Below are 54913 nucleotides of genomic sequence, written 5' to 3'. Positions count from 1 at the left end.
CACGGGTTTTTCCAACACAAATGGCAGCAGGGCGGGGGCTTGCCCCCGCCGTCCGCCCGCCGGATCATCTGATCCGGCGGGCGTTTTTGCTATGCAAAAGCATAGCAAAACTTAGAGATGTGCCATTTCCTCGCCCCTTCGGGGCAACCGGAAATGATGCACAAAAACTCCATGCGCCAATGGTGTTGCCTCTGATCGTGGTGCGCCAAGGCGCATGAAGTTTTATACCTCTTTGGTGATCCCCAGCAGGTAGTCCACCAGCTGCTCCATGGCCATGCCCCGGGAGGCCTTGACCAGAACCGTGGTGCCGGGGCGCACCACGCTGTCCAGCACGGGCTTGGCCGCGTCCTTGTCGGGGCAGTAGCGGCAGTCGGGCACGCCGGCGGCCTGGGCCGCGTCGTAGATGTGCTTTGCCAGCTCACCCACCGCCACCAGGCAGTCGATACCCGCTTTTCCCAGGTAATCGCCGATGCCGGCGTGGAGGGCGGGGGCCAGGGGGCCCAGCTCGAACATGTCGCCCAGCACGGCCACCTTGTACTCCCCCTTGGCACCGGAGAGCACCTGTACCGCCGCCCGCATGGACTGGGGATTGGCGTTGTAGGTGTCGTTGAGGATGGTGATCCCCTCCCCCCGGTGGAGGATGTTCATCCGCATTTTGGTGGGGGCGAAGTGGAGCACCCCGTCGGCGATCTGCTGGTGGGTCAGGCCAAAGTGCTCTCCCACCGCCGCCGCCATGAGGGTGGGGTAGATCATGTGGTCCCCCAGGGCGGGGATCTCCACCGGGAACTCCCCGGAGGGGGCGACGATCCGGCAGGTCATGCGGCTGGCGCCGTCGCTCTCCACGTCCACGGCCCGGTAGTCCAGACCCTCCCCGGCACCGATGCGGGTGAAGGAGAAGGGCAGCCTGCCAGGCAGGGTGTTGAGCAGGGGGTCGTCCCCGTTGATCACCACAAAGGCGTCCGGCCTGGCGTGGTGGAAGATCTCGCTCTTGGCCTCCAGGATCTTCTCCCGGGAGCCGAAGTGCTCGATGTGGGAGTCGCCGATGTTGGTCATCAGCACCGCGTCGGGCTCCACCATGGCGGAGAGGTAGTCGATCTCCCCGGCGTGGTTCATGCCCAGCTCCAGCACGGCGATCTCGTGCTCGCTGCCCAGCCGCAGCAGGGTCATGGGCACCCCGATCTCGTTGTTCAGGTTGCCCTCGGTCTTGAGGACCTTGTACTTCTCCCCCAGCACGGCGGCCACCATGTCCTTGGTGGTTGTCTTGCCCACCGAGCCCGTCAGGGCCACCACGGGAATGGGGAACTTCTTCTTATAATACTTGGCCAGATCCCGGAGGGCCCGCTGGGTGGAGCCCACCTTGATGTAGAACTTGCCGGGGAGATAGCTCTCCCGCTCCCGCTGGGTGAAGCAGCCCGCCGCGCCGCCCTCCAGGGCGGAATTGATGTAGGCGTGGCCGTCAAATCGCTCCCCCATCAGAGGCACAAAGAGGGATCCGGCGTGGATGGTGCGGCTGTCGGTCTCCACCCGGCTCACCGTGCGGTTGATGTCTCCGAACTCGCCCAGCAGCTTGCCGCCCACCGCGTCCAGAATCTCTCGAATGGTCATCGGCTCCATAAACCCGTCCTCGCTTCCTTATCTTCCCTGTTTTCGGGCCTCCAGAGAGGCGTACACAATGCGCTCGCACAGCTGGTTGTAGTCGATCCCCGCCGCGGCCGCCTCCTGGGGCAGCAGGCTGGTGGGGGTCATGCCGGGCAGGGTGTTGATCTCCAGGAACCAGGGCTCCCCGTCGGCGGTGAGAATGAAGTCCGCCCGGGAGTACACCGACAGGCCCAGGGTCTGGTACACCCGCAGGGCGGCGGCGCGCACCTTCTCCTCCTCCGCCGGGGTGATCTCCGACGGGCAGACCTCCAGGGCCGCGCCGGGCTGGTACTTGTTCTCGTAGTCGTAGAACCCCTGCTTGGGGATGATCTCAATGGAGGGCAGGGCCCTGTCCTCCAGGATACCCACCTGGATCTCCCGGCCCTTGATGTACTCCTCCAGCACCGTGCGGCCGCCCAGGGCCAGCCCGTCGGTGAGGGCCTTCCACAGCTCGTCGTGGGTGTGGACGATGGACACGCCGATGGAGGAGCCGCTGGCCACCGGCTTCACCACCAGAGGCAGCCGGGCGGTTTTCACCAGCCCCTCGATGTCCCCCTCGGTGTACTCCACCGTCTTCCAGCCGGGGGTGGACACCACGTCGGCCACCATCCGCTTGGTCAGATCCTTGTCCATGGCGATGGCGCTGCCCAGGTAGCCCGCGCCGGTGTAGGGGATGCCCAGCAGCTCAAAGGCGGCCTGCACCCGGCCGTCCTCCCCGCAGGTGCCGTGGAGGGCCAGGAACACCAGATCCGCCATCCGGCACAGCTCCAGTACGCCGGGGCCGAACAGGCTCCTACTGTCCCCCGGGCGGCTGCGCCGCACCTCCTCCAGATCCGGCGCCTGCCGGCTCACCTTTTTGTAGGCCTCGGAGATGGGCGCGTCAAAAAAGGACTCGTCCGCCCCGCTGCCCTCCAGGCCGAAGTACATATCGATCAGGCCCGCCCGGTGGCCCAGGGCCCGCAGGGCCTCCGCCACCATGGTGCCCGTAGAGAGGGACACATTCCGCTCCGGGGAGAGGCCCCCCGCCAACACAACGATTTTCATAATACACCTCGATAGAGAGTCTACGATCACATCATACGCGCTAGTGGTATATTATAGCACGACCAGCCCCGATTCTCAACCTGTTTCCCGCTTTTTCCCCCGGAATAACAGAGCGGCCAGGCGCATAGAAGCGCCTGGCCGCAGTCTCGGGGCTCAGAACCAGCCCGTGTCCCGGCTGTCCAGCAGCTCCAGCGCGGAGCAGAGCATCTGGGCGGCCTCTCCCCGGGTGAGGGCACTTTCCAGGGTACTGTCCGCCGGAAGCACCCCGCAGGTGGCCAGATTAGCCGCCGACTGGGCCGCCCAGGCGGGCACCCCTTCCGCGGCCCAGGTCTCGGCGGATACATCGGTGACCTGGAGGGCGCGATCCAGAAGCACCGCCGCCTCGGCGGCGGTAATGGGCTCCTCCGCCTGGAACACCACCTGGCCGTCCGCGTCCCGGCTGCCCTGCACCAGGCCGGCCTTCAGGGCGGAGGCGGCGTATGCCTTGGCCCAGGTGGGGATGGCCTCGTCGTCGGCAAAGCCGGTGCGCTCCACACCGGCCAGGGCCTCCACGCCGGCGGCATCCATGGCCATGGCCACAAACTCCCCCCGGGTGACGGCGGCATCCGGCTGGAAGAAATAGGCCCCGCCCATGCACTCACCCACGTAGATGCCCTCCTCCGCCAGGCGGATGGCCGCCTTGTGGGCGGGATCTCCCTCCATGTCGCTGTAGGTGACCTTGGTATCGGGCTTTTCGATCCTGAGCTTCACCGTGGCCGGGTCGGAGGCGTTGCCCACCGCGTCCACCGCCACATAGGTGAAGGAGTCCTTGCCGGTCTTGTCCTCATAGGGGGTATAGACGAAAGTGGAGCTTCCCTCCTCCGGCATGGTGACTGCACCTCGGGCCGGCTTTTTGATCAGGTGATAGGTGATCAGATCCCCCTCGGGATCCACCGCCGAAAGCTGGCCGGTGACCGCCACATTTTTATAGGTGGTGAGGGTCAGGTGCTCCGCCACCGGGGCGCCGTTGGCCTCAGACAGCAGGTGGAGCTCCACCGATACCTCCTCCCCGCTCTGCCCGTCGGCAAAGACAGGGGTGAACCGGAAGCCGGCCGCATCTGAGGCTGGGGCGGCCAGAGGGGTGAAGCAGAGGCCCGCCACGGCGTCCATGGCGATCACATCCCCCACCTGGATGGCCCGGCCGCCCAGGTTCAGAATGCCGGCGCCGGTGTCCGGCAGGCTGGTGATCACAATGCTGTCCAGCTTACCGGAGCCGTCCACCACAAAGTCCGCCTCAGAAAAGGAGATGGGCTCCCCCAGCGGGCCGTTTTTGGAGATGGGCGCCACCGTGGATTCCTCCGTCTGTCCAAAGAAAAAGGCGGAGGCGGGCAGCTGGAGCGCGAACAGGACGGCCGCCAGCACTGCCAGGGGCAGGGCGCGGCGCAGAATGGCGCGGTGTTTCAAGTCAAAAACCTCCTTGTTTGGTTGTCGCCCATAGTCTTTGCCAAAACAAGGAGAATATACAGAAGGAGCCCGCCGCGCAGATCACGCGGCGGGCTCCTTTTTCTTGTTGATCAGTTCAGGAAATCCTTCAGCTTCTTGCTTCTGGAAGGATGACGCATCGCCGTCACGGGCTGCGTATCCTTCGCTTCCGCCTCTGGCGAAAGCTCACTCACTCCGCCGCTCCGGCTCTCCCCACGGAACCCGCAGGGCTGGGCTTCCGTGGGGGCCCCAAACTGCGCCCACACCTGCCAAGCAGCTTCCCCTATCTCAGTTCAAAAAATCCTTCAGCTTTTTGCTCCGGCTCGGGTGGCGCAGTTTTCTGAGGGCCTTGGCCTCAATCTGGCGGATGCGCTCCCGGGTGACGTTGAACTCCTTGCCCACCTCCTCCAGGGTGCGGGTGCGGCCGTCCTCGATGCCGAAGCGCAGCTTCAGCACCTTCTCCTCCCGGGGGGTCAGGGTGGACAGCACGTCCACCAGCTGCTCCTTGAGCAGGGTGAAGGAGGCGGCCTCAGAGGGCTCGGAGGCGTCCTCGTCGGGGATGAAGTCCCCCAGGTGGGAGTCCTCCTCCTCGCCGATGGGGGTTTCCAGGGAGACAGGCTCCTGGGCGATCTTCAAAATCTCCCGCACCTTGTCCACGGGCATGCCCATCTCCTCGGCGATCTCCTCGGGGGAGGGGTCGTGCCCCAGCTCCTGGAGGAGCTGGCGGGACACCCGGATGACCTTGTTGATGGTCTCCACCATATGGACGGGGATGCGGATGGTGCGGGCCTGATCGGCGATGGCCCGGGTGATGGCCTGGCGGATCCACCAGGTGGCATAGGTGGAGAACTTGTAGCCCTTGGTGTAGTCGAACTTCTCCACCGCCTTGATCAGGCCCAGATTGCCCTCCTGGATCAGATCCAGGAAGAGCATGCCCCGGCCCACATACCGCTTGGCGATGGACACCACCAGGCGCAGGTTGGCCTCGGCCAGGCGCTGCTTGGCCGCCTCGCCCCGCTTCAGCAGGCGGCGCAGCTCCTTCTCGTCCTCCTCGGAGATGGGGCTCTCCTCTCCCGCCTTGCGGGCCTTCTCCAGCTCGGCCAGCTGCTCCTTGGCGGCGTCGCCGGCGCCCATATCCTGGGCCAGCTGGATCTCCTCGTCGGGGGTGAGCAGGTTCACCTTGCCGATCTCCTTCAGATACATGCGCACGGGGTCGTCAATGCCAAAGGAGTCCACCAGCGTGTTGGGATCTACGATCTCCTCCTCGGGGATCTCCTCGATGTCGCCCAGATCCTCCAGCTGCGGGCCCACGTCGTCGGCCAGCTCGGTGAGATAGTCATCCCCCACCGTGTCAATGCCCAGGTTCTCCAAGGTGTCGTAGATCTTGTCCATCTGGTCGCTTTCCAGGGCCATGTTCTCCAGCACGTCCATCAGCTCACTGGCCGACAGCTTGCCGTTCTTCTTGCCCTTTTCAATCAGTTCCGCCAGCTTTTCGGCGCCCTGGACGCCCTCCACCACCTTCATGACCTCGATCTTACCCTGCTCCATCTTCTTGGCGTTGGCCTGGGCCAGCTTGGCCTGATCCTCCAGGGTGAGGGTGTGCTCCTGCCTGCCGGTGGTCTTCTTCTCGCTCATTCGGTTATCCTCCATACGCTTTTCTTTCTCTGAACTTTTCCCGCGCCGCCAGCAGGGGGTCGTCCTGCCCGCCCCCGCCCCGCTTGAGGGCCTCGGTCTGAATGATCTCTATGTAATCGCGGAGGGCCTGGCTGCTGTGGGCCAGTGCCTCCGGCTGATCCATCACGCGAACCAGGTGGCTCATCTCGTCCGCCGTCAGCGCCCCGGTGAGGGCCGCCAGCTGGGTGGAACGCCCCTCCCGGTGCCGCTGGCACAGCAGGGCGTAAATCCTGGCCAGCACCGGGGCGGAGAACTGCTCCGGCCTCAGGGCCCCCTCCACCTGGGGAAACAGGGCCGGCTCCAGCAGGAGCAGGCGGATCATCCCCTCCTCCGCCCGGGCGGAGCGGATGTTCTCGTACCGCAGCTCCCGCTCCCTGGGCTGGAGCTGGGCCGCCGGGGTCAGCTCCTTCCGCTCCTGCCGCTTTCTGGCCTGCCACGCCCGGTTTTTCCGGTACCGCTCCACCTCCTGGGCGAAGGCAGTGCCGGAGATGCCCGCGGCGGCGGCGGCCTTGTTTCCGTAGATCTCCCGCTCAATGGGGCTGGGGAGGGCGGCCACAGTCTCCACCGCCTCCCGCAGGAAGGCCATGCGGCCCTCCTCGTCGGCCAGGCTGTGCTTGTGCAGCAGGGTCTCCAGCCGGTAGTCGTTCTGCCCCGCGCTGCCGTTGAGGCACTTCTCAAAGGCGGCAGGGCCGAATTTCTTCACAAAGTCGTCGGGATCCTGCTTGATGGGCTTGCCCTCGGCGTCGTAGGCGTTGGGCAGCTGAAGCACCCGCACGTTCAGGTTGGCGTTCTTCAGGATGTTGAGCACCCGATCGGTGGACTGCTTCCCTGCCGCGTCGTTGTCGTAGCAGAGCACCAGTTCCTTGGTGTACCGGGCCAGGATGCGGGCGTGCTCCTCGGTGAGGGCGGTGCCCATGGTGGCCACCACATTATCAAAGCCCGCCTGGTGGAGGGTGATCACGTCGATGTTGCCCTCCACCAGCACCAGGTTGGGCCGCTTGGTGCTCTTGGCAAAGTTGAGGGCGTAGATCAGCCGGCCCTTGTGGAACACCATGGTCTCCGGGGTATTCAGGTACTTGGGCCCCTCCACCCCCGGCAGGATGCGGCTGGTGAAGCCCACCACGTCCCCCCGCACATCGATGACGGGGAGCATGAGCCGGGCGCGGAACTTGTCGTAGATGCCGCCGTTTTTCCCAGCCACCGCCAGGCCCGCGTCGATGAGTTCCATCTTGCTGTAGCCCTTTTCCGTGAGGGCCCTTGTCAGGCCGTCCCACTGGTCGGGGGCGGCCCCCAGGCCGAAGCGGGTGGCGGTGCGGGGGGTGAGCTGCCGCTGGGCGATGTAGTCCCGCACCCGCGTCCCCCCCGGGCTTTTCAGATAGTCGTGGTAGAACCGGGCGGCGTCCTTGTTGGCCGCCAGAAGCCGGGCCCGCTTCTTCCGGCCCGCCTCGTCGGTGCCCGTCTCCGGCACCTCCATCCCCGCCCGCTGGGCCAGCAGGCGCACCGCGTCGGGGAAGGACAGGTTCTCCATCTCCATAATAAAGGAGATCACCCCGCCCCCTTTGCCGCAGCCGAAGCAGTGGTAGATCTGCTTATCCGGCGAGACGGAAAAGGAGGGGGTCTTTTCGTTGTGAAAGGGGCACAGGCCCCACAGGTTGTTCCCCTTCTTGGTCAGGTGGACATAGGAGGAAACCACGTCGGAGATCTCGCTGCGGGCCACCAGCTCGTCGATAAATTGTTCCGGGATCGGCACAGCCCGCCCTCCTTCCGACTATGTTTACCACAATATACCAGATTCATACGCCCCGCGGGGCCGCAGCGGCCGCCGTATTTGGCGGCCCTACTTCACGCTCCAGGACTTGGGGATGAACGCCTCGCCGAACCGCTCCACCGCGTACTTGTCCGTCATGCCGGAGATGTAGTCGCAGACCGCCCGCTCCACACCCTCCTCATAGCGGATGTCCTGGTACTCCGGCGGCAGCTTGTCCGGCTCCTTCACATAGTACTCGAACAGGCGGCGGAGCATGTCCTGGGCCTTGCCCTCCTCCCCCTTGGCCACCGGGTTGCGGTAGACATACTCAAACATGAACTCCCGCAGCTCGTGCATGGCGTCCCGGCAGGCGGGGGACTGGACAATCTCGTTTTTCCCGGCGCTGGCGGTGATCACGTCCACCGTCAGGGTGTTGATCCGCTCCGAGTGGGTGAAGCCCAGCACCTGGGATACCGCCAGGGGTATGTCCATGGGGTAGATGATCCTGCCCCGGATGGCGTCGTCGATGTCGTGGTTGATGTAGGCGATCTTGTCCGCCAGGCGGAGAAGGCGCCCCTCCAGGGTCTCCGCCCGGTCAGGGCCGGTGTGGCAGAGGATGCCCCGCCGCACCTCATAGGTCAGGTTGAGGCCCTCCCCGTCCTTCTCCAGCCGGTCCACCACCCGGAGGGACTGCTGGTTGTGGGCAAAGCCGCCGGGCATGATCTCCGCCAGCACCCGCTCCCCGGCGTGGCCGAAGGGGGTGTGGCCCAGATCGTGGCCATAGGCCGCCGCCTCCGCCAGATCCTCGTTGAGCCGCAGGCCCCGGGCGATGGTGCGGGCGATGCGGCTGACCTCGATGGTGTGGGTCATGCGGGTGCGGTAGTGATCCCCCTCCGGCTCCAGGAACACCTGGGTCTTGTGCTTGAGCCGCCGGAAGGCCTTGGAGTGGACAATCCGGTCGATGTCCCGCTGAAAGCAGGTGCGGGTGGGACAGGGCTCCAGGGGGATCTGCCGCCCCTTGGATTGAGAGGACGGGCAGGCATAGGGGGAGAGCATCTCCCGCTCCATGGCCTCGGTCTGTTCGCGCAGGGTCATCCGGTTCACCCTCCTATCCACCGATTGGCTCTATAGCTATATACGCCGCTCCGCCGAAAAATCCTTCTTTTTCGCAAAAGATTCACGGATTGTTCATATTATTTCTGGGGACGGCCTTGAAGGCCTCCCCGGACACGGTGCAGGCCGAGCCGCCGGCGGTGAGCTCGGTGACCCGGGCGGAGAAGGCCTCCACCGCCCCCTCGGGCAGCAGGGCGTGAACCGTCACCTCGGCGGCGTACTCGGTCTCCCCCAGCACGCCCCCCACGGCCTCCACCTCCAGCCTGACGCGCTCGAAGAAGGAGTAGGGGCAGGGCACGGTGACCTCCACCCACCGGCGCACCACCGAGATGCCCGCCGCGTCCAGGGCGTCCTTGGCGCTCTGGGTGTAGGCCCGCACCAGGCCGCCGGCCCCCAGCAGCACCCCGCCGAAGTAGCGGGTCACCACGCAGCAAACGTTGGTGACCCCCTCCCGCTGGAACACGTTGAGCATGGGCTGGCCCGCGGTGCCCTGGGGCTCCCCGTCGTCGGAGTACCGCTCCACGCCCCCCTCTTGGATGCGGTAGCACCAGCAGTTGTGCCGGGCGTCATAGTGCTTCTTCTTGGTCTCCTCGATGCGGGCCCGGGCCTCCTCCTCGCGCTCCACCGGCCACACCTGGCCGATGAAGCGGGAGCGCTTCTCCACCAGCTCCGTCTCAGCGCGGCCGGTGGGGATCAGATATTCGGTCATCGCTCCCACTCCCTCCTGCTGATGGCGAAGTAGTGGGCCAGCCGGGTCTCCCCCAGCTGCTCCACCGGCTCCACCCGGGAGAGGCGGTAGGTCATGCCGCACTTCTGCATCACCCGCTTGGACTTGCGGTTGCCGTCGTAGTAGGCCGCCCAGATGGCCTGATAGCCCAGGTCGGCGAAGGCGTGGCGGAGGATCTCCCGAACCGCCTCGGGGATGAGCCCCTGGCCCCAGCAGTCCCGGGCCAGGGAGTAGCCCACCTCCTCGCTGGGCAGCCCCAGCTCCTTCCGGTGCTTGCCCACAAAGCCCGCCGAGCCGATCAGCCGGCCGACGGCCTTATGCACCACCGCCAGGGTCTCCGCGGGGATAAAGATGGTCTCGATCACCTGCCGGCTCTCCTCCAGGCTCCGGTGGGGGTGCCACCCCGCCGGGGGGCCCACCTCCGGGTGGCTGGCATAGGCATACAGCCCCTCCGCGTCGTCCAAAGTGAAGGGGCGCAGGATCAGGCGTTCGGTCTCCAGGGTCTGCATGGTGTTACCTCCTTTTTGCGCGTGCCGGGTCGTCACGCGCCACGAATGGGGTGGGCTGAGCCGCGTGGGGCGCGGCGAACCGGCGCGCCATACCTCAGTCCTCCCAAAACTCCTTGGGCGGCGTCCAGCCGGACACCACATAGTCCTTCAAGCGCCCCAGCTGGACGGGGGTGCACACGGCGGTGACCTGGATGGTCTCACCGTAGTCCACCTGCTCCACCTTGGCCTCCCGGTGGAGGAGATCCACCAGGCCTCCCTTGTCGTAGGGGATGGACAGCTCCACCCGGCAGGCACCGGTGTCCAGGTGGCCGCCGATCTTCTCCAGCAGCTCGTCCAGCCCCTGGCCGGTCTTGGCGGAGATGGACACGATGTCCGCCCCGTGGGGCAGGATCTCCGCCGGGCACTTGTCGCACTTGTTGAACACGTCGATGCGGGGGGTCTGCTCCGCCCCCAGCTCGGCGATCAGCTTCTCCACCACCTCCGCCTGCTCCCGCCACTCCGGGTTGGAGGCGTCGATCACGTGGAGCAGCAGATCCGCATAGCTCAGCTCCTCCAGGGTGGCCTTGAAGGCCTCCACCAGATGGTGGGGCAGCTTGCGGATGAAGCCCACCGTGTCGGAGAGGAGCACTGTGCAGGTGTCGGAGATCTCCAGGGTACGGGTGGTGGTGTCCAGGGTGTCGAACAGCCGGTTGTTGGCGGGGATGTCCGCCCCGGTCAGCCTGTTGAGCAGGGTGGACTTGCCCGCGTTGGTGTAGCCCACGATGGCCACCACCGGCACCTCGTTCTTCTCCCGGCGGGAGCGCTGGGTGGCCCGCACCCGGCGCACCTGCTCCAGTTCCTCCCGCAGCTTGGAGATTTTCCGGCGGATGTGCCGCCGGTCGGTCTCCAGCTGGGTCTCGCCGGGGCCCCGGGTGCCGATGGCGCCCTCCTGCCGCTCCAGGTGGGTCCACATGCCCAGCAGCCGGGGCAGCAGGTATTGGTACTGGGCCAGCTCCACCTGGAGGCGGCCCTCCTTGGTGCGGGCCCGCTGGGCGAAGATGTCCAGGATCAGGGCGGCCCGGTCCAGTACTTGGACGCCCAGCTCCTCGGACAGCACCCTCTGCTGGGACGGGGACAGGGGGTTGTCCACGATCACCATGTCCGCCCCCATGGCCCCCACCAGCTCCTTGAGCTCCGCCACCTTGCCCTCCCCCAGGAAGGTGCGGGGATCCGGCGTGTCCTTGTTCTGAAACACCGTCCCCACGCACACACCCCCGGCGGTCTGGAGCAGCTCCTCCAGCTCCTCCATGGAGGTCTCGTCGGCGTTCTCCTCGTCGGACAGGCAGCGGGCGTTGAGGCCCGCCAGCACCGCCCGGTTGATGTTGGTCTTGTTCTCGTCTGTCATGCGTTCCTCCGCGGCGGGGGCAGGCCCCGCCTCACTCTTTTCGCAGTACTTCCACAATCTCCCCGATGAAGATCCGGTGGTAGTCCTTCCCGGGGTACCATTTGTTGTCGATCTCCCCGTCCAGGAAGTGGGCGGGATCCATGTCCTGCCAGTATGCCTTCCGGCACACCAGCACCAGCTCCGCCTCGGCAAAATAGGGCGCGCCGCACCCGGCCTCCGCCACCGTGAAGCCGCACTCCTTTACCTTGTCGATCTCCCGGCCGCTCTTGGACCCGCACAGGGCCAGGGCCTTGCGGTATGCCTCGCCAAAGAAGGACAGGGTAAAATAGTCGCTGTTCTCCACAAACTCCAGGGTGTACCGCTGGGGGCGGATATAGACGGTGGCCACCGGCCCGCCCCACAGCACCCCCAGGCCGCCCCAGCTGGCGGTCATGGTGTTGCACTTCTCCTTCGTCCCGGCGGTGATGAGCATCCACTGGTCACCGATCAGGGTAAAAACGTTCTGGTTCAGCTCCTTGGGGTCGATTCTGGTAAACATCGTCACTACCTCCAGCCGTTTCGTTTTTACCGCATCCTCCTTATTGTTATGCCGCACCGGCGGCGGGTATCCTCGGGATGCGCTTCGGATGGAAAAGAGCCCGTACCGAAACCGGTACGGGCTCTTGAATTGACCAACTTACTTCTTGTCCAGGCCGAACTTCTTGTTGAAGCGGCTGACGCGTCCGCCAGTATCCACCATCTTCTGCTTGCCGGTGAAGAAGGGGTGACACTTGGAGCAGACTTCCACGCGGATGTCCTTCTTGGTAGATCCGGTTTCGATCACGTTACCGCAGGCACATCTGATCGTGGTCTGTTCGTAGTTGGGATGGATGCCTTCCTTCATGTTGTGTTCACCTCTTTCTCGTTCTGGGTGAGACGGCGCAGCAAACCTCCACGCCTTATAAACGCTAGAATATGATAGCACAATCAAATGGGAATTGCAACACTTTTTTCGAGAAAATTTTCAAGGATTTTTCCTTTACACCTCCACCGCCTGGTCGATGGCAAAAAACCACAGGCAGCGGCGGGCCACCGGCTTCCCGGTAATCTCCTCCAGGGCCCGGCTGTAGGCGGTGAGCTGGGGCCGGTATTCCTCCGCCCGCTCCGCCACCGTGCGGCGGGTCACCCGGTCGGTTTTGAAGTCCACCACCGTGATGCCCTCCAGGGTCTCGAAATAGCAGTCCACCACGCCCTGGAGCAGCACCTGCTCCCCTTCCTCCGCCTCTTGATAGTAGTCCGCCGCCGGCACCAGGATGGAGAACTTGAACTCCCGCCGCAGGGAGGTGGAGGCCATCAGTTCCCGCCCCAGGCCGGAGGAGAAAAACGCCGCGATGCGCTCCGGGTCCACCGCCTCCCCCTGCTGGGGGGTGAGAAAGGCCTGTTCCACCAGACGGTGGATCTCCTCAGCCACCCCCTCCGCCGTCTCCGCCCGCTCAAAGTCGATGTACTGCATCACCAGGTGGAGGGCGGTGCCCCGCTGGGCCGGGGTGAGGCCGAACTCCTCGGCGGCAAACCGGGGCCTGCCGAAGGTCAGGGGCCGGGGCGGCCTGGGTGCCTCCTCGGTGACCTCCTCGTCCAGGGGCCGCCCCTTGAGCTGGGTGGCGGTGAGCTTGGAGGGCAGCTCCACCTGGGCGGCGTGGGGGTAGATCCAGGCCAGCTTGGCCGCCAGGGCGGCGATCTCCTCTCCGCACCCGGCGGAGTCCTCCGCGCCCTCCGGCTGGAGCTCTGGGGAGTCGAACCCCGACTCCGGTTCCCGCTGGAACTCTGTCCCGTCCACGAAGCGGATGTCCCAGCCGGGGCCGCAGTCCGCCGCCGTCAGGGGCACCTGTGCCCCCGCGGCCCGCCGCAGGGCCTCCCCGTCGGGCCGGGCCAGGGCGGGCAGCAGCACCCACTGCCCCACGCTCTGGCAGCCCACCAGCACCTGGGGCTCCACCGGGCAGGCGGCGTCCCCCGCCAGCTTCTCCAGATCCCGCCCGCCGCCGGTGAGGGCCACCGACAGGATCAGCTTCTCCTTGGCCCGGGTCACGGCCACGTACAGCAGCCGCAGCTCCTCCGCCATCATCTCCAGCTCCAGCTGCCGGGCCACCGCCCGGCGGGCCAGGGTGGGGTACTCCACCCCACGCTCCACGTCCAGCCGCTTGGGGCCCACCCCCAGCTTGGGGTGGAACAGGATGGGGCGGTTCATGTCCTCCCGGTTGAGCCTTCTCGCCAGTCCGCACACCAGCACCACCGGGAACTCCAGGCCCTTGGACTTGTGGATGCTCAGGATGCGCACGCCGCCCCCCTCCCGGCCGGGGGAGGGCAGCACCAGCTTCTCCCCGTTCTCCCGCAGGCGGGTCAGGTAGGACAGAAAGCCGAACAGGCCCTTGTGGCCCGCACCCTCGAACCGGCGGGCCAGCTCCGCCAGGGTGAGCAGGTTGGACTGCCGCTCCTCCCCGCCGCTCATGGCCCCAAAGATGCCCAGCAGGTTGGTGCGGTCGTAGATCTGCCAGATCAGCTCGTGGCTGCTCAGCTCCCCCGCCCCGAAGCGCAGCTCGTCCAGCTCCGCCAGGAAGGCCCGGCTGTCCTCCCCGCCGTCGGCGGCCAGGGCGGCGTAAAAATCGGTGTCCGGGCTGTTGGCCCGCATTTCCGCCAGCCGGTCGGCGGAGAAGCCGTACACCGGGGAGCGGAGCACCGAGATCAGCGGCACGTCCTGCCGGGGGTTGTCCACGATCTGCAGCAGGGACAGGGCCACCGAGATCTCGGTGGAGCCGAAGAAGTCCCCGCCCCCGTCCGCCTCCCAGGGGATGTTCCGCTCCCCCAGGGCCCGGGCGTAGTGGTGGAGTACCGTGCCCGGGGAGCGGAGCAGGATCACAATGTCGGAGGCCCGGACAGGCCGCTCGCCCCCCTCCCCGTCGGACACGGGGAAGCCCCCGTCCATCAGCTCCCGGATGCGTTTGGCGGCAAAGCGGGCCTCCATCAGGTCACGGGGGGGCTTCTCCCCGTCGTCTGTGTCCTCCGCCGAGGCGTCCAGGGCGTCCAGCTCCACCGCGTAGCGGCAGTCGGTCTGGTACTCCGCGCCGGGGTACAGGGCCTCGTCTTCGGTGTAGTCCATCTCACCGAAGGCGGTGGACATGAGGTTGCGGAACAGGAAGTTGGCCCCCTCCAGCACCTCGGGCCGGGAGCGGAAGTTTTTGGACAAAATCAGCCGCCGGGGCTCCCCCTCCGCCGCGCCGGTGTAGTCCGGCCAGGCCCGGTACTTGCCCAGGAAGATGGTGGGGTCGGCCAGGCGGAAGCGGTAGATGGACTGCTTCACGTCCCCCACCAGAAAGAGGTTGGTTCCGTCCTTCGACAGAGCGGTGAAGATGGCGTTCTGCACCTCGTTGGTGTCCTGATACTCGTCCACCATGATCTCGTCGTACCGGGCCGACCACTGGCGGGCCAGCTCGGTGGGGACACCGTCTTCCCCCACCAGGAGCTCCACCGCCATGTGCTCCAGATCCGCGAAGTCCACCATGCCCCGGCGGGCCTTCTCGGCGGTGTAGGCCGACTCGAAGTCCTTCACCAAGGCGAACAGGCCCCGCACCGCCGGGTGGACCGCCCGGAGATCCTCCAGCAGATCCGCCCCGCTGTCCTCAAACCAGCCGCTCAGCTTGTCCATCCGTTTCTTGCAGGCGGCGCGGAGGCGCTTGACCTCCTCCGCCGCGTCGGGGCAGTCCACGATCTTCTTCCGGCCCGCCGTGGGGAACGGGATGGGCAGGGCGGCACGGGCCGCGTCCCAGCCCTCCGCCGCCCCCTTGACGAAGGCGTCCAGCCCCGCCAGAGTGGCGGACAGGCTGGGGCCATAGTTGGCGTCCAGATTGGCGTCGCAGGGGCACAGCTCTAGCGCCCCCGCGATCTTGCTCCGCCAATAGACCCCCTGCCGGGCCGCGTCGTCCAGCAGCAGGCGTCCCCAGGGGGTATCCGCCGGGTCGGCCGCGCCCTCTAGTGTAAAGGCTTTTTCCTGTTCATCCAGCCAGGCGGCGGGGTTGGGGTGGGCCTGCACCCGGCCCCGGATGTCCAGGACGATCTGCATCAGCCGGGAGTCGTCCCGCCCGGCGGCCATGGTGTCCACCAGCTGGGCGAAGTCGCTGCCCGGCACGATGTTCTCATAGCGCCGCTCCAGCACGTCGTTGAGGGCCCGGAGCATGAGGATGCCCGCCTCCCCCTCGTCGCACAGGCGGAAGTCCGGGTCCAAGTCCAGCAGGTGGCCGCACTCCCGCAGCAGCTGGGCGCAAAAGGCGTGGACCGTGGAGATCTGGGCTTTGTAAACCAAAGTCGCCTGACGGCGCAGATGGGCGTCGGTGGGGTGCTCCGCCAGCCGGGCGGACAGCTCCTCCACGATGCGGCCCCGCAGCTCGGCGGCGGCGGCCTTGGTGTAGGTGATCACCAGGAAGCGGTCGATGTCCAGCCCCTCCCCCGTCACCCGGGCCAGGAGCCGCTCCACCAGCACCCGGGTCTTGCCCGACCCGGCCGCGGCGGACACCAGCAGCCCGCCGCCCCGGTTGTCTACCGCAGCCTGCTGTTCGGTTGTCAGGGAGAATGCCATGGGCGCTGCTCCTTTCTGGTGAGTTGTAAAACAATCTGTAGGGGCGGATATCATCCGCCCGCCTGGTGGAGGCCCGGCCTCCCGGCGGGGGCCTGCCCGGCCGGGGCCCCCATTTCTTCCCGAAGAAATGGGGGGAAAGAAGGGCCGGGGGGCTCCGCCCACCCTGGACCCCCCAGTACGGGGGCTCATGGCGGCGGTGGGCTGTGTTTGGCCTGCAAGAACCGGGCTTGCATTGCCGCCCGTCCTATCGGCAATCACGTTACAGGCGCTGCCGCGCCTCGGGTGGCACGCATCGCGGTTACCCTGCAAGCCCTGCAAAGGGCTGCGCTATACCAGCTGGGCCCGCCGGGCCGCCGCCGGTACCATGCCTCCGAAATACCATGGTGTTTATGGCGGCTTGAAAACGGCGCGTCAAGGATGCCGCGCCCTACATCGTCGGCCCAAGCTACGGATCGTTCGCTTCCGGGCAAGCCCGAAAGCTCATTCCCTCCGCTGGGCCTCCTCTCCCCACGACGACCACTCCGTTGGGTCGCCGCGGGGGCCCCAATTTTTACGCCCGCTCCGAGCGGCGGAGGCGTTACGAAGTAAGCCTTCGCCGCCGGTGAATTACCTGTAGAACAGCTCGGGGGAAATTCCAAGAAGGGGGAATCGCAATTCCCCCTTCTTGGTCGATCTAAGGGGTGGGTGCAGGGCGGGGGAACTCGAAATCCCCCGCCCTGCCCTTTCTTTCCCCCCACTTTCTTTGGAAAGAAAGTGGGGCCGCCGGAGGCCGGGCCTCCACCGGGCGGGCGACCACAGGTCGCCCCTACCGGATAACCTCCCGGTGGTCGGAACGGCCCACCAGGTAGTCCAGAGACACATTGAAGTAGTCCGCCAGGGCAAGCAGGCCATTGAAATCGGGGTGGCGCGTTCCGTTCTCATAGGCGCGGATCGACCGTTCCGTGACACCGAGTTCCTGTGCGAAGCTTTTTTGTGTATAGCCCTTTTCTTTTCTCAGGGCGCTAAGCCGCTGACCAAAATTCATCATGATTCACCCACCTATTGACAGGCACAATAAGTTCCTGTATAATATAGGCACAATTTGTTCCTGTTTGGAGGTATGTAATATGTTTGACCTATCAGAATTGGAAAACCTGCTACCCGACGAACCCTCTCCAGAATACAACGAGCAGCTCTCTAAAATCAACGACTACTTAGTACAGATCAAGCCCGAAGTCCCCGCGGGTATCCTGGAACGCCTCTCCACCGAGTACATCCGCCTGAATGAGATCGACGCCAGGGAGATGTTCCTCTCCGGGTTATACCTGGGGGCTAACCTGATTCTTGCCCTCTCGCAACCGCCTGCCAGAATTCCTCGCCCGTGACCGAGGGCAGCCAGCGGCGGCAGTCGCCGCCGTGTCCCTCCTCGAAGTGGCAGGCCTCGGCGTAGTCGCACCACTGGCAGGCGTTGTGCTCCGGCCCCCGCCAGAAGGGGTCGGCGGCGATGTTGCCCGCCGCCAGCTCCTGGCCGATCTCCTCCAAAATCCGCCCGGTGTGGCGGGCCAGCTTCCCCAGCCGCTCGGCAGACACCAGGGCCTCGCCGGTGATGGCCCCCGCCCGGTTCACCCGCACGGGCAGGAACCGGGGGCCTCCCTCCCCCAGCTCCTCCATGGCGGAGAGCACCTCCGGATCGTCCAGCACGATGCCCTTCCGCCGCAGCTCGGCGTCCACCTTCCTGCGGCGCTCGGCCTCGGTCATGGCCCGGCTGCCCGCCACCACCGCCTCCCGGGCGGGCAGGTAGAGCACGCCGGCCGGCTCGATCTGCTTTCCGTACAGGACCTCCCCCTCGTCGGCCAGGGTGAACAGGTAGAGCAGCATCTGCAGGCCCATGCCGTTCCAGATATCTGTTAAGTCAAAGGACTTGCGCCCCGTCTTGTAGTCCACCACCCGCAGGCAGAGCTTTCCGTCGTGCTCCCAGCCGTCCACCCGATCCACAAAGCCGGAGATGCTGACGGTGACCCCGTCCACGGTGAGCTCCACCGGGGGCAGATCCTTCCCCGCGCCAAAGCCCAGTTCGAAGGAGATGGGCTGGAACTGGGAGGCCCGCAGCTCCTCCGCCACATTGTCCACCACGGCGAACACCGATTTCAGCAGGCGGCGGAACAGGTACTGGAACCGGGCGGTCTCGTGCTCCAGCCCGCCCAGCTCCTCGGCCACGTAGCGCTCCACCGCCTCCTGGGCCAAAGCCCGCAGCTCCTCCTGGGAGACCTCCTTCACGCCCCCCCGCGCCTGGCAGGCGCGGAGCACGTGTTCCAGCACGTAGTGGACGAAGGTGCCGTACTCCGGGGCCTGGAACCCAGCGGCCTTGCGGGCCTCGGCCTTCAGGCCGTACTGCATGAAGTAGGAGAAGTGGCAGGACTTGTACTTGTCCATCCGGGAGGCGGACATGGGCACCCGCTTTCCGTAGAGGGCGTCCACCGCCGGGCGGGTGAGGTGTCCCCGGGTGAGCCCGGCGGCCCGCTCCATCCGCCCCACCAGGGGAGCGTAGTCCGGCAGGGTTTTCAGCGCCGCCCCCGCCTGGGGGAAGCGCCCCGCCAGCTCCAGGGCGGGCCGGGGGGCTGCCAGCCGGAAGGAGCCGTCCAGCAGCCCCTCCTCCACCCGTTTCGCATGGGGGAACAGCACCTTTAATTTGGAGAGCAAAAAGGAGGGCCGCTTCTCCTCCCCGTCGGCCCCGGCGGCGGCCCAGCTGACACAGAATCGCTTCTGGGGCAGGGCACAGGCCTCGTAGACGATGGTCATCTCCCGGTACAGCTTGTCGGACAGCCGGGGGGCCAGCTCCAGCCCGTAGGAGGCCAGCAGGCTTCGGTCGTCGTCGTTGAGCAGGCCGGGCGACGGCGCGGCGGCGGGGATGGCCCCGTCGTCCGCCCCCAGCAGGAACACCACCGGGCAGCTCCGGTGGGCCAGGCGGGGCATCTCCCCGGCGCTCACCCGATCCAGGGACACGGGGATGGAGCCCACGTCGTACTGGGAGAGCACCAGGGCGAAGAGCTTGGAGAACTCGTCCAGCTCCATGGGGGCGTCCCCCAGGATCTGGGCGCACTGCTCCAGGCCGCCGCACAGGATGTCCCACAGCTGGGCGTACTCCTCCGCCAGGGCGGCCTGTCCCCGGCGGTTCAGCTCCGCCGTGCGCTCGGCCAGCCGCTCCGGCACCCCCGCCGCCTCCAGAAAGCTGTAAAGGGCAACCGCCTGCCCCCGCCCCGTCCTGTCCGGGTTCTTGCGCAGGGCCTCCAGGGGGGCGGCCACCTGCTTCCGCAGGGCGTTGAGCCGGGAGAGCAGGGCGGTGTCCTCCTCGGTGAAGGTGCGGCCGTAGCCCTTGGGGTGGTTGGCCCAGTCCCGCTTGGCCGTCCAGGCGCTCCCCTCCAGGTTCCACTTGAGCACGTAGTTCTCCAGCAGATCCACGTCCTCCGCCGACAGGGCGGTGAGGCCGGTTTTCAGGTAGCGGAACACATCGTCGTAGCGGTAGCCCCCGGCGGCGGCCTCCAGGGCGGAGGTGATCAGGGCCAGGATGGGCTTCTGGAGAATGTCGCTCATGCGGCTGAGGAACACGGGGATGCCGTACCGGGCGAACACCGTCTCGATCAGGGAACCGTAGCCCTCCATGCCTCGGGCGCACACGGCGATGTCCCGGAAGCGGCACCCCTCCTCCCGCACCAGGCGGAGGATCTCCGCCGCCGTCCACTCCACCTCGGAGTAGGGGGAGTTGGCGGTGAACAGGGTGAGGGCGTCCCCCTCCCCCGTCCAGGGGGCGGGCGAGGGGGCAAAGAGCTCCCGCTCCAGATGGGCCAGGGCGGGGGCCTTGGGCCCGGCCTGGCCGGTGCGCACCGCGATTTCCTGGGAAATGCCCCGCTCCTTGGCCAGCCGGAGCAGCTGCCGGGCAGTGCGGCGGGCCGGGGAGAAGATCCCCGCGCCCCCCTCGTCCTCCTCCAGGTGGTCGCAGGTCAGGACCACGGTGACGGAGCCGGCCTTGGCCAGCAGGGCGGAGATCACCTGCCGCTCCTGGGGGGTGAAGTCGGTGAAGCCGTCCAGATAGAAGTCCTTCCCCGCCGCCCAATTCTCTTTGGCGAGCACCTCCGCCAGCCGGGTCAGCTTGTCCCGGGGGTCGGCCCCCTGGCGGGCGGTGAGGGCCTCGTAGGCGCCGTAGATCAGGGACAGGTCGGTGAGCTTGTCCCCCTCCGGCCCCTCCGCGTCCACCCCCGCCGTCCACAGGTGCTCCGGCGTGATGCAGCAGGTTTTCAGCTCCTCCACCGTGGCCAGCAGGCCGGAGAGGAAGGCGGGCTTGCGGGAGGGCCGCTGGTACACCTTCAGCTCCGGCGCCACGGACTTGAGGGCGGCGCACAGCAGCAGGAGCCGCCCGCCCCCATCCAGGGCCGGGGCTGCCAGGCCGCCGTACACCGAGAACACCCGGCTGGCCAGGCGGGTGAAGGAGAGCACCTCCGCATAGAGGGAGACCCGATTGCCCCCCATGGCGCACAGCTGCCGCTCCATGTTGTGGGAGTGCTGCTCCGGCACGATCAGCACCTGGGGCCGGTCGCATTGGGCGGCGATGGTCTCCAGCAGGGCGTGGGTCTTGCCCGTCCCCGCCCGGCCCAGCAGCAGCTTCAGCATGGCGCTTCCCTCCTTCCAACGGCGATTTGGTGAAAAATATTATAGCATACCCGCGCGCCCTTGGGCGATGCTCCAGTGAAAATCGCTCCGCTCCAATCAAGAAGTTTCAGCCCAAACAGCTTTACAAAAGCCCACGTCTGGGCAGATGTCCGGTAATCTGCTACTCCCAGGATAGCTCACATCTTCCAGTAGCTTTTCTAAATTCCCAGCGCAAAAAATATCTGTTGTTTTTATCCAGTTTCACCGCTCCCGTGGGTGAGCATCGGTTCAGCCTCAACAGCGGCTGTTTCTTTCCGTCTGATAGCACAATCTCCGCGTCTCCCCTCGACAGATTGCCATGGAAATGAAACTGATAGGACCGGCTTTCCTGAAATCTGGCCATATGCCTGAGCGAACCGGAGCAGGAATCCACAGTCGCGCTTTCTCCATTCTCACTGCGCCGGAATACAAACAGAGCCGCGGCTATCCGTTTCGATGTCAAAAAGCCCTGGCGGTATCCTACATTCAGGAGAGCCAAAAGGGCCGTTACCGAAACAACCGAGAACAAGCAGATACCGATTTTCATGGATACCGCCTCCTGACCTACTATTTTAGCGTATCATATTTCATTACCTATTACAATCATTTCAACCGGGGGAGTTTCCTTTGGTTTCCATCCGCACGTCTGTCTTGCGTCGAGCCCCGAAAGATCCCATGGTACGGCCACGCCCATTCTGTTATACTAACTAAGGAAACCATAGAGGAAGGAGATCTTTCATGCGCTCTATCATTCTCTATATCGCCATGAGCCTGGACGGCTATATCGCCGACCGGGAGGGCGGGGTGGACTGGCTGACCGGCCAGGAGCCCGGCCAGGACATACCGGACAGCTACAGCACCCTGCTGGAGCGGATCGACACCGTGCTTCTGGGGTGGAACACCTACCACCAGCTGACCACCCAGCTCTCGCCGGAGCAGTGGCCCTACGAGGGGCTGGACTGCTATGTATTCACCCACCGGTCTCTCCCGCCAAAGGAGGGGATCACCTTTTCCGATGCCGACCCCTGCGCCCTGGTGCGGGAGCTGAAGGCCCGGCCGGGCAGGGACATCTGGCTGTGCGGCGGGGCCGCCCTGGCCCAGGCCCTGGCGGCGGCCGGCCTCATTGACCGCTACGAGATCACCATCATTCCCACCCTGCTGGGGGGCGGCGTCCCGCTGTTCGGCGCGCTGGAACAGGAGCAGAAGCTCCGCCTGCTCGGCACCGACACCTTCAACGGCATGGCCGAGCTTATTTATGTACCCAGATAAGCAAGACCCGCCGCCCGATTCTGGGCGGCGGGTCTGAGGCTGTCGATAAACCCACCAGCCGAAGGATTCGGAGGGAGGGATAGTGTGAAAGGGAACCGTCAGGGTTCCCTTTCGCGTTGGATCAAACAACTTTTTGAAACTTTTTTGAAGTTTCAAAAAGTTCTGCAGCGTGTCGAAAAACTTTTTCGACACGCTGACCCGCCGCCCGAAATCGGGCGGCGGGTCTGATTTTACTGGATGCCATAGGTCTCCCACAGCGTCAGGGTGTTCTGGATGGTGAGCTTCTCCGCGAAGAGCTCCCGGAACTGGGCGGTCTTCTGCTTCCCTTCGGCCTTGAGGGCCTCCATCCGGGCAGTGACCTCCCCCTGGCGGGCCATCAGGCGCTCCCAGGCGTTTTCAAAGGAAGCCAGCCGCCGGGCGGCCGCGCTCTCCTTCCCCTCGGGAATCTCATACGTCCCGTCCGGGCCGGATACCGTGATGCGCTCCATACCCTTACCCGATTACTGCGGATTGAGGGTGTAGTTGGGGGCTTCCTTGGTGATATAGATGTCGTGGGGGTGGGACTCCTTCAGGCCGGCGGAGGTGATCTGCATGAACTGGGCCTTGGACTGGAGCTCCTCCACTGTGTGGCAGCCGGTGTAGCCCATGCCGGCCCGCAGGCCGCCCATCAGCTGGTAGATGGTGTCGCCGGTCAGTCCCTTATAGGGCACGCGGCCCTCCACGCCCTCGGGCACCAGCTTCTTGTTGTTCTGCTGGAAGTAGCGGTCCTTGGAGCCGCAGGCCATGGCGCCCAGAGAGCCCATGCCGCGGTAGACCTTGAACTGGCGGCCCTGGTAGACCTCGGTGTCGCCGGGGGACTCCTCACAGCCGGCCAGCAGGGAGCCCAGCATGACCACGTTGGCGCCGGCGGCCAGAGCCTTGGCGATGTCGCCGGAGTACTTCACGCCGCCGTCGGCGATGATGGGCACGCCGTACTCGGCGGCCACGCAGGCGGCGTCGTAGACGGCGGTGATCTGGGGCACGCCGATGCCGGCCACCACGCGGGTGGTGCAGATGGAGCCGGGGCCGATGCCGATCTTCACGCAGTCGGCGCCCGCCTCAATGAGGGCGCGGGTGCCCTCGGCGGTGGCCACGTTGCCGGCGATGAGCTGCACGTCGGGGTACAGGGCCTTCACCCGGCGCACGCAGTCCAGGATGTTGTGGGAGTGGCCGTGGGCGGAGTCCAGGCAGAGCACGTCCACACCGGCCTCCACCAGGGCCCGCACGCGATCCAGCACGTCGGCGGTGACGCCGATGGCGGCGCCCACCAGCAGGCGGCCCTTCTCGTCACGGGCGGAGTTGGGGTACACGGTGGCCTTCTCGATGTCCTTGATGGTGATGAGGCCCTTCAGGTGGTAGTTGTCGTCCACGATGGGCAGCTTCTCGATCTTGTGGCGGCGGAGGATCTCCTTGGCCTCCTCCAGGGTGACGCCCTCCTTGGCGGTGACCAGGTTCTCCTTGGTCATCACGTTGTCCACCAGCTGGCTCATGTCGGTCTCAAACTTCATGTCCCGGTTGGTGATGATGCCGATGAGCTTGCCGTCCTTGCAGATGGGCACGCCGGAGATGCGGTACTTGGCCATGAGCTCGTCGGCCTCGGCCAGGGTGTGGCCGGGGGCCAGCCAGAAGGGGTTGGTGATGACGCCGTTCTCACTGCGCTTCACCATGTCCACCTGCTCGGCCTGGGCGCCGATGGACATGTTCTTGTGGATGATGCCGATGCCGCCCTCCCGGGCGATGGCGATGGCCATGCGGTACTCGGTAACGGTATCCATGGCCGCGCTCATCAGGGGGATGTTCAGCCTGATCTTGCGGGTGAGCTGGGTGTGCAGATCAATGTCTGCGGGCAGGACGTCGCTCTCCGCGGGGATAAGCAGCACGTCGTCGAAGGTGAGGCCCTGCCGGGTGAACTTCTGGCGCTCGTCAGTGTTGACCATATCGCATCTCCTTTATCTTTCTCTCAGAATCTCAAAAGCTGAAATTTTATCTATTTTACTCGATGCCCCTCCGTCTGTCAAGGGGTGATGTGGGACAGCTCCACCGCGCCGTCAAAGCGGCTCTTTCCGGCCGGATCCGCGCCGTGGACATACCAGATTCCGTCCTCCTGCCCGGCGCAGAGCTCAATGGTCTCCCCCGCCCGGCACTCGGCCAGATAACCCACCTGGAGGGAGGACACATACCGCTCGGGGCCCAGGTTCTCCATGTGGAGGGCGTCGCAGATGAAGTCCACGTAGCGCACGTTGTTCACGTGGCCGTTGACGTCGGTGTCGCTGTAGTGGAGGGCACGGCTCTCCACGTGCTCCATGTGCGCCGGCAGGTGGAGGCCGGAGAGGGTGCGGCTCTTGCACAGCTCCCCGCCGTCGGTGCCCTGAAACTCGTCCACCCTGCTCATGCGGAAAATCCGGTGGGTGTCTGCGTCGGCCAGCACCCAGGTGGACACCGCCTCCCCCACCGGCTTTCCCTCCACATACAGGTCAAAGTCCCGGTAGGTGGACGCCCCCCGGGCGCCCCGGTGCCAGGTGCGGATGGTAACCCGATCCCCCCAGCTCAGGGGCCGGTTCAGGCGGTACCACATCCGAACCAGCATCCAGAAGCAGTGGTACTTGGCCATGGTCTCGTCCCGGGAGACGTGGAGGGCGCAGGCCGCCTCCACCGCCGCCTCCTGGAGGGCGCCCAGCAGGCCAGAGGGGCGGCAGTGGTACCAGGGATCGATGTCCCGGGAGTCCACCAGGTATTCCTTTTCGTAGTACATCAGCGCCGCCCCCTATGCCTGGCCATGGATGACCAGCTTGTCCTTGCAGCAGATGTCGTCGATGTCGCTGGCGGTGGCCGCCGGGATGCGCATGGCTCCGCCGCAGTCGGCGCAGAACAGATCCACCGAGCTGTAGTTGACCTGGAGCTTCCAGTTGTGGGAGCCGCAGGTGCAGGAGATGCCGCCCCGCTGGGCGATGTCCTTGATCTCGGAGAGCACCTCGTGCATCACCAGCTCGTCCAGGAAGGTGCCCTTCTCCCCTGCCTGGGCCTCCAGCTTGTCCACCGCCTCCTCCAGGCGCTTCAGGGCGGCGAACACCGGCCCCTCCTCCCCCACATAGCAGCAGTCCAGCCCGGAGGCGGCGCAGGAGAAGGCCAGCACCTTCTCGTGGAGGAAGGCGTGGGAGGAGCATGTGACGCTGTGATCCTTGCCGCAGAACAGGCAGGGCACGGTGAGGCGCACCCGGTCGCCCATCATCTCCACCCGCAGGGAGGATTTGCCGCAGGGGCAGGGCAGCTCGTTGGCGGATGCCGCCAGCTGGAAAATGCTGCGCTCCACCGCGACGCTCTGCCGGCAGGACGGGCAGAGATAGGCCAGGGTGCGCTTGGCTTGCTCAACCATGAAAAACCTCCTAAAATTTCGCGCAGGATGTTGTTTTTATTATAGCGCAAACCGCCCCGTTTGACCAGCGTATCCGGGAACAAAATCCGTCCTCATATTTTCCCGCCTTTTCGTTCAAAATAGCACCATCCTGTGAGAAAAGGAGGCGGCGCGGTGGAATCGAAAAAGCGGGGGCGGCAGACCGTCGCCCTGTCCCATCCGCCCGCTGTGGCGGGCTTTGCCAGCATTGTGGGCAAAAAAGAGGGGGACGGCCCCCTGGCAGACACCTTCGACCTGGTGAACCAGGACGACACCTTTGGGGAGAAGAGCTGGGAGAAGGCGGAGAGCGCCATGCAGAAGCTGGCCCTGTCCACCGCTCTGGACAAGGCGGGGCTGTCCGCCTCCCGCCTGGACTATATCCTGGCGGGAGATCTGCTCAACCAGTGCATCGGCACCGGCTTTGCCCTCCGGGGACAGGACGTGCCCTTTTACGGTCTGTACGGGGCCTGCTCCACCATGGCGGAGAGCCTGTCCCTGGCGGCCCTGCTGCTGGACGGGGGCTTCGGCAGCTGTGCCGCCGCCATGACCTCCTCCCACTTCTGCTCCGCCGAGCGGCAGTACCGTACCCCCCTGGAGTACGGCGGCCAGCGCACCCCCACCGCACAGTGGACGGTGACCGGCTCGGGCTGTGTGATCCTGTCCGCCGAAGGGGCGTGCCCCAGGGTGACCCACGTAACCACGGGGAAAATCGTGGACAAGGGCATCAGGGACGCCAACAACATGGGGGCGGCCATGGCCCCGGCGGCCTATGAGACGATCAAGGCCCATCTGGAGGATCTGGGGCGGAAACCGTCGGACTACGATCTGATCCTCACCGGCGATCTGGGCAGCCTGGGCAAGGAGATCCTGCTGGATCTCTTTCACCGGGACGGGGTGGAGCTGCCCAATCTGGAGGACTGCGGCGTGCTCATCTACGACGCGGAGAAGCAGGACGTACACTGCGGCGGATCGGGCTGCGGCTGCTCTGCCGTGGTGCTCTGCGGGCTGATCCTCAACGGGATGAACCAGGGGCGCTGGAAAAAGCTGCTCTTCTGCGGCACCGGGGCCCTGCTCTCCCCCACCTCCACCCAGCAGGGGGAGAGCATCCCCTGTATCTGCCATGCAGCGGCCCTGGAAGGGCCGAAGGATTGAGGTGTCTGAAATGGAAATCTTCTGGGAATATGCCCGCGCCTTCCTGTGCGGGGGCGTGCTCTGCCTGATCGGGCAGGTGCTCATCGACAAGACCAAGCTGACCCCCGCCCGCATCCTGGTGCTCTATGTGGTGTCCGGGGTGGTGCTGGGGGGCCTGGGCATCTACAAATATATCGCCCAGTTCGGCGGCGCGGGGGCCACGGTGCCCCTCACCGGCTTCGGCTGGCTGCTGGCCAAGGGCACCGCCAAGGCGGTGTCCGAGCAGGGGGTGCTGGGGGCACTCACCGGCGGCGTCACCGCCGCGGCGGGGGGGATCGCCGCCGCCGTGTTCTTCGGATTGCTGGCGGCCCTGATCTTCAAGCCAAAATCCAAATCATAGCATAAGTCAAGGGGACGCTGTACGGATCAGCGTCCCCTTGGTCTGTCAGCGTGTTCTGTTCAAGCCTCCGCCAGCCACTCGTAGGCCAGGCGGGGGGTGCCGTCCTCCACCCAAATGGTGCCGCAGGGGACAAAACCGTGCTTGAGGATCAGATACTGCATCACCCCGTTGTCCCGATGGGTGTCAATGCGCAGATGGTTCACACGGGCCCTGCAGAAGTCCATGCAGGCGGCAAACAGGCCGGGCACCGCCCCGTCGCTGGCCACCCGGTGGATGGTGCCGTAGGGGGTGTCAGAGCGCCAGGCCCCCTGGATCTCCCGGTAGTTGGCCTCCTCCCCCAGCTGGAGGACAAAGGCCCCGTGGACGGCCCCGTCCGGCGCCCAGACGTACAGCTGCCCCTTGCCGATGTCCTCCTCCAGATCCTCGGTCAGGGGATAGCGGTCGCTCCACTGGGTGGGGTTTCCGTTTTCGGCCATGAAGCGGCGGGCGGCCGCGTAGACCGGGCCCAGGGCGGGCAGATCCTCGGGTGTTGCAGTTCGTATCATGGGTAAATACCTCCGTTATTCGGACAGGGTGAGGCCGGAGGCCCTGGCGGCGGCCTCCAGCACATGGCGGGCCAGCACGGTGGTGGTCACCGCGCCCACACCGCCGGGCACAGGGGTGATGGCCCGAACCACATCCTGAGCGGCGGCGAAATCCACGTCCCCCGTCAGGCTGCCGTCCTCATCCACGTTGATGCCCACGTCGATCACCACCTGGCCGGGGGCCAGGTGATCCGCGCCGATCACCTTTGCCTTTCCGGCGGCGGCGATGAGCACCTCCGCCCGGCGGCACTCGGCGGCCAGATCGGCGGTGCGGGTGTGGCAGAGGGTGACGGTGGCGTTGCGCCCCAGCAGCAGCATGGCCGCCGGTCTGCCGATCACCAGGCTGCGGCCAACCACCACCGCCCGCCTGCCGGTGAGATCATATCCATAGTAGTCCAGCAGCTCCATGCAGGCCTGGGCGGTGCAGGGGGGATAGCCCAGCTGGTCGCCGGAGAACACCGACGCCAGAGAGCCGGGTGTGATGCCGTCCACATCCTTGGCCGGAGAGAGGGCGGCGCACACCGCGCCCTCATCCATGTGGCGGGGCAGTGGGCGGAACAGCAGGCAGCCGTGGATATCCGGCGCCCTGTTGATCTGCCGGAGCAGCGCTGTCAGCTCCTCCTGGGAGGCATCCTCCGACAGGATAAACCGCTTGACAGCGATGCCCACCTTCTCGCACCGCTTCACGGCCCCCCGCTCATAGGACAGATCCTCCGGCCGCTCCCCCACCCGGACAATGGCCAGGGTGGGAACCACGCCGGCCTGCCGCAGGGCGGCGGCCTGGACGGCCAGCTTCTCCGTCAGGGCCGCCGCCGCCGGCGCGCCCTTCCACAACTCTGCCATCAGGAAAACCTCCCCATGACCGCCTCGTAGACCTGCTCGGCGATTTTCCAGTACTGATTCACCAGTTGGTCGGCCTCGCGGTTCATGGCCTCGGCATAGGCCCGGTCGGCCATGCTCTTGGTGTTCACCTTCACGTTGAGGCAGGCGCCGTACAGGGCACTCCAGCAGAATATGACGCCCGTGCCCACGTCGGAGAGCATCATGGCGCTGCCCTTGTCCAGCATCTCTCTGTGAAGGTCAATCGCTTCACAGCTCAGGCGGAGGATCTCCATGGGAGCGGCGGCCGCGTCCCGCAGGCACTGCTCCATGATCTCTCCCCGCCTGGGGTCGTCCTTGGGGATGGAATATGCCCTGGACAGGGGTTCAAAGGCGGCGGCATCCGCGTCCACCAGGGCCAGCAGCCTGGCCCGGATGTCCTCCGCCTTTGCCATGAGGGCCTTCACGTCCTCCTCCACCCCGGCATATTTCTTCTTGCCCACCGTGTAGTTGCCCACCATGGTGCACAGGGCAGTCCCCAGGGCCCCCACCAGGGCGGAAGCGCCGCCGCCGCCGGGTGTGGGCGCCTTGGAGGCTAGCGCGTCCAGAAACGCGCCGCAGGTCTGGTTGGCGGTATCCATTGTATTCACTCCTCATTTGACCGGGCGGCCAGAGGCCGCCCCTACAAGTGGGATGTAGGGGCGGTCTGTGGTCGCCCGTGCATGCAGCATACGTTCAGAACAGCCCGGAGATTCTGCCGTTCTCGTCCGGCCCCGGCGGGGAATCTCCCCGCCGGGGACCCCATTGAAACCAACCGGCCGGAAATCAATTCCGTCCGGTTCAAGGTTTTGGCTGCGCCAAAACGCTTGAGCGCCGCACTTGCGGCGTCCCGCCTGCGGCGGGTCCCATTATGCCTGTGTAATCATCCGGGGCTTCAGAACAGCCCGGAGATTTTGCCGTTCTCGTCCACGTCCACCTTCTCGGCGGCGGGTACCTTGGGCAGCCCTGGCATGGCTCCCCACAGAACGGAGTTCTGCGGGGGCCCCGGATAATTTTATCTGCGCGGGCGGAGTGAATCCGCCCGGCATCAAGGTTTTGGCTGCGCCAAAACGCTTGGACGCCGCATCCGCGGCGGACATAACCATGCCGGGATCAGAACAGACCTGAGATCCTGCCGTTCTCGTCCACGTCCACCTTCTCTGCGGCGGGCACCTTGGGCAGTCCCGGCATGGTCATGATGTCACCGGTGAGGGCCACCAGGAACCCGGCTCCGGCGGACACCTTGAGATTGCGCACGGTGACGGTGAAGCCGTCGGGGGCACCCAGCAGGCTCTGGTTGTCGGAGAAGGAGTACTGGGTCTTGGCCATGCAGATGGGCAGATCCCCGAAGCCCAGGGCGGTGAGCTCCGCCGCCTGCTTCTTGGCGGCGGGGGTGAGGACCACGCCGTCGCCGTGGTAGATCTTCTTCACAATGTCGTTGAGCTTGGCCTCGATGGGCTGCTCCAGCTCATAGGCGAAGGAGAAGTGGTTGGGCTCGCCGCACAGGCGGATGACCTCCTGGGCCAGGGCCTCGCCGCCCTCGCCGCCCTTGGCCCACACCTCGGACAGGGCCACGTTGACCCCAAGGGCGCGGCACTTGTCCTCCACCAGGCGCAGTTCCGCCTCGGTGTCGGTGGGGAAGCGGTTGATGGCCACCACGCAGGGCAGACCGTAGACCTTGGTGATGTTCTCCACATGGCGGAGCAGGTTGGGCAGACCGGCCTCCAGGGCGGCCAGGTTCTTCTGGCCCAGCTCGGCCTTGGGGCAGCCGCCGTGGTGCTTCAGGGCCCGGACGGTAGCCACCAGCACCACCGCGTCGGGCTTCAGGCCCGCCAGGCGGCACTTGATGTCCAAAAACTTCTCCGCGCCCAGGTCGGCGCCGAAGCCGGCCTCGGTGACCACGTAGTCCCCCATCTTGAGGGCCACCCGGGTGGCCATGACGGAGTTGCAGCCGTGGGCGATGTTGGCGAAGGGGCCGCCGTGGATGAAGGCGGGGGTGCCCTCCAGAGTCTGAACCAGATTGGGCTTGATGGCGTCCTTGAGCAGGGCGGCCATGGCCCCCTCGGCCTTGAGATCGTGGGCGGTGACGGGAGCCCCGGCGCGGGTATAGGCCACCACCATGCGGCCCAGCCGGGCCTTCAGATCCGCCAGGCCGCCGGCCAGGCAGAGCACCGCCATGATCTCCGAGGCCACGGTGATGTCAAAGCCGTCCTCCCGGGGCACGCCGTTGACCTTGCCCCCCAGGCCGCAGACGATGTTGCGCAGCTGCCGGTCATTCATGTCCACGCAGCGCTTCCAGGTGATGCGCCGCACGTCGATGTCCAGCTCGTTGCCCTGCTGAATGTGGTTGTCCAGCATGGCGGCCAGCAGGTTGTTGGCCGCGCCGATGGCGTGGAAGTCGCCGGTGAAGTGGAGGTTGATGTCCTCCATGGGCACCACCTGGGCATAGCCGCCGCCGGCGGCGCCGCCCTTGACGCCGAACACCGGCCCCAGGGAGGGCTCCCGCAGGGCCACCACGGTGTTCTTGCCCAGCCGGCGCATCCCGTCCGCCAGGCCCACGGTGGTGGTGGTCTTGCCCTCCCCCGCCGGGGTGGGGTTGATGGCCGTCACCAGGATCAGCTTGCCGTCGGGCCTGTCCGCCCGGTCAGCAAGCAGCTTCAGGTCGATCTTGGCCTTGTACTTTCCATAGTACTCCAGGTACTCCTCGTCCACCCCGGCCACCGCCGCGATGTCCCTGATGGGCTTCATGGCACAGGCCTGTGCGATCTCAATATCCGACTTCACTTCCGCATCCACGCTCCTTCATGTTATCTGTTGTGATGATCCGCCAGACGCCCCGTCTGTTTGGAGAACTTAATCGTATCATCCTTTTTCTCCCTTGTCAACCGAGAGCCGTCCGGGGCGGCGGGTACCAAAACCGCCCGCTGCAAGAGCAGCGGGCGGTCTCTGTTTGCACTATTCCTCTTCCAGCACCTGCCGGGCGGTGTCCGCCAGGCTGAGGCGCCCGTCCATGCTCCGGCGTCGGAGCATGCGGTAGGCCTCCTCCTCCGACAGGGCGTGGCGGGCCATCAGCCGCTCCTTGGCCCGGTCGATCAGGGCCTGCTCCCCGGCACTCCGCCGGGGCGGCCGGAGGCGGCCCAGCCGCTCCCCCATGCGCAGGAGCATCTGCACCGACACCACCAGCTCCCGCCGGGTGGCGGGGGCGGGCAGGCGGAACAGGGCCTCGTTCTGGATCAGATCCAGCAGGCCCTGGGATGCCACCACCAGCACGTTGCAGGTATCGTACAGATCCTCCGCCAGCTCCTCCGCCGTGCCGTCCGGGAACTTGTAGCCGCAGACCACGGTGGTGATGCGCTGCTGGCTCACCAGTCGCCGAACCTGGTCGGCGGAACGGCAGAGCAGACAGGAGGCCGTTCCGGCGCTCTCCAGAATCTCCTTCACCCGGCGGCCGTTCTGCTCGCCGGCGAAGGCCACCACCACTGTCTCCATGGCGCTTAATAGTTGATGATATACTTCTCCCGCTCCCAGGAGGACACCCGGGTGCGGTACTCGTCCCACTCCCGCCACTTGCCGGCCAGGTAGTTGGCGGCCACGTGCTCGCCCAGGGCGTCCAGGATCAGCTGGTCGGCCTCCATGGCGTGGAGGGCCTCCTCCAGGGAGCCGGGCAGGCTCTCAATGCCGTGGGCCTTCCGGGCGGCGTCATCCATGGCATAGATGTTCTCGGTGATCTCCGCCGGAGGGTTCATGCCCTTCTCAATGCCGTCCAGGCCGGCGGCCAGACAGACGGCGAAGGCCAGATAGGGGTTGCAGGCCGGGTCGGGGGAGCGCAGCTCCACCCGGGTGCCCTGCCCGCGGCTGGCGGGAATCCGGATCAGGGCGGAGCGGTTGGAGGCCGACCAGGCCAGGTAGCAGGGGGCCTCGTAGCCCGGCACCAGCCGCTTGTAAGAGTTGACCAGGGGGTTGGTGATGGCGGCCATGCCCCGCATGTGGTGGAGCAGGCCGGCGATGAAGCTGTACGCCTCCCTGGACAGGCCCTTGGGATCGTCGGGATCATAGAAGGCGTTCTTCCCGTCCTTGAACAGGGACATGTTGGTGTGCATGCCGGAGCCGTTGATGCCGAAGATGGGCTTGGGCATGAAGGTGGCGTGGAGGCCGTTCTTCTGGGCCAGGGTCTTGACCGCCAGCTTGAATGTCATGATGTTGTCGGCGGTGTGGAGGGCGCCGGCGTATTTGAAGTCGATCTCGTGCTGGCCCTCGGCCACCTCGTGATGGCTGGCCTCGATCTCGAAGCCCATCTGCTCCAGAGCCAGGCAGATCTCCCGCCGGGTACCCTCGCCGTGATCCAGGGGACCCAGGTCGAAGTAGCCCGCCTCGTCGTTGGTCTTGGTGGTGGGCTTGCCCTCGTCGTCGGTCTGGAACAGGAAGAACTCCGCCTCGGGGCCCACGTTGAAGGCGTCGTAGCCCATGTCCTTGGCCTTCTGGAGCACCTTTTTCAGCACATAGCGGGGATCGCCCACAAAGGGGGTGCCGTCGGGGTTGTACACGTCGCAGATGAGCCGGGCTACCTTGCCGTGGCTGGGCCGCCAGGGGAAGATGGCGAAGGAGTCCAGATCGGGATAGAGGTACTGGTCGGACTCGTCGATGCGGACGAAGCCCTCGATGGAGGAGCCGTCGAACATGATCTGGTTGTTCACCGCCTTCTCGATCTGGGAGGCCGTGATGGCCACGTTCTTGAGCTGTCCGAAGATGTCGGTAAACTGGAGGCGGACAAACTCAATGTCCTCGTCCCGCACCATGCGGATAATATCTTCCTTTCTGGTCGACATTGCAAGCATCTCCTTTTGTCCCTTCAAATTAAAACAAAAAGGGCGAAGGCGCTCTCCCCCTGCGGGTTAGAACGCCTTCGTCCTTAGCTATGGGAACAGTATAGTGTTTTCAGGGTGTTTTGTCAACCCTTTTTCTTCCTTTTCCTTCTTTTCGTGGGAAGCGGAAGAGTTGCGGCGGATCTCCCCGGACATTTTTATGCAAGTCTGATAAGAAATCCTTCAAAAACAGCTGTCCTCAGCGGGCCAGCAGGGCCATGCTGATTTTCACCACCGCCTTGCGGCTGGTGGCCGGCGCGTCCCCCAGCATGAGGGCGGGCCGGTGGGCATCCCAGGGGAAGAAGATGCCGAAGCAGCCGGGGGTGGCCACCAGCATGCACTCGTTGGCCACATCCTCCAGCAGGGAGATGTCGTTCTCCGGCCGGGCCTCAAACACCGGCTCGGTGCCCAGATAGGGGGCCACCCCGATGCGCTCGCCCCCCTCGGGCCAGTACATCAGGTCGATATACTTCTTGTGAATCTCCGGGTGGGAGCCCTCCATGGGGTGGGTGGTCATATCCATCACGTTGACGAACATGTCGTCTCCCTCCAGCTCGTGGCGGCCCAGCTCCAGGGACATGATGTCCGTGTCCCGCAGATAGGCCAGAGCACGCTGGATGGCGGCGGGGTAGGCGGACAGATCGTCTCCCCCGTTCAGCTTGGAAAAGATCATGGTGCTTCCTCCTCTGTACGCGGCGGCCCGGCGGGGCCGCCCGGTTTATATATAAGGTATCCCATACCCGTCCCCCTGTCAAGGGATTTCTGCCCGTTCCGTGCTGGTCGGCGGGGGACCACCTTCCACATCTGCCTGGATACGCTGTCCGGGATAGGTCATCTGCTGGTAGAGCTGCACCACCCGGCCCATTTTTGTGTGATACGGTTATGGGGGGTGTCAGTCAGCGTCCACCACTTCGCCGGTGAGGACGGTCTTGGCCTCCACCGTCAGCTCGCCATTGACGCAGTCCACGGTGAGGGTGTCGCCGCTCTCCACCTGGTCGGCGATGATCTTCCGGCTGATGAGGGTCTCCACCGAGTGCTGCACAAAGCGGCGGAGGGGCCGGGCGCCGAAGGCGGGGTCGTAGGCGCTGTCGATGATGAACTGCTTGGCCGCGGGGGTGAGCACCACCGTCAGCTGCTTGTCCTCCAGGCGGCGGTTCAGCTCGGCCACCAGCAGGTCGATGATATGGGTGATGTTATCCTTGGTCAGCGGCTTGTAGAACACAATCTCGTCCAGCCGGTTGAGGAACTCGGGCCGGAAGGAATGGCGGAGCAGGTCGTTGACGGCATTCTTGGCCTCCTGGGTGATGTTGCCGTCGGCGTCGATGCCGTCCAGCAGGTACTGGGAGCCCAGGTTGGAGGTCAAAATGATGATGGTGTTCTTGAAATCCACCGTCCGGCCCTGGCTGTCCGTAATCCGGCCGTCGTCCAATACCTGGAGTAATATATTGAACACGTCGGGGTGTGCCTTTTCCACCTCGTCGAAGAGCACCACGGAATAGGGGTGGCGGCGGACGGCCTCGGTGAGCTGGCCGCCCTCCTCATAGCCCACGTATCCGGGAGGGGCGCCGATGAGGCGGGAGACGGAGAACTTCTCCATATACTCGCTCATGTCGATGCGCACCATGTTCTTCTCGGAGTCGAACAGGGCCTCGGCCAGGGTCTTGGCCAGCTCGGTCTTGCCCACGCCGGTGGGGCCCAGGAACAGGAAGGAGCCGATGGGCCGGTCGGGGTCGGCAATGCCGGCCCGGCTGCGCAGGATGGCCTCGGACACCAGGCGGACGGCCTCGTCCTGGCCCACAACCCGCTGGTGGAGGATGTCCTCCAGGTGGAGCAGCTTCTCCCGCTCCCCCTCCATCAGCTTGGCCACGGGTATGCCCGTCCAGCGCTCAATGATGCGGGCGATCTCCTCCTCGGTGACCTTGTCCCGCAGCAGGCTTCTGGCCCTGCCCTCGTTGGCGATGGCCTCCTCGGCCTCCAGCTGCCGCTTCAGCTCGGGGATGCGGCCGTACTGCAGCTCGGCGGCCTTATTCAGGTCGTACTGCCGCTGGGCCTTCTCCAGCTCGGCGTTGGCCTCCTCCAGCTCCTCCCGCAGCTTCTGCACCTTGCCAATGGCGTTCTTCTCGTTCTCCCACTGGGCCTTCTTGGCGTTGAACTCGTCCCGCATCTCGGCCAGCTCCTTCTGGATCTCGGCCAGATGCTCCTGGGACAGGGCGTCGTCCTCCTTCTTGAGGGCGGCCTCCTCGATCTCGTGCTGGATAATCTTGCGCTGGATCACGTCCAGCTCGGTGGGCATGGAGTCGATCTCCGTGCGGATCATGGCGCAGGCCTCATCCACCAGGTCGATGGCCTTGTCGGGGAGGAAGCGGTCGGTGATATAGCGGTCGGACAGGGTGGCGGCGGCGATGATGGCGCTGTCCTGGATCTTGACCCCGTGGTACACCTCGTACCGCTCCTTCAGGCCCCGGAGGATGGCGATGGTGTCCTCCACCGACGGCTCGTTGACCATGACGGGCTGGAACCGCCGCTCCAGGGCGGCGTCCTTCTCGATATACTGGCGGTACTCGTTGAGGGTGGTGGCGCCGATGCAGTGGAGCTCGCCCCGGGCCAGCATGGGCTTGAGCAGGTTGCCCGCGTCCATGGCGCCCTCGGTCTTGCCCGCGCCCACGATGGTGTGCAGCTCGTCGATGAACAGGATAATCTGCCCCTCCGACTTCTTTACCTCGTTGAGGACGGCCTTCAGCCGCTCCTCAAACTCGCCCCGGTACTTGGCACCGGCGATCAGGGAGCCCATGTCCAGGGCGAAGATGGTCTTGTCCTTCAGGGAGGCGGGCACGTCGCCCTTGACGATCCGCTGGGCCAGGCCCTCGGCGATGGCGGTCTTGCCCACGCCGGGCTCGCCGATGAGCACCGGGTTGTTCTTGCTCTTGCGGCTCAGAATGCGGATGACGTTGCGGATCTCGTCGTCCCGGCCGATCACCGGGTCCAGCTTATTGGCCCGGGCCCGCTCCACCAGGTCGGTGCCGTACTTCTTCAGGGCGTTGTAGGTCTCCTCCGGGTTGTCGGAGGTGACCCGCTGGTTGCCCCGCACATTGCTCAGGGCCTGGAGCACCCGCTCCCGGCTCACGTTGTAGGTGCGGAAGACCTCTTTCAGGGCGCGGTTTGCCGTGTCGATCAGGGCCAGCAGCAGGTGCTCCACCGACACGTACTCGTCCTTCATGGAGGCGGCCACGCTCTCGGCGGTGTTCAGGCACTTGTCCACATCCTGGGCCACATAGATCTTGCCCTGCTCCCGGCCGGAGCCGGACACACGGGGCAGCTTTTCCACCTCCGCCTTGACGGCGGCGGTGAAGGAGGGGACGGTGAGGCCCATGTTCCCCAGCAGCTGGGGAATCAGGCCGCCCTCGTCCAGCAGCAGGGCCAGCAGCAGGTGGGGCTGCTCAATCTGCTGGTTGCCGTACTCGGTGGCGATGGACTGGGCGTTCTGCACCGCCTCCAGGGATTTCTGGGTATATTTCTGCGCGTTCATAAATCGCGTCACATCCTTTCTCGTCGGCAGACCCGCCAAAGGCTGGGCTCTGCCGCCCGCAGGCTGGCAAAAACTTTATGGTATTTCAGGGGCATGGCACCAACGGCGGCCCGGCGGGCATAGGACATCCGCCCCTTCGGGACACGAACAAGAGCCGGTCAGCCGCAGCTGACCGGCTCCCGCGTTTCCGATCAATCGATGGCGATCCGGCGGCTCTCAGGCACCACCGGCACGGCCTTGGGCAGGTTCAACTCCAGGATGCCGTTGTTGTAGGCGGCGGTGATCCCGGCCTCGTTGATGCCGGTGATGTCAAAGGAGCGGCTGAAGGAGCCGTAGCGGCGCTCGCGGCGGATGTAGGTGCCCTTGTCGTCCTTCTGATCCTGGTTCTCACTGTGCTCGGCAGTGATGGTCAGGATGCCGTCCTTCACATCCAGCTTGATGTCGCCCTTGTCAAAGCCGGGGAGCTCGGCTTCTAAAATGAACTTGTCGCCGGCGTCCCGGATGTCGGTGCGGAAGGCGGGCAGGGAGGTGTTGCTGCTGCGGAAGAAGTTCCGGGCAAAGTTATCAAAGGTATCGAACACGTTGTCTTCGCTGCGCTCAAAGGGAAGCATGCCAAACATAATCAATCTCTCCTTTTTCCTGAAAGCGGATGGTTAGCAATGATGGGTTCTGTGTGCTAAAATCTTGGTTTCTTCACGGCTGTCATCCTCTTTCCGGGGCCCTCGCGGGCCCTCTTATCTCGTTTTCTGAACCTAAGTATAGAGGGATTCTGTGAACAAATATACATGAAATTATGTCCAAATTGTAAACATTAGCACTCTTATATATGGAGTGCTAAAACAACTGACCCTTTACGGAGTGGGAAAAAAGAGGTATAATACCCTCCGCTTGTGCGGAAGGGAGAGAACTATGAAACATACCAACGACCTGGGCCGCGACCCGGTTTTCAAGCTGGTGTGCCGGCTGGCCATCCCCACCATGCTGGCCCAGCTGGTCAGCGTGCTCTACAGCATCGTGGATCGCATTTACATCGGCAACATCCAGGGCATCGGGGATCTGGCCCTGGCGGGGGTGGGGGTATGCGGCCCCATCGTCACCCTGCTGTCCTCCTTTGCCTCCCTGGTGGGCCTGGGGGGCTCCCCCATCATGGCCATGCGCATGGGGGAGGGGAGGAAGAAGGAGGCGGGCAGGGTTCTGTCCAACTGCTTCCTCATGCTACTGGTGCTGTCGGTGGCGCTGACGGCGATGTTCCTGCTGTCCAAGGGGCAGCTGCTCCGCTGGTTCGGCGCCAGTGAGGCCACTTTCGGCTATGCCGACACCTATCTGACCATCTACACCGCCGGCACCTTCTTCGCCCTCATGGCCACCGGCATGAACAGCTTCCTCATCGCCCAGGGCTACTCCGGCCTGGGCATGGCCACGGTGATGCTGGGGGCGGTGCTCAACATCGTGCTGGATCCCGTCTTCATCTTTGTCCTCCACATGGACGTGGCCGGGGCGGCCATCGCCACGGTGATCTCCCAGATGGCCTCCTGCGCCTTCGTGCTGACCATGCTGCTGCGCAAATCCATGCCGGTGCCCCTGCGGTGGGGCAGGCCGGACTGGGCCGTCATGCGGCGGGTGCTCACCTTCGGCCTGTCCCCCTTCCTGATCATCGCCACCGACAGCATCCTGCTCATCGTGCTCAACACGGTGCTCCAGCGGTACGGCGGCCCTGAGCAGGGGGACGTCCTGGTCACCTGCGCCACCATCGTGCAGAGCTACCTGCTCCTCATCACCATGCCCATGGGCGGCCTCACCCTGGGCACCCAGCCGGTGGTCAGCTTCAACTACGGCGCCGGCAACCTGGAGCGCATCAAAAAGGCCATCCAATGTATTGTGGGCCTGTGCCTCACCTTCTGCGCGGGGATGATGGTGTTCACCCACACCCTGTCCCCGGTGTTTGTGGGCCTGTTCACCCGCAATCCGGAGCTGGCGGAGCAGTCGGTGGGCTATATTAAGGTGTTCACCGCCATGATCCTCCCCCTGGCCGTCCAGTACCCCCTGGTGGACGAGACCACCGCCCTGGGCCACGTGCGGCTGGCCCTGTTCTGCTCCCTGTTCCGCAAGAGCGTGTTCCTGGCCTGCCTGCTCCTGCTGCCCGCCCTGGTGTCCGCCCCGGCCACCTTCCTGTCCGAGCCCATCGCCGACGCGGTGGCCGCCACGGTGACCACCTGCCTGTTCCTCCACTTCTTCCCCAAAATCCTGGCCAAACGGGCCAGGCAGGAGGAGGGTCAACCCAAAGTTGCGCAATAGCTGGTGGACGCAACCGGGGAGATCCAGTATGCTGGGCCTATCCAGAAAGGAGTGTTTTCTATGTCCCCGATAACTGAAAGAACGGCAGGCTCCGGCGTGGCCGCGATGCTGATTCCCATGTTGATCGGCCTGGTGATCTGGTTGGCCATCATGGCGGTGGTAATCTACCTGGTGGTGCTGCTCATCAAAGCCCTGCGGAAGTATCTGCGCTCCGGCCCCGTCCGGCAGGAGAAGGCGGAGATGGCCAGGAGCCTGGGGGAGACCCTCAGGTACCACCGCACCCGGTGCAAGATGACCCAGGAGTTTGTGGCGGAGGCCATCGGGGTCAGCCGCCAGGCGGTGAGCAAGTGGGAGAGCGGCGCCGCCGACCCCAGCACCTCCAATCTCCTGGCCCTGGCCAAGCTGTACGGCGTGTCGCCGGAGGAGCTTCTGAAAAGCGTGGAAGAGTAAAACAGGCAGGGCCCGTCCAACGGACGGGCCCTGCCTGTTCAAATACCTGTAAAATTTCCGGTTCAGCGCGCCCGGGCTTTGCTCAGTTGGACGCAGTGTCCAGATCCTTGTCGCCGCCCCGCGTCGCCGCAAGCTCCGCATCGTTCGCTTCCGCCCCTCGTCGGCGCAAAGTCCGCTCTGCTCGGGACGCCCTGGCGGACATCCCTCGCTGCGCTCCCTTGCGCCTCCTCTCCGGACGCGACCCGCTCCGCTGGGCTCGCGTCCGGGTTTTGCTCAGTTGGACGCGGTATCCAGATCCTTGTCGCCGCCCCAGATCATGTTCTTGCGCAGCTCCTCGCCCACGATCTCCATCTGGTGCTTCTTGAGCTGCTGGCGCTTGGAGTTGAAGAAGGTGCGGCCGTTCTTGTTCTCGGCGATCCACTTGCCGGCGAAGGTGCCGTCCTGGATGTCGGAGAGGACGGCGCGCATACGGGCCTTGGTCTCCTCGTGGGGGATGACCCGGGGGCCGGAGACGTACTCGCCGAACTCGGCGGTGTCGGAGATGGAGTAGTTCATGGCCGCCACGCCGCCCTTGTTGATCAGGTCGATGATCAGCTTCATCTCGTGGATGCACTCGAAGTAGGCGTTCTCCGGCTCGTAACCGGCCTCCACCAGCACCTCGAAGCCGCAGCGCATCAGATCCACCACGCCGCCGCACAGCACGGTCTGCTCGCCGAACAGGTCGGTCTCGGTCTCGTCGTGGAAGGTGGTCTCCATGACGCCGGCCCGGGCGCCGCCGATGCCGGCGATGTAGGCCAGGGCGATCTTATAGGCGTTGCCGGTGGCGTTCTGCTCCACGGCCACCAGGCAGGGCACGCCCTTGCCGTTGACGTAGGTGGAGCGGACGGTGTGGCCGGGGCCCTTGGGGGCCGCCATGAACACGTCCACGCCGGCGGGGGGGACGATCTGCTGATAGCGGATGTTGAAGCCGTGGGCGAAGGCCAGGGCCTTGCCCTCGGTCATGTAGGGAGCGATGTCCTTCTTATAGACCTCGGCCTGCACCTCGTCGTTGATGAGCATCATGACGATGTCGCCCCACTGGGCGGCCTCGGGAATGGTCTTGACGGTCAGGCCGGCCTTCTCCGCCTCGGCCCAGTTCTTGGAGCCCTGGCGCAGACCCACGCACACGTCGCAGCCGGAGTCCTTCAGGTTGAGGGCATGGGCGTGGCCCTGGGAGCCGTAGCCGATGATGGCGATCTTTTTGCCGTTGAGGTAGGAGAGCTCGCAGTCCTTCTCGTAGTACATCTTAGCCATGGTAATACACTCCTTTTTATCCAGTGGTGGCTGTTGATAGCTTATCATAGCACAGGCGGGAACGAAAGAATGATAACTGTGTTACAATCTCAAAAAAGATTTGAGCGGCATCCCCGGCGGGGGAGTCAATCGAGCACCCGTTCCAGCTCGATCTCATCCTCATCCGCCCGGCCGGTGGGGGAGAAGCCTAGTGTCTGGTACAAGTGACAGGCAGCGGAATTTTCCGGGCTGACGGTCAGCCGGACGATGCTGGAATCCCCAAAGGGCTTGGAGCGGATATAGGCGAGCGCCGCCTCCATGGCGGCCCGCCCGTAGCCCCTGCCCTGGTGCCGGGCGTCGATCATCAGATGCCAGATGAAATAGGCTTCTTCGTCATAGTCATAGATGACCATCAGATATCCTACTACCTCACCGGCGCGGCAGACCGCAAAGGGGGTGCACTGCCCGCGGTATACATACGCCTGGGCCAGGCTTCGGATGGGGTGGGATACAAACTTTTCCTGCTGGGCATCCAATTCCAGGGAAAAGCAGGCGAGAAAATTGGATTCATCCACGTTCTGCAAGGTAATACAGTCCATACTTCCTCCTTTTAATCCGGAGGGCTAACGGATGAAAACCCTCCTTCTGGCTGACAGGAACCTGTTTTCATACAGCTTCATATCTGCTCTCCCCCTTTCTCTGGGAAAATGTTTATATAAAAAGGTTTCGCTGCGCGAAGCGCTTGAACGCCGCAAAGCGGCGGCTCGCTGCGCTCGCAAGAGCAGACCGGCCAGAGTTACAGGAAATTCTTACCCAGGTTAAACTCGGTCTGCTCTTTGGTCTCGTCGCCGATGGTGTAGGCGCCTCTCTCCAAAGCCACCATGCCGGTGCGCACCAGCTCCAGGATGCCGAAGGCCTCCAGCAGCTTCTGCATAGCGTCGGCCTTGGACTCGTCGCCGATGAGGGCCAGGGTGAGGGACTTGAGGGACACGTCGATGATGGAGGCCCGGAAGATGTTGGCGATCTGGATGACCTCGTTGCGGATGTCGGGGGTCTCGGCCCTGACCTTGAACATGACCAGCTCCCGGCGGATGGAGCGCTCCGGCTTGAGCTCCTGGACGGAGTAGACGGGGAACTGCTTGCGCAGCTGGTTCATGATCTGCTCGGTCATGGCTGCGTCGGCCATGACTTCGATGGTGATACGGGAGACGGTGGGGTCGTCGGTAGTGCCCACCGCCAGGGATTCGATGTTGTAGCCCTTCCGGGAGAACAGCCGGGAGACCTGGGACAGGACGCCGGCGGCGTTTTCCACCAGCACCGAGAGGGTGCGGCGGGTCACGGTTGCTTCACTCATTTCCACGCCCTCCTTATCAATCCAGAATGAAATCGGTGACCGGCGCACCGGCGGAGACCATGGGGTGAACCATGGCGTCCTTGTCGATGGCGCACTCGATGACGTAGGGCCTGCCGGCGGCCACGGCCCGGCGGAAGGCCGCCTCAAACTCCGGCTGGGTGGCGGCCCGCTCCCCCTGGATGCCGTAGGCCTCCGCCAGCTTGACGAAGTCGGGGCCGCGATCCAGGTCGGTCTGGGAGAACCGCTTGTTGTAGATCAGGTTCTGCCACTGGCGCACCATGCCCAGGGTGCGGTTGTTGAAGATCACGGTGATCACCGGGATGTTGTAGTGCTCGGCGGTACACAGCTCGTGGCAGTTCATGCGGAAACAGCCGTCGCCGGTGCACTGCACCACCACCTTGCCCGGGTTGCCCACGGCGGCGCCCATGGCGGCCCCCAGGCCGAAGCCCATGGTGCCGAAGCCGCCGGAGGTGATGAACTGCCCCGGCCGGGAGAAGTGGTAGTACTGGGCGCACCACATCTGGTGCTGGCCCACGTCGGTGGCGATGATGGCGTCCCCGTCGGTGACGGCCTGGATGGTCTCCAGGATCTCGTGGGGGTGGAGGATGTCGTCCTTTTTCAGGGGCACCTCCGGGTGGGAGAACACCCACCCCTTCCACTCCGGGTAGTCGTGGGCGGGCAGCTTTTCGTTGAGCAGCTCCAGCACCCGCCTGGCGTCGCCGATGATGTGATGGTCGGTCTTGACGTTCTTGTCGATCTCCGCCCGGTCGATGTCGATGTGGACGATTCTGGCGTTGGGGGCGAAGGTGGCCGGGTCGGTGGCCACCCGGTCGGAAAAGCGGCAGCCCACGGCGATGAGCAGGTCGCACTGGTCGCTAGCCAGGTTGGAGGCGTGGGAGCCGTGCATGCCGATCATGCCGGTGAAGAGCGGGTGGTTGCCCGGGCAGGCGCCGCCGCCCATGATGGTGGAGGCCACCGGGGCGTTGAGCCGCTCGATGAACTTCCGGAACTCGGGCACCGCCCCCCGGGAGCGGATCACGCCGCCGCCCACCAGCACCAGGGGCTTCTCCGCCTCCTCGATCATGTCCAGCAGGGTCTGGATGTCGCCGGCGTCGGGTTCCGGGGCCCGCAGGTCGTGGCTGGCCCGGCGGAGCATGGCCCCCAGGCGGCCGTGGTTGGGGTGCTCGGCCAGGGGCAGGGGCTCGTAGTCCGCCTCGGCGGCGGTGACGTTCTTGGCGATGTCCACCAGCACCGGGCCGGGCCGGCCGGTGCGGGCGATGGCGAAGGCCTCCCGGATCACGTCGGCCAGCTGGCTGGGATCCTTCACCAGGTAGTTGCACTTGGTGATGGGCATGGTGATGCCGGTGATGTCCACCTCCTGGAAGGAGTCCTTGCCGATGAGGTTCTCACTGACGTTGCAGGTGATGAACACCACGGGGGAGGAGTCGTAGTAGGCGGTGGCGATGCCGGTGGTCAGGTTGGTGGCCCCGGGGCCGGAGGTGGCGAAGCACACCCCCACCTTTCCGGTGGCCCGGGCATACCCGTCGGCGGCGTGGGAGGCCCCCTGCTCGTGGGCCGTCAGGATGTGGCGGATTTTCTCCTTATATCCGTGCAGCTCAAACTCGTCATATACATTCAGAATGGTGCCGCCGGGGTAGCCGAAGACCGTGTCTACCCCCTGCTCCAGCAGGCACTCCATCAAAATCTGAGCGGTTTTCATTCTCATGGGTCGTATACCTCCTTTGGCGGAACTCTGGTATCAAAAACACATGGCGGCTTCGTCCCATAGGACGAAGCCGCCATGACTCCGTGGTACCACCTAATTTCGCGGGCAGGCCCGCGCACTCGTTGCCCCGATAACGGAGGGGAAAACCGTCTCCGCCTAGCCATCTGGTTCAGCGGAGCTGCTCTCGGGTGAGCGCCCGGACGGCCTCACGGGAGCTTACACCAGCCGCTCCCTCTCTGCGCTTGCGCGCCGTCCGTATGAATCCGGTCATCGCTTTTGGCGCCGCCGGATATGCCCGGCGGAGTTTAATTACTGATTATCTTACCGTTTCGGTCGGCGTTTGTCAATCTGCTCAGTTTGATTTTTTGAACTTCTCTCTTTTTCACAACGCCGACGGAAGCGGAGCGATGGCGGCAATTCATCTTGACGAAAAATAAACTACACGGTGCAAATGCGCAGAAACAGGGCGAAACAGCGCGCTTTTCGGCTTTTGAGATAAAACTGCCCAGTTTAGCGCAAAAAATGAATAAAATTTGAACATTTTAACTGGACAATTTGGCGTCTTTGCGCTATGATAATTCTGTTTGAGATACCGGTCAAACAACTCAGAAAAATGGCCCGTGTGTGGGTCAGATTTGCGAGGTGGACCTATGAAGCAAAGCTTTTACGGCGGCGTGCATCCCCACGACCGGAAGGAGTTGGCACGCCACAAGGAGATTGTGCCTCTCAGCGCGGCTCCCAAAGAGGTCGTCATCGCCATGGCGATGCACGTCGGCGCGCCCTGCAAGCCCATCGTCTCTGTGGGCGACCAGGTGAAGGTGGGCCAGAAGATCGGCGAGATCGCCGGCCTGGGCGCCCCCATCCACGCGTCGGTGTCCGGCACGGTCAAGGCGGTGGAGCCCCGTCCCTACGTGGGCGGCGGCAAGTGCATGTCCGTGGTCATCGAGAACGATTTCCAGGACACCTGGGGCTCTGAGCTCACCCCCCATCCCGACTACACCAAGCTGACGACCAACGAGATCGTGGAGATCGTCAAGGAGGCCGGTATCACCGGTATGGGCGGCGCCGGCTTCCCCACCCACGTGAAGATCAGCTCCGGCCTGGGCAAGGTGGACACGCTGATCCTCAACGGTGCGGAGTGTGAGCCGTACATCACCGCCGACCACCGGCTGATGCTGGAGCAGGGCGAGAAGGTCATCGGCGGCGTGCGCATCCTGATGCAGGCCTTCGGCCTCAAGAGCGCCGTCATCGGCGTGGAGGCCAACAAGGAGGACGCCATCGAGCATCTGAAGGCCCTGGTGGGCGGCAAGAACGACGTGACGGTGGAGTCTCTGCGCACCCGGTACCCCCAGGGCGCTGAGAAGCAGCTGATCCAGCGCATCACCGGCCGCGAGGTGCCCCCCGGCGGGCTGCCCGCCCATGTGGGCTGCGCGGTGTTCAACGTGGGCACCGCCGCCGCTGTGTACGACGCCGTGGTGGAGGGCAAGCCCCTGACCCACCGCATCGTCACCGTCACCGGCGACGCCATCAAGGAGCCCAAGAACCTGCGGGTTCCCCTGGGCACCTCCTTCCAGCAGATCATCGACGAGGGCAAGGGCTTCAAGGAGACCCCCGACCGGGTGCTCACCGGCGGCCCCATGATGGGCATCGCCCAGTACACCCTGGACGTCACCTGCATCAAGGGCACCAACGCCGTGCTCTGCCTGACCAAGAAGGAAGCCGCCCCCGTGGTGGAGGAGGAGACCTGCCTGCGCTGCGCCCGCTGCGTCAACGTCTGCCCCATGCACCTGACCCCGGTGTACATGCACCTGTACGCCGAGAAGGGCATGTGGAAGGAGGCCGAGGCCCTCAACGTCATGGACTGCATCGAGTGCGGCTCCTGCAACTACATCTGCCCCGCCCGTATCCACCTGGTTCAGTCCTTCCGTGTGACCAAGGGTGAGCTGCGGGCTCTGGCGGCCAAGGAAAAAGCGGCGAAGGAGGCGGCCAAAGCATGAACGAGGAAAAGAACCTGAGACTCACGGTGGCTTCGTCCCCCCACGTGGCCTCTCCCATTGACACCCAGAACCTGATGCGGGACGTGCTCATCGCCCTGGTGCCCGCCATGGTCATGGGCGTGGTGTTCTTCGGCCCCCGGGCCCTGGTCGCCACCATCATCTCCGTGGTGGCCTGCGAGTTCTTTGAGTGGGCCTACCGCAAGATTATGAAGAAATCCTGCGCCAACAAGGATCTGTCCGCCGCCGTCACCGGCGTGCTGCTGGCCTTCGTGTGCGCGCCCACCCTGCCCTACTGGATGCTGATCATCGGCGATTTCTTCGCCATCGTGGTGGTCAAGCAGCTCTTCGGCGGCCTGGGCCAGAACTTCCTCAACCCCGCTCTGGCGGGCCGCGCCTTCCTGATGCTGTGCTACCCCGTGGCCATGACCACCTGGATTGTGCCCGGCATCGGCGCGGACAAGTGGGCCAATGTGCTGGGCAACACCACCACCATGGCCGGCGCCGACATTGTCACCGGCGCCACCCCCCTGAGCACCGATCTGATGCACTCCGGCCTGCTGCCCACCCTGGAGAACTTCCAGGCCGGCCTGCTGCCCGAGTCCATCACCTCCCCCACCACCCTGCTGGACGCCTTTGTGGGCAACGTGGGCGGCTGCATCGGTGAGATTTCCGCCCTGGCCCTGCTGCTGGGCGGGGTGTACCTGATCGCCCGGGGCGTGATCCGCGCCCGCATCCCCGTGGCCTACATTGCCACCGTGGCGGTGCTCACCTTCATCTTCCCCAAGGGCGACGTTGACCGTCTGGCCTGGATGCTGTATCAGCTGTTCACCGGCGGCCTGTTCCTGGGCGCCTTCTTCATGGCCACCGACTATGTCACCAGCCCCGTCACCAAGAAGGGCGAGATTATCTACGGCATCGGCTGTGGCCTGCTGACCGTGTTCATCCGCTACTTCGGCGGCTACCCCGAGGGCGTGAGCTACTCCATCCTGATCATGAACTGCTGCGTGTGGCTCATTGACAAGGTGGGCAAGCCCAACCGCTACGGCGTGACCAAAGAGATGCGCGCCGCCGAGAAGGCGGCCAAAAAAGCCGGGAAGGAGGGTTAACCATGACTGAGACGAAAAAAGATCCCGGCACTGCCACTCTTGTGGTGGTTCTGTTCCTCATCTGCCTGGTGACCTCTCTGCTGCTGGGCCTGACCAACGAGGTGACCGCACCCTTTATCGAGGCGAATAACTGGAAGACCACCCAGGAGGCCATGAACGCTGTTCTGCCCGCCGACGAGTACACCGACGTGACCGCCGACTACGCCGGCGGCGACGCCACCGTGGAGGCCGTCTATCAGGCCGGCGACGCCGGCTATGTGGTGCAGGTCTCCCCGCCCACCTCCTTCAGCGGCAACCTGACCATCATGGTGGGTGTGGACTCCAGCTACGCCTGCACCGGCATTTCCGTCACCAGCACCGGTGAGACCTCCGGTCTGGGCTCCAATGCCAGCCGGCCCTCCTTCGCCGATCAGTTCATCGGCAAGACCGGCACCGTGGCCGTCACCAAGGACGGCGGCGACATCAACGCCATCACCGGCGCCACCATCACCTCCCGCGGCGTGTGCGAGGCGGTCAACTCCGCCATCGCCGTGGCCGAGAGCATGGGTTAAGGAGGTAAGAACGTGAATCCGAAAAAGCAATTGATGGACGGCCTGTTCTTCCAGAACCCGGTTACCGTCCAGCTGCTGGGCATGTGCTCCACCATGGCCATCACCACCACCCTGTTCAACGGCCTTGGCATGGGCGTGTCCGTGCTGATTATCCTGACCCTGTCCAACATCCTGATCGCCGCGCTGCGGAAGATCATCCCCAACAACATCCGTATCGCCTGCTTCATCGTGGTGATCGCCGGCTTCGTGACCATCGTGGATCTGATGCTTCAGGCCTTCATCCCGGCCCTGTCCAAGAGCCTGGGCCTGTTCATCCCCCTGATCGTGGTGAACTGTATCATCCTGGGCCGCGCCGAGGCGTTCTCCTACAAGAACACCATCGCCGCCTCCACCCTGGACGGTATCTTCCAGGGCCTGGGCTACACCATCATCCTGGTGATCATGTGCGTCATCCGTGAGTTTCTGGGCGCCGGCACCATCATGGGCGGCCTGCTGGAGATCGGTGAGAACGGCCAGCTGGTCTTCGGCCTGGGCACTGCCGCCGGCATCCGCATCCTGCCTGAGGCCTTCCCCGCCCTGGGCATGATCCTGCCGGTGGGCGGCTTCCTCACCCTGGCCTGCCTGATCGCCGCCATGCAGTACATCCTGAACAAGCCCAAGAAGGACAAAAAGACTGAGGAGGTGGCCAAGTAATGGGATTTGATCTTGCCAACCTGTTCAGCGTGGCCCTGGGCGCCATTCTGGTCAACAACTTCATTTTCTCCCAGTTCCTGGGCATCTGCCCCTTCATGGGCGTGTCCAAGAAGATCGACACCGCCGCCGGCATGGGCATCGCCGTGACCTTCGTCATGGGCCTGGCCTCCGCCATCTGCTGGCCCATCAACCAGTTCCTGCTGGTGAACCCCGCCATCTACGGCGAGGGCGGCCCCAATCTGGCCTTCATGCAGACCGTGGTCTTCATCCTGGTCATCGCCGCCCTGGTGCAGTTCATCGAGATGTTCCTGAAGAAGTCCATGCCCTCCCTGTATGAGGCCCTGGGCATCTACCTGCCCCTGATCACCACCAACTGCGCGGTGCTGGGCGTGGTGCTCCAGAACACCCAGAACGGCTACGACTTCATCACCAGCGTGGTGTACGGCATCACCGGCGGCCTGGGCTTCATGCTGGCCATCGTGATCTTCGCCAGCATCCGGGAGCGGCTGACCTTCTCCGAGTGCCCCAAGGCCTTCGAGGGCTTCCCCATCGCTCTGATGACCGCCGGCCTGGTGGCTCTGTCCTTCATGGGCTTCTCCGGCCTGAAGGTCTTTTAAGGAGGGCGGAAGAATATGAATTTTCAGATTGTTATCATCGCGGTGGTGATCCTGGCTGCCCTGGGCGCCCTGTTCGGACTGGTGCTGGGCTTCGCCGCCAAGGTCTTCGCCGTTGAGGTGGATCCCAAGGAAGAGGCCGTGCTGGGCTGCCTGCCCGGCGCCAACTGCGGCGGCTGCGGCTTCGCCGGCTGCTCCGGCTATGCCGCCGCCGTGGCCAAGGGCGCTGCCCCGGTCAACGCCTGCGCCGCCGGCGGCGAGGCGGTTGCCGCCCAGATCGCCGAGATCATGGGCGTGTCCGCCGGCGCCATGGTCAAGCAGCTGGCCCAGGTGCACTGCACCGGCTGCGGCCAGAACTACAAGCAGTATGAGTACGTGGGCCTCCACGACTGCGTGGCGGCCTCCAAGGTGCCCGGCGGCGGCGCGCTGTCCTGCGCCTACGGCTGCCTGGGCCTGGGCTCCTGCGAGAAGGCCTGTCCCTTTGACGCCATCCACGTCATCGACGGCGTGGCTGTGGTGGACGAGGAGAAGTGCAAGGCCTGCGGCAAGTGCGTGGACATCTGCCCCCGCCACATCATCGCCCTGGAGCCCTACAAGACCAAGCGCCACGTCACCATTCCCTGCTCCTCCCACGACAAGGGTGTGGACGCACGGAAGGTGTGCGACAACGGCTGCATCGGCTGCTCCCTGTGCGCCAAGAGCTGCCCCAAGGAAGCCATTACTATGGTCAACAACCTGGCCGTCATCGACTACGAGAAGTGCATCGGCTGCGGCATCTGCGCCCAGAAGTGCCCCCGCAAGCTGATCACCGTGGACGGCAAGGTGCCCGAGGTGAAGCCTGCGGCCCCCAAGGCGGCCCCTGCCGCCGCCAAGCCCGCGGCCCCCGCCGCAGAGGCCCCCAAGGCCGAGCCCGCCGCCAAGGCGGAGGGCACCTCCGAGACCAAGGAGTAAAAACGGCATCAGAAAGCGCGCGTTCCAAACGGAACGCGCGCTTTTTGCCGTCTGTACGGGGCCTTACTGCTTGGTGCCCAGCTGGAAGGACGCGCACTCGGTGTTGGCGCAGTTGGTCACGTTGGCGTCGCAGCAGCCCACCTTGATCTCGTTCAGGGTGCAGTAGTTCTGCTCGCCGCAGTGATAGGCGCAGCGGTTGACGGAGCAGCGGATGCTGTTGTTGGGGGTCTTGTTCATGGTTCGATTCCTCCTTGATTCCTGGCTCGCGCAAGGGAAGCACCGCCCTCCGCGGGGCGGAGGAGGTGCTTCCCTAGTATGCGCCGCCAGGGGCGGAATATGCATCTACGGTTTGCCGGCGGCCTGATCCTCCGGCTCCGTCTCCTCCGGCCAGAGGGTGGGAATGAACCGGCGGGCGAACCAGCCCCGGCCCCGGTTTTTCACATAGAAATAGCCGATGAAGGAGAACACCACCGCGCCGATGAAGTTGACGAACAGATCCTTCATGGTGTCCAGAATGCCGATGTCCAGATAGCCGCCCAGGCCCAGGGCGTGCTGGGCGCCGTCGGCGGTGACCACAATCACGTCGGTGATGTCCTCAATGGCCACCGGGGTGTTGCCGCCGCTGGGATCCAGCATCACCGAGCCGATGGAGTGGACGATGGTATCCTTCTGCATGTCCAGCAGGAAGAGCTGATCCATCAGGCACTCAAAGAACTCCCACAGCACCCCGATGGTCATGGAGAAGCAGAAGGCCACCACAGCCAGATACACCGGCGACAGGGTGAAGGCCAGCTTCTCGTTGCGGTTGAGGATGTCCAGGAGGGAGAAGCCGATGGCGGCGCACAGGAAGCCGTTGAGGGTGTGCAGCATGGTGTCCCAGTAGGGGAACTGGACATAGTAGGCCTGGATCTCCCCCAGAATCTCCGCCGCGAAGATGAACAGGAGGATGATGACCTCCAGGGTGTCGGGGATCTCGATGCGGATGGTGCGCTCAATGAAGCTGGGCAGGGTGAAGAGGAACAGGGTGAGCACGCACAGGAACACGTTTTCGAAGTTCCCGTTGAAGAACTGGGCCACCAGCGCCACAAGTACCAGGGCGCGGAGGGTGATGTACACCGCCGTCAGCCCCGGCTTGGCCTTGATCTGCTCCCGCAGGGTGGGGCGGCCCGGCAGAGGGGCGGGCTTTTTGTGCTTCCGCATGTCACAGGCCCTCCGCGTCACCGGCCAGGGGCAGCAGCTCCGCCGACAGGCGCAGGTATTTCCCCGCATCCTGGGCCAGCCCGGCCAGCTCATCAGGGCGCAGGGGCCGCTTGACCCTGGCGGGTGAGCCAACCACTAGGCTGCCCGGCGGGATCACCGCGCCCTGGGTCACCAGGGCGCCGGCGGCCACCAGGCTGTCCGCCCCGATCACACAGCCGTTGAGAAGCACCGCCCCCATGCCGATGAGGGCTCCGTCCTCCACCGTGCAGCCGTGGAGGATGGCGCCGTGCCCCACCGTGACCCCGCGGCCCACGGTCATGGGGAAATCCTCGTCGCAGTGGAGCACGGCGTTGTCCTGGATGTTGGAGTCCCGTCCGACCCGGATGGGGGCCTCATCCCCCCGGAGCACCGTGCCATACCAGAGACTGGCGCCGGCCTCCACGGACACCTCTCCCACCACAACAGCGGTCTCCGCCACCCGGGCGGCAGGATCAATCTGAGGTCGGAGATTGCCATAGGCCTGCAGCATTGCGATCGTCTCCCTTCGTGTTTTTCAGATAAGAACCATTATACCGATCCCAGCCCCGCCTGGCAAGTCAAATCTGGCGAGGCGACCGCATAGGATAGCGGGGAGGTGAATCCGATGGATCTGAAAAACAACAAGGTGACGGTGGGGGAGCTGATGGAGCATCCCGGCGCCCGGGCGGTGCTCCAGCGGCGGTTCCCCATGCTGATGAAGCACCCCGTGATGGGGGCGGCCCGCACCATTACCCTGGAGCAGATCCTGGCCGTGGCCAGGGAGTACGTGCCCCAGAAGAAGCTGGACGAGGCGCTCAGCGATCTGCGCCGGGCCTGAGCCGGCGCTCAGGCGGCCCGGCGGCGTGGGAGGCCGGCGTACCACCGCAGCACGGCGGGGTCGCCGCTGCGCCGCAGCAGCCGGGCGGTGAGGAGGGTGTCCGCCCCCAGCAGCACTGCGGCGGGGGGCAGGGCCCAGAGGGGGATCCGGGCGGCCAGCCAGGCCGCCGCCGGGTGGATGAGGTAGAGTACCGCCAGGGCCAGGATACCCCAGAACAGGGCGAACAGGGGGCACACCCGCCCGCCCAGGTTTCCCGGCAGGTGGGAGTAGTCCCAGAAGGACACCCGGAACACCTTTTCATAGAACAGGCTGGTCAGGTACTCCACCGCCGTGCATGCCGCGCCGGCGGCGGGGAGGAGGAGCAGGGGGCGCGCCTGCACAAAGGGAGGCAGGGCCAGGACGGCCAGGGCCCCCAGCCCGTACACCGGGCAGATGGGCAGGAGGAGCCGGCACTTCCGATCCCGCTTGGCGCCGCCCACCACCCGCACATAGACCACTTCCACCAGAAAGCCCAGAAAGCTGTAGATCAGAAAATACCAGAACCAAACCATGCAACCGCCCCGCTCCGTCCATTTTTCTCTAGCATGGACGGGACGGGGCGGGCTTATGAGATGCAGTTTTTAGCAGGGGCGGGCGGCGCACAAGGCGGGGCGCGAAAAAGGTTGGAAATTTGTCCATTCCGCTCTTGCCGTAGAGGGGGGAAATATGATACGATAGAAAAAATTCTAAAGGGGTAATGAAGGGTCATGCGGCATTTGATCGACTTTGGAGACCTGACGCGGGCGGAGTGGGATTCCCTGTACCAGCGGTGCAGCGAGATTATGGACCACCCCGCTGATTTTATGGACGCCTGCAGGGGGCGGGTGATGGCCAGCCTGTTCTACGAGCCGTCCACCCGCACCAACTTTTCCTTCCAGACCGCCATGCTGCGGGTGGGAGGCACGGTGTTCGGCTTTGCCGATCCCAAATCCACCTCCACCGCCAAGGGGGAGACCCTGAAGGACACCATCAAGATGGTATCCGGCTACGCCGATGTGGTGGTCATGCGCAACCCCAAGGAGGGGGCGGCCAAGGCGGCCTCCCTGTACTCCGATGTGCCGGTGATCAACGCCGGCGACGGCGGGCACATGCACCCCACTCAGACCACCGCCGATCTCACCACCATCACCCGCCTGCGGGGCCAGGTGGACGGGCTGTCCGTGGGCCTGTGCGGCGATCTGAAAAACGGCCGCACCGTCCACTCCCTCATCAAGGCCCTGGCCAAGTTTGAGGGCATCAAGTTCTTCCTCATCGCCCCCCGGGAGCTGGCGGTGCCCGAGTACATGCGGGCTTTCATGCGGGAGAACGACATGTGGTTCACCGAGGTCACCGGCCTGGAAGCGGTCATCCCCCAGCTGGACGTGCTCTACATGACCCGCATCCAGCGGGAGCGGTTTGTGGACCCCCTGGAGTACGAGCGGAACCGTGGCATCTACATCCTCACCCGCCGCAAGCTGGACCGGGCCAAGAAGGATCTGCTGGTGATGCACCCCCTGCCCCGGGTGGACGAGATTGCCATCGACGTGGACGACGACCCCCGGGCGGTGTACTTCGACCAGGCCCGGTACGGCATGTTCGCCCGCATGGCCCTGCTCACCGACCTGGCCAACCAGGAGCGGTACAGGCCCGAGCCGGTGGCCATCGGCACCAAGCCGGTGTGCTCCAACCCCAACTGCATCACCCAGACCGAGCTCTACCTGCCCCCGCTGGTGAAGCAGAACGGCGGCGTGGACTGCTGCGCCTACTGCGACAAGGAGCTGCGGTAAATTCGCGGCCCTGCGGGCAAAAAATTTCTCATATTGTGCGACCAAAGGCCCTCTCTGCCGCTCTATATAGGCAGAAGGGCCTTTACATATTATCGGAAGAGGAGGCGGGATCATGACGGACAGTGAGCTCATCGCCCTCTATCAGGCCCGGGATCCCCGGGCGGTGGAGGAGACCCGGGCCCAATACGGGGCCTGGTGCGCTGCCATTGCCCGCCGCCTGCTGACAGACAGCCGGGATGTGGAGGAGTGCCTCAATGACTGCGCCCTGGCGGTGTGGAATGCCATCCCGCCGGCGGAGCCGAAGCACTTCCGGGGCTGGCTTGGGGCCATCGTCCGCCACCGGGCCTTAGCCATCGGGAAGGCCAATGACCGCCGGCCGTCCACAGTGGAGGAGAGCGCCCTGGAGCTGGCCGCGTCTCTGCCGGCGGCGGACACGCCCCACGGACAGGCAGAGGCGGAGGAGCTGGGCCGGGCCATCTCCCGGTTTCTCCGGGCACAGAAGGAGCCGGCACGGGTGGTATTCCTCCGTCGGTACTGGTATGCCGACTCGGTGGAGCAGGCGGCGGCCCATATGGGCTGGAGCATCAGCAAGACCAAGACCGTCCTCTACCGCACCCGAAACCGGCTGCGGGAATTTTTGGAACAGGAGGGACTCTGGAATGGATAAAGAGATCCTGTTGGATGCGTTGAATGACCTGGATCCAGAGCTGGTGGAGGAGGGAGCCGCTCCGCGGAGGCGGCCCGGCCGGCGGGCCCTGATTCTGGCGGCGGCCCTGGCCGCAGCCGTGTGCATCATGGGGGCCACCGGGGTTCTGGAGCGGGCTCTGCTGATGACGGGGGTGGACATCGTTCGCACCCCCCATAGGGCCTGGGTGAGCTTTCGTTTCGCCGAAGCCCCTTACACCGTGGAGGGGGAGCGGGTATATTTCACCGCCGACGGCCAGCACACCGATATTACCGCTCAGATCGACGAAAACATCCCCTATATCTATGAGACGGAGCACGAAGGCCGCCCCACATGGCTCATGGTGGGGGGTGCGCCAGGGGCTCTGGGCTGGGCCGAGGTGTGGGCTGGCCGGGAGGCGGTGGAAGTGGCCTTTCAAGCCGGTGGTGGCAGCGGCGTGCTCAATCTGGACGCCCAGAGGCTCCGGGAGCGGATCTGGCGGGAACTGCTGGGGGATGTCTCCTGGCTGTCCGCCGGCCTGGACGCCATCCAGGACGAGCTGGAGGCCCTGCTGCCGGAGCCGTGAGACCCTCTGCCGTTTTGACGAAGAGAGGCTTGCCTTTTTGATTGCGGCGCAGTGCAGCGAGCATATCGTCAAGGGGCTGTCTCTGCCATATCCGGATATATCGGTTTGTTCAATACGGCTTTATATCCATTTGTCTGATCACCGGTGATGGTAATAAAATATGATTCA

54 protein-coding genes and 1 other annotated feature are annotated in these 54913 nt (G+C 65.0%); of the genes, 17 read left to right on the top strand and 37 right to left on the bottom strand.

The genetic code is table 11. The annotated features are described in order from the left end of the window. Positions 1–222 precede the first annotated feature (222 nt). From murF to QZ378_RS01025, 13 genes are all read right to left on the bottom strand, one after another. A complete protein-coding gene (gene murF / locus QZ378_RS01085; RefSeq protein WP_291257022.1) occupies positions 223–1614 on the bottom strand; it encodes a UDP-N-acetylmuramoyl-tripeptide--D-alanyl-D-alanine ligase in 1392 nt (463 codons plus the stop codon). A gap of 18 nt (positions 1615–1632) precedes the next feature. Then, positions 1633–2682 carry a D-alanine--D-alanine ligase gene (locus QZ378_RS01080; protein WP_291257021.1) on the bottom strand — a complete coding sequence of 350 codons (1050 nt, stop codon included), beginning with the start codon at positions 2680–2682 and terminating at the stop codon, positions 1633–1635. Between the two features lie 153 nt (positions 2683–2835). After that, complete coding sequence (locus QZ378_RS01075; protein ID WP_291257020.1) at positions 2836–4125, bottom strand: Ig-like domain-containing protein; 1290 nt, start codon at positions 4123–4125, stop codon at positions 2836–2838. Positions 4126–4431: 306 nt separating this feature from the next. Further along, positions 4432–5667: an RNA polymerase sigma factor RpoD gene (gene rpoD / locus QZ378_RS01070; RefSeq protein ID WP_087236644.1), complete on the bottom strand. Its 1236-nt coding sequence runs from the start codon at positions 5665–5667 to the stop codon at positions 4432–4434. Positions 5668–5782: 115 nt separating this feature from the next. Further along, complete coding sequence (gene dnaG / locus QZ378_RS01065) at positions 5783–7567, bottom strand: DNA primase (RefSeq protein WP_291257019.1); 1785 nt, start codon at positions 7565–7567, stop codon at positions 5783–5785. An 87-nt stretch (positions 7568–7654) separates the two neighbouring features. Beyond that, the gene (locus QZ378_RS01060) at positions 7655–8659 is read right to left on the bottom strand and encodes a deoxyguanosinetriphosphate triphosphohydrolase (RefSeq protein WP_291257018.1); all 1005 of its coding nucleotides are present in this window, start codon (positions 8657–8659) and stop codon (positions 7655–7657) included. Between the two features lie 82 nt (positions 8660–8741). Beyond that, on the bottom strand, positions 8742–9386 hold the full coding sequence (locus QZ378_RS01055) for a YigZ family protein (protein WP_191528709.1): 645 nt from the start codon (positions 9384–9386) through the stop codon (positions 8742–8744). Next, positions 9383–9913: a GNAT family N-acetyltransferase gene (locus tag QZ378_RS01050; RefSeq protein ID WP_291257017.1), complete on the bottom strand. Its 531-nt coding sequence runs from the start codon at positions 9911–9913 to the stop codon at positions 9383–9385. The genes QZ378_RS01055 and QZ378_RS01050 overlap by 4 nt, the downstream gene beginning before the upstream one ends. Positions 9914–10007: 94 nt before the next feature. Beyond that, complete coding sequence (gene hflX / locus QZ378_RS01045; protein ID WP_291257016.1) at positions 10008–11297, bottom strand: GTPase HflX; 1290 nt, start codon at positions 11295–11297, stop codon at positions 10008–10010. A gap of 31 nt (positions 11298–11328) precedes the next feature. After that, positions 11329–11835 (bottom strand): flavin reductase, encoded by a 507-nt coding sequence (locus QZ378_RS01040; RefSeq protein WP_291257015.1) that lies wholly within the window; start codon positions 11833–11835, stop codon positions 11329–11331. 138 nt (positions 11836–11973) lie between these two features. Beyond that, the gene (gene rpmE / locus QZ378_RS01035) at positions 11974–12180 is read right to left on the bottom strand and encodes a 50S ribosomal protein L31 (RefSeq protein WP_087236514.1); all 207 of its coding nucleotides are present in this window, start codon (positions 12178–12180) and stop codon (positions 11974–11976) included. A 135-nt stretch (positions 12181–12315) separates the two neighbouring features. After that, positions 12316–15903, bottom strand: a complete 3588-nt coding sequence (gene addA / locus QZ378_RS01030) for a helicase-exonuclease AddAB subunit AddA (RefSeq protein ID WP_291257014.1) — start codon at positions 15901–15903, stop codon at positions 12316–12318. 805 nt (positions 15904–16708) lie between these two features. Further along, positions 16709–16930, bottom strand: coding sequence for a helix-turn-helix transcriptional regulator (locus QZ378_RS01025; RefSeq protein ID WP_291257013.1), 222 nt, complete (start codon positions 16928–16930; stop codon positions 16709–16711). Between the two features lie 79 nt (positions 16931–17009). Here QZ378_RS01025 and QZ378_RS01020 point away from each other — a divergent pair, with 79 nt between their 5' ends. Beyond that, a complete protein-coding gene (locus QZ378_RS01020) occupies positions 17010–17267 on the top strand; it encodes a hypothetical protein (RefSeq protein ID WP_191380546.1) in 258 nt (85 codons plus the stop codon). On the opposite strand, the gene QZ378_RS01015 is transcribed toward QZ378_RS01020, so the two are convergent. Continuing rightward, positions 17215–20547, bottom strand: coding sequence for a PD-(D/E)XK nuclease family protein (locus tag QZ378_RS01015; RefSeq protein WP_291257012.1), 3333 nt, complete (start codon positions 20545–20547; stop codon positions 17215–17217). The two genes, QZ378_RS01020 and QZ378_RS01015, sit on opposite strands and share 53 nt — an antisense overlap. Before the next feature lie 160 nt (positions 20548–20707). Further along, a complete protein-coding gene (locus QZ378_RS01010; RefSeq protein ID WP_191380547.1) occupies positions 20708–21112 on the bottom strand; it encodes a hypothetical protein in 405 nt (134 codons plus the stop codon). A gap of 191 nt (positions 21113–21303) precedes the next feature. Between QZ378_RS01010 and QZ378_RS01005 the strand changes: the two genes are divergently transcribed. Beyond that, the gene (locus QZ378_RS01005) at positions 21304–21834 is read left to right on the top strand and encodes a dihydrofolate reductase family protein (RefSeq protein WP_291257011.1); all 531 of its coding nucleotides are present in this window, start codon (positions 21304–21306) and stop codon (positions 21832–21834) included. Positions 21835–22064: 230 nt separating this feature from the next. Here QZ378_RS01005 and QZ378_RS01000 read toward each other — a convergent pair whose 3' ends face one another. From QZ378_RS01000 to QZ378_RS00985, 4 genes are all read right to left on the bottom strand, one after another. Beyond that, positions 22065–22322: a hypothetical protein gene (locus QZ378_RS01000; protein ID WP_291257010.1), complete on the bottom strand. Its 258-nt coding sequence runs from the start codon at positions 22320–22322 to the stop codon at positions 22065–22067. A gap of 12 nt (positions 22323–22334) precedes the next feature. Then, complete coding sequence (gene guaB / locus QZ378_RS00995) at positions 22335–23810, bottom strand: IMP dehydrogenase (protein ID WP_087236502.1); 1476 nt, start codon at positions 23808–23810, stop codon at positions 22335–22337. 77 nt (positions 23811–23887) lie between these two features. Then, positions 23888–24625, bottom strand: coding sequence for an acyl-ACP thioesterase domain-containing protein (locus QZ378_RS00990; protein ID WP_291257009.1), 738 nt, complete (start codon positions 24623–24625; stop codon positions 23888–23890). Between the two features lie 12 nt (positions 24626–24637). Further along, positions 24638–25246 (bottom strand): hypothetical protein, encoded by a 609-nt coding sequence (locus QZ378_RS00985; protein WP_191529631.1) that lies wholly within the window; start codon positions 25244–25246, stop codon positions 24638–24640. Positions 25247–25399: 153 nt separating this feature from the next. Between QZ378_RS00985 and spoVAD the strand changes: the two genes are divergently transcribed. Both spoVAD and spoVAE read left to right on the top strand, forming a co-directional pair. Beyond that, complete coding sequence (gene spoVAD / locus QZ378_RS00980; RefSeq protein ID WP_291257008.1) at positions 25400–26416, top strand: stage V sporulation protein AD; 1017 nt, start codon at positions 25400–25402, stop codon at positions 26414–26416. Positions 26417–26426: 10 nt separating this feature from the next. Continuing rightward, positions 26427–26795 carry a stage V sporulation protein AE gene (gene spoVAE, locus QZ378_RS00975; RefSeq protein ID WP_087236494.1) on the top strand — a complete coding sequence of 123 codons (369 nt, stop codon included), beginning with the start codon at positions 26427–26429 and terminating at the stop codon, positions 26793–26795. Positions 26796–26854: 59 nt separating this feature from the next. Here spoVAE and QZ378_RS00970 read toward each other — a convergent pair whose 3' ends face one another. The 10 genes from QZ378_RS00970 to QZ378_RS00930 form a co-directional block, all read right to left on the bottom strand. Next, positions 26855–27340, bottom strand: a complete 486-nt coding sequence (locus QZ378_RS00970) for an N-acetyltransferase (protein WP_191529633.1) — start codon at positions 27338–27340, stop codon at positions 26855–26857. Positions 27341–27355: 15 nt separating this feature from the next. After that, positions 27356–28222 (bottom strand): tetrahydrofolate dehydrogenase/cyclohydrolase catalytic domain-containing protein, encoded by an 867-nt coding sequence (locus tag QZ378_RS00965; protein ID WP_291257007.1) that lies wholly within the window; start codon positions 28220–28222, stop codon positions 27356–27358. Next, the gene (locus QZ378_RS00960; protein WP_291257006.1) at positions 28222–28839 is read right to left on the bottom strand and encodes a cyclodeaminase/cyclohydrolase family protein; all 618 of its coding nucleotides are present in this window, start codon (positions 28837–28839) and stop codon (positions 28222–28224) included. The genes QZ378_RS00965 and QZ378_RS00960 overlap by 1 nt, the downstream gene beginning before the upstream one ends. 293 nt (positions 28840–29132) lie before the next feature. After that, positions 29133–29210, bottom strand: coding sequence for a formate--tetrahydrofolate ligase (locus tag QZ378_RS12950; protein WP_191529653.1), 78 nt, complete (start codon positions 29208–29210; stop codon positions 29133–29135). Positions 29211–29350: 140 nt separating this feature from the next. Then, positions 29351–31021, bottom strand: a complete 1671-nt coding sequence (locus QZ378_RS00955; protein ID WP_291257005.1) for a formate--tetrahydrofolate ligase — start codon at positions 31019–31021, stop codon at positions 29351–29353. 171 nt (positions 31022–31192) lie between these two features. Then, complete coding sequence (locus QZ378_RS00950) at positions 31193–31726, bottom strand: ANTAR domain-containing protein (RefSeq protein ID WP_191529637.1); 534 nt, start codon at positions 31724–31726, stop codon at positions 31193–31195. 5 nt (positions 31727–31731) lie between these two features. Further along, positions 31732–33063, bottom strand: coding sequence for a type I glutamate--ammonia ligase (gene glnA / locus QZ378_RS00945; RefSeq protein ID WP_291257004.1), 1332 nt, complete (start codon positions 33061–33063; stop codon positions 31732–31734). A gap of 235 nt (positions 33064–33298) precedes the next feature. After that, a complete protein-coding gene (locus QZ378_RS00940) occupies positions 33299–33772 on the bottom strand; it encodes a YhcH/YjgK/YiaL family protein (RefSeq protein WP_291257003.1) in 474 nt (157 codons plus the stop codon). A 219-nt stretch (positions 33773–33991) separates the two neighbouring features. Next, positions 33992–36625 carry an ATP-dependent chaperone ClpB gene (clpB, locus tag QZ378_RS00935; RefSeq protein WP_291257002.1) on the bottom strand — a complete coding sequence of 878 codons (2634 nt, stop codon included), beginning with the start codon at positions 36623–36625 and terminating at the stop codon, positions 33992–33994. Between the two features lie 191 nt (positions 36626–36816). Then, positions 36817–37245 (bottom strand): Hsp20/alpha crystallin family protein, encoded by a 429-nt coding sequence (locus QZ378_RS00930; protein ID WP_191529908.1) that lies wholly within the window; start codon positions 37243–37245, stop codon positions 36817–36819. A gap of 289 nt (positions 37246–37534) precedes the next feature. Here QZ378_RS00930 and QZ378_RS00925 point away from each other — a divergent pair, with 289 nt between their 5' ends. Then, a complete protein-coding gene (locus QZ378_RS00925; RefSeq protein ID WP_291257001.1) occupies positions 37535–38920 on the top strand; it encodes an MATE family efflux transporter in 1386 nt (461 codons plus the stop codon). 105 nt (positions 38921–39025) lie between these two features. Beyond that, entirely contained in the window at positions 39026–39370 is a 345-nt protein-coding gene (locus tag QZ378_RS00920; RefSeq protein ID WP_191380513.1) for a helix-turn-helix transcriptional regulator, read from the top strand. A 273-nt stretch (positions 39371–39643) separates the two neighbouring features. Here the strand turns inward: QZ378_RS00920 and ilvC are convergent, their stop codons facing one another. The 4 genes from ilvC to ilvB form a co-directional block, all read right to left on the bottom strand. Continuing rightward, on the bottom strand, positions 39644–40663 hold the full coding sequence (gene ilvC, locus QZ378_RS00915; RefSeq protein WP_087236745.1) for a ketol-acid reductoisomerase: 1020 nt from the start codon (positions 40661–40663) through the stop codon (positions 39644–39646). 125 nt (positions 40664–40788) lie between these two features. Then, on the bottom strand, positions 40789–41241 hold the full coding sequence (locus QZ378_RS00910) for an N-acetyltransferase (protein ID WP_291257000.1): 453 nt from the start codon (positions 41239–41241) through the stop codon (positions 40789–40791). A 197-nt stretch (positions 41242–41438) separates the two neighbouring features. Further along, positions 41439–41996: an acetolactate synthase small subunit gene (gene ilvN / locus QZ378_RS00905; RefSeq protein ID WP_291256999.1), complete on the bottom strand. Its 558-nt coding sequence runs from the start codon at positions 41994–41996 to the stop codon at positions 41439–41441. Between the two features lie 16 nt (positions 41997–42012). Beyond that, a complete protein-coding gene (gene ilvB, locus QZ378_RS00900; RefSeq protein WP_291256998.1) occupies positions 42013–43722 on the bottom strand; it encodes a biosynthetic-type acetolactate synthase large subunit in 1710 nt (569 codons plus the stop codon). Positions 43723–43779: 57 nt separating this feature from the next. Further along, positions 43780–44002: a binding site (T-box leader), on the bottom strand. Between ilvB and QZ378_RS00895 the strand changes: the two genes are divergently transcribed. The 7 genes from QZ378_RS00895 (at position 43980) to QZ378_RS00865 (ending at position 49634) form a co-directional block, all read left to right on the top strand. Continuing rightward, the gene (locus tag QZ378_RS00895) at positions 43980–44159 is read left to right on the top strand and encodes a hypothetical protein (protein ID WP_191528142.1); all 180 of its coding nucleotides are present in this window, start codon (positions 43980–43982) and stop codon (positions 44157–44159) included. Its footprint overlaps the feature before it by 23 nt. 213 nt (positions 44160–44372) lie before the next feature. Continuing rightward, entirely contained in the window at positions 44373–45719 is a 1347-nt protein-coding gene (rsxC, locus tag QZ378_RS00890) for an electron transport complex subunit RsxC (protein ID WP_087236749.1), read from the top strand. Then, positions 45716–46825, top strand: a complete 1110-nt coding sequence (locus QZ378_RS00885; protein ID WP_291256997.1) for an RnfABCDGE type electron transport complex subunit D — start codon at positions 45716–45718, stop codon at positions 46823–46825. Before rsxC ends, QZ378_RS00885 begins: the two co-directional genes overlap by 4 nt. A gap of 2 nt (positions 46826–46827) precedes the next feature. Then, the gene (locus QZ378_RS00880; RefSeq protein WP_087335862.1) at positions 46828–47376 is read left to right on the top strand and encodes an RnfABCDGE type electron transport complex subunit G; all 549 of its coding nucleotides are present in this window, start codon (positions 46828–46830) and stop codon (positions 47374–47376) included. Between the two features lie 12 nt (positions 47377–47388). Further along, positions 47389–48069, top strand: coding sequence for an electron transport complex subunit RsxE (rsxE, locus tag QZ378_RS00875; RefSeq protein WP_087236752.1), 681 nt, complete (start codon positions 47389–47391; stop codon positions 48067–48069). Further along, entirely contained in the window at positions 48069–48686 is a 618-nt protein-coding gene (locus QZ378_RS00870; protein WP_087236753.1) for an electron transport complex protein RnfA, read from the top strand. The genes rsxE and QZ378_RS00870 overlap by 1 nt, the downstream gene beginning before the upstream one ends. A gap of 15 nt (positions 48687–48701) precedes the next feature. After that, positions 48702–49634: an RnfABCDGE type electron transport complex subunit B gene (locus QZ378_RS00865; protein WP_291256996.1), complete on the top strand. Its 933-nt coding sequence runs from the start codon at positions 48702–48704 to the stop codon at positions 49632–49634. Positions 49635–49697: 63 nt separating this feature from the next. On the opposite strand, the gene QZ378_RS00860 is transcribed toward QZ378_RS00865, so the two are convergent. From QZ378_RS00860 to QZ378_RS00850, 3 genes are all read right to left on the bottom strand, one after another. Further along, the gene (locus tag QZ378_RS00860; protein WP_087236755.1) at positions 49698–49871 is read right to left on the bottom strand and encodes a DUF1540 domain-containing protein; all 174 of its coding nucleotides are present in this window, start codon (positions 49869–49871) and stop codon (positions 49698–49700) included. Between the two features lie 105 nt (positions 49872–49976). Further along, positions 49977–50834, bottom strand: coding sequence for a hypothetical protein (locus QZ378_RS00855; protein WP_291256995.1), 858 nt, complete (start codon positions 50832–50834; stop codon positions 49977–49979). 1 nt (position 50835) lies between these two features. Next, positions 50836–51363 (bottom strand): gamma carbonic anhydrase family protein, encoded by a 528-nt coding sequence (locus tag QZ378_RS00850; RefSeq protein ID WP_291256994.1) that lies wholly within the window; start codon positions 51361–51363, stop codon positions 50836–50838. A 114-nt stretch (positions 51364–51477) separates the two neighbouring features. Here QZ378_RS00850 and QZ378_RS00845 point away from each other — a divergent pair, with 114 nt between their 5' ends. Further along, on the top strand, positions 51478–51690 hold the full coding sequence (locus QZ378_RS00845) for a hypothetical protein (protein WP_087236758.1): 213 nt from the start codon (positions 51478–51480) through the stop codon (positions 51688–51690). A gap of 8 nt (positions 51691–51698) precedes the next feature. Here QZ378_RS00845 and QZ378_RS00840 read toward each other — a convergent pair whose 3' ends face one another. After that, positions 51699–52241: a putative ABC transporter permease gene (locus QZ378_RS00840; RefSeq protein WP_087236759.1), complete on the bottom strand. Its 543-nt coding sequence runs from the start codon at positions 52239–52241 to the stop codon at positions 51699–51701. Positions 52242–52436: 195 nt separating this feature from the next. Between QZ378_RS00840 and pyrB the strand changes: the two genes are divergently transcribed. The 3 genes from pyrB (at position 52437) to QZ378_RS00825 (ending at position 54745) form a co-directional block, all read left to right on the top strand. Then, on the top strand, positions 52437–53495 hold the full coding sequence (pyrB, locus tag QZ378_RS00835) for an aspartate carbamoyltransferase (protein WP_291256993.1): 1059 nt from the start codon (positions 52437–52439) through the stop codon (positions 53493–53495). Positions 53496–53607: 112 nt separating this feature from the next. Continuing rightward, positions 53608–54162 carry an RNA polymerase sigma factor gene (locus QZ378_RS00830; protein ID WP_291256992.1) on the top strand — a complete coding sequence of 185 codons (555 nt, stop codon included), beginning with the start codon at positions 53608–53610 and terminating at the stop codon, positions 54160–54162. After that, on the top strand, positions 54155–54745 hold the full coding sequence (locus QZ378_RS00825) for a hypothetical protein (protein ID WP_291256991.1): 591 nt from the start codon (positions 54155–54157) through the stop codon (positions 54743–54745). Before QZ378_RS00830 ends, QZ378_RS00825 begins: the two co-directional genes overlap by 8 nt. The last annotated feature ends 168 nt before the right edge of the window (positions 54746–54913 follow it).

Origin of the sequence: Flavonifractor sp. (genome assembly GCF_019422385.1) — a bacterium.
Taxonomy (GTDB): Bacteria; Bacillota; Clostridia; order Oscillospirales; family Oscillospiraceae; genus Flavonifractor; species Flavonifractor avistercoris.
The sequence above is the reverse complement of the archived record's forward strand: the minus strand, read 5'-3'. Positions and strand labels throughout refer to the sequence as shown.

Excerpts from the sequence above, each read along its gene's own strand:
- QZ378_RS01005 (WP_291257011.1), top strand. The coding sequence starts at position 21,304 with ATGCGCTCTATCATTCTCTATATCGCCATGAGCCTGGACGGCTATATC.
- hflX (WP_291257016.1), bottom strand. The coding sequence starts at position 11,297 with ATGACAGACGAGAACAAGACCAACATCAACCGGGCGGTGCTGGCGGGC.
- QZ378_RS01050 (WP_291257017.1), bottom strand. The coding sequence starts at position 9,913 with ATGCAGACCCTGGAGACCGAACGCCTGATCCTGCGCCCCTTCACTTTG.
- ilvC (WP_087236745.1), bottom strand. The coding sequence starts at position 40,663 with ATGGCTAAGATGTACTACGAGAAGGACTGCGAGCTCTCCTACCTCAAC.
- QZ378_RS00940 (WP_291257003.1), bottom strand. The coding sequence starts at position 33,772 with ATGATCTTTTCCAAGCTGAACGGGGGAGACGATCTGTCCGCCTACCCC.
- QZ378_RS01015 (WP_291257012.1), bottom strand. The coding sequence starts at position 20,547 with ATGCTGAAGCTGCTGCTGGGCCGGGCGGGGACGGGCAAGACCCACGCC.
- QZ378_RS00860 (WP_087236755.1), bottom strand. The coding sequence starts at position 49,871 with ATGAACAAGACCCCCAACAACAGCATCCGCTGCTCCGTCAACCGCTGC.
- QZ378_RS00880 (WP_087335862.1), top strand. The coding sequence starts at position 46,828 with ATGACTGAGACGAAAAAAGATCCCGGCACTGCCACTCTTGTGGTGGTT.
- QZ378_RS00960 (WP_291257006.1), bottom strand. The coding sequence starts at position 28,839 with ATGGATACCGCCAACCAGACCTGCGGCGCGTTTCTGGACGCGCTAGCC.
- QZ378_RS00865 (WP_291256996.1), top strand. The coding sequence starts at position 48,702 with ATGAATTTTCAGATTGTTATCATCGCGGTGGTGATCCTGGCTGCCCTG.
- murF (WP_291257022.1), bottom strand. The coding sequence starts at position 1,614 with ATGGAGCCGATGACCATTCGAGAGATTCTGGACGCGGTGGGCGGCAAG.
- QZ378_RS00990 (WP_291257009.1), bottom strand. The coding sequence starts at position 24,625 with ATGTACTACGAAAAGGAATACCTGGTGGACTCCCGGGACATCGATCCC.
- QZ378_RS01080 (WP_291257021.1), bottom strand. The coding sequence starts at position 2,682 with ATGAAAATCGTTGTGTTGGCGGGGGGCCTCTCCCCGGAGCGGAATGTG.
- QZ378_RS00930 (WP_191529908.1), bottom strand. The coding sequence starts at position 37,245 with ATGTTTGGCATGCTTCCCTTTGAGCGCAGCGAAGACAACGTGTTCGAT.
- QZ378_RS00925 (WP_291257001.1), top strand. The coding sequence starts at position 37,535 with ATGAAACATACCAACGACCTGGGCCGCGACCCGGTTTTCAAGCTGGTG.
- QZ378_RS01055 (WP_191528709.1), bottom strand. The coding sequence starts at position 9,386 with ATGACCGAATATCTGATCCCCACCGGCCGCGCTGAGACGGAGCTGGTG.
- QZ378_RS00885 (WP_291256997.1), top strand. The coding sequence starts at position 45,716 with ATGAACGAGGAAAAGAACCTGAGACTCACGGTGGCTTCGTCCCCCCAC.
- guaB (WP_087236502.1), bottom strand. The coding sequence starts at position 23,810 with ATGGTCAACACTGACGAGCGCCAGAAGTTCACCCGGCAGGGCCTCACC.
- QZ378_RS01020 (WP_191380546.1), top strand. The coding sequence starts at position 17,010 with ATGTTTGACCTATCAGAATTGGAAAACCTGCTACCCGACGAACCCTCT.
- QZ378_RS00910 (WP_291257000.1), bottom strand. The coding sequence starts at position 41,241 with ATGGACTGTATTACCTTGCAGAACGTGGATGAATCCAATTTTCTCGCC.
- QZ378_RS00850 (WP_291256994.1), bottom strand. The coding sequence starts at position 51,363 with ATGCTGCAGGCCTATGGCAATCTCCGACCTCAGATTGATCCTGCCGCC.
- QZ378_RS00965 (WP_291257007.1), bottom strand. The coding sequence starts at position 28,222 with ATGGCAGAGTTGTGGAAGGGCGCGCCGGCGGCGGCGGCCCTGACGGAG.
- ilvN (WP_291256999.1), bottom strand. The coding sequence starts at position 41,996 with ATGAGTGAAGCAACCGTGACCCGCCGCACCCTCTCGGTGCTGGTGGAA.
- QZ378_RS01025 (WP_291257013.1), bottom strand. The coding sequence starts at position 16,930 with ATGATGAATTTTGGTCAGCGGCTTAGCGCCCTGAGAAAAGAAAAGGGC.
- QZ378_RS00840 (WP_087236759.1), bottom strand. The coding sequence starts at position 52,241 with ATGGTTTGGTTCTGGTATTTTCTGATCTACAGCTTTCTGGGCTTTCTG.
- QZ378_RS01000 (WP_291257010.1), bottom strand. The coding sequence starts at position 22,322 with ATGGAGCGCATCACGGTATCCGGCCCGGACGGGACGTATGAGATTCCC.
- rsxC (WP_087236749.1), top strand. The coding sequence starts at position 44,373 with ATGAAGCAAAGCTTTTACGGCGGCGTGCATCCCCACGACCGGAAGGAG.
- QZ378_RS00895 (WP_191528142.1), top strand. The coding sequence starts at position 43,980 with ATGAATCCGGTCATCGCTTTTGGCGCCGCCGGATATGCCCGGCGGAGT.
- QZ378_RS00950 (WP_191529637.1), bottom strand. The coding sequence starts at position 31,726 with ATGGAGACAGTGGTGGTGGCCTTCGCCGGCGAGCAGAACGGCCGCCGG.
- glnA (WP_291257004.1), bottom strand. The coding sequence starts at position 33,063 with ATGTCGACCAGAAAGGAAGATATTATCCGCATGGTGCGGGACGAGGAC.
- clpB (WP_291257002.1), bottom strand. The coding sequence starts at position 36,625 with ATGAACGCGCAGAAATATACCCAGAAATCCCTGGAGGCGGTGCAGAAC.
- spoVAE (WP_087236494.1), top strand. The coding sequence starts at position 26,427 with ATGGAAATCTTCTGGGAATATGCCCGCGCCTTCCTGTGCGGGGGCGTG.
- QZ378_RS01060 (WP_291257018.1), bottom strand. The coding sequence starts at position 8,659 with ATGACCCTGCGCGAACAGACCGAGGCCATGGAGCGGGAGATGCTCTCC.
- addA (WP_291257014.1), bottom strand. The coding sequence starts at position 15,903 with ATGGCATTCTCCCTGACAACCGAACAGCAGGCTGCGGTAGACAACCGG.
- rpoD (WP_087236644.1), bottom strand. The coding sequence starts at position 5,667 with ATGAAGGTGGTGGAGGGCGTCCAGGGCGCCGAAAAGCTGGCGGAACTG.
- QZ378_RS00985 (WP_191529631.1), bottom strand. The coding sequence starts at position 25,246 with ATGGTTGAGCAAGCCAAGCGCACCCTGGCCTATCTCTGCCCGTCCTGC.
- QZ378_RS00845 (WP_087236758.1), top strand. The coding sequence starts at position 51,478 with ATGGATCTGAAAAACAACAAGGTGACGGTGGGGGAGCTGATGGAGCAT.
- QZ378_RS00830 (WP_291256992.1), top strand. The coding sequence starts at position 53,608 with ATGACGGACAGTGAGCTCATCGCCCTCTATCAGGCCCGGGATCCCCGG.
- ilvB (WP_291256998.1), bottom strand. The coding sequence starts at position 43,722 with ATGAGAATGAAAACCGCTCAGATTTTGATGGAGTGCCTGCTGGAGCAG.
- QZ378_RS00920 (WP_191380513.1), top strand. The coding sequence starts at position 39,026 with ATGCTGATTCCCATGTTGATCGGCCTGGTGATCTGGTTGGCCATCATG.
- QZ378_RS00855 (WP_291256995.1), bottom strand. The coding sequence starts at position 50,834 with ATGCGGAAGCACAAAAAGCCCGCCCCTCTGCCGGGCCGCCCCACCCTG.
- pyrB (WP_291256993.1), top strand. The coding sequence starts at position 52,437 with ATGCGGCATTTGATCGACTTTGGAGACCTGACGCGGGCGGAGTGGGAT.
- QZ378_RS00825 (WP_291256991.1), top strand. The coding sequence starts at position 54,155 with ATGGATAAAGAGATCCTGTTGGATGCGTTGAATGACCTGGATCCAGAG.
- QZ378_RS01010 (WP_191380547.1), bottom strand. The coding sequence starts at position 21,112 with ATGAAAATCGGTATCTGCTTGTTCTCGGTTGTTTCGGTAACGGCCCTT.
- QZ378_RS00870 (WP_087236753.1), top strand. The coding sequence starts at position 48,069 with ATGGGATTTGATCTTGCCAACCTGTTCAGCGTGGCCCTGGGCGCCATT.
- QZ378_RS00970 (WP_191529633.1), bottom strand. The coding sequence starts at position 27,340 with ATGATACGAACTGCAACACCCGAGGATCTGCCCGCCCTGGGCCCGGTC.
- QZ378_RS01040 (WP_291257015.1), bottom strand. The coding sequence starts at position 11,835 with ATGTTTACCAGAATCGACCCCAAGGAGCTGAACCAGAACGTTTTTACC.
- QZ378_RS12950 (WP_191529653.1), bottom strand. The coding sequence starts at position 29,210 with ATGCCAGGGCTGCCCAAGGTACCCGCCGCCGAGAAGGTGGACGTGGAC.
- rpmE (WP_087236514.1), bottom strand. The coding sequence starts at position 12,180 with ATGAAGGAAGGCATCCATCCCAACTACGAACAGACCACGATCAGATGT.